Raw genomic sequence first — 51,578 nt, 5'->3', positions numbered from 1 at the left:
AAACCGCACTCAACGCTCTCGGTATAAACTCAAACATAACCCAGAGCGTCGCCCAGAAAACGGTTTCAGGAGCCAATTGATGATCGATATCCGTCCGACCGCGCGTCGCGCCCTGTCCACAGCAGCGGCGTTGGCCATCACTGTCTCCTTCGGCCTTGGCGCCACCCGCGCACAAGCGGCAGTCGACGAAACAGCGCCAGTAGCCGCGCTGGACCAGGCGCTGGACAAGATTCAGCAAAAAAACTCAGGCGCATTCGACGCACGTATGCAGACGTTGGCGCCGGTGATCGATCAGACTTACGACCTCGAAGCCGTGCTGCGTTCGTCCATCGGCGCGGCGCGCTACATGCAGCTCTCCGATCAGGAGAAGCAAACATTGCTCGCGACGTTCCGCCAATACACCGTCGCCCGTTATCTATCGAACTTCAAACGCGGCTCAGGCGCACGGTTCACACTCGCCCCCGGCTCCCGCCCTTCTCCGATCGGCGGCGAAAAAATCGTCACGACGCATATCGGCTCGGAAGACAACATGCCTGGAACGGAGGTCGACTATGTCGTCAGACCCGAAGCTGGCTCGTGGAAGATCGTTGACGTTCTGCTGGAGGGGCATATTAGTCAGGCGGCGGCGCAACGCGCGGATTTCGGCTCCACCCTCGCCTCTGGCGGCGTCAACGGGCTGGTCGATGTGTTGAACCGCAAGGTCAAAAGTTTCTCCGAGGACTGAACCCCATTATGCGCCGGCCGCATCACTCACCGGACCAGCACACACTGCAAAACGCGCCGCGGGATGCCGCGCCCGCATGACCGGCGCGTTTTCGGTCCTTCAGGCCGCCGCAATCGGAAGCGCAGCGCTCGGGTTGGCCGGGTGCGTGCAGGCCGCGCTGGGAACCACGCTCGTCGCGCGTTTCTGCGCGCGCGAGCGGCGGCGGCAACAGCCTTCCGGTTTCCCGCCGGTTACGATTCTCAAGCCGCTGCATGGCGACGAGCCACTGCTGGATGAAGCGCTGGAAAGCTTCTGCACGCAGGATTATCCCGCGATGCAAATCGTATTCGGCGTCCAGCGCGCCAACGATCCGGCCATTGAACTGGTCCGACGTCTGCAGGCTCGCCATCCCAGCGTCGACATGAGCCTCGTCGTCAACGGCGCGCTTCATGGAGAAAACCGAAAAGTCAGCAATCTGATCAACATGCTTCCTCACGCGAAGCATGAAATTTTGGTCATCTCGGACTCCGACATCCATGTCGGACCAGATTATCTCCGACAGGTCGTCCTTGCGTTCCAGACGCCTAATGTCGGCCTGGTGACGACTCTTTATGCCGGGCTACCCGCCAGCAATGCACTACCGCGACTGTTGTCGGCCTGTCAGATCAACCACAATTTCCTGCCGGGCGTGTTGCTATCCCGGTATCTGGGACGCCAGGATTGCCTTGGCGCAACGATGGCTCTCACTCGGTCCATGCTCGACCGGGTCGGCGGCCTGGATGCGCTGGTCGCGCATGTGGCGGACGACGCGGTGCTGGGACGTCTCGTTCGGGCGCAGGGTCAGGATATCGCCATCGCAGGCTGCATGACCTGGACGACTATCGCGGAAGACAGCCTGCCAGCGCTGTACAGCCATGAGCTTCGGTGGGGACGCACGGTGCGGGCGTTGGCGCCGGTTGGCTATCTCGCATCGTCGATTCAGTTGCCCCTTCTGTGGCTCACGCTGGCCGTCGTGCTGCAGCCGCACGCATCCTGGCCCTTCATCCTGTTTCTCTGGTGCTACGGCTTCCGCGCCGTCGCTGCGTTCGTCATGGATCGCTGCGTCGGTCAACGCTCACTCGTTCCCTTGTTGCTGCTCGCGCCGCGCGACTGGCTCTCGGCGATTATCATGGCGAGCAGCATGACCGGCACGCGGGTCGATTGGCGCGGACACACCATGCATGTTTCCGGGCACGTCGCGGGACCGGCCCACGCTTCTCCCGTCAACGCAATTCCCCCTCCTATATCCACGGGGGACTAGAAGCAGCGTCTCCCGCATCGGGTCGTTTTTCCCTGCGGCATGACAGCGATACCCGAAACCGCTATGCAAGCGCCTCCGGTATTGAGTCAGTGTCGTCGCGACCCCATTTTCCGGCGACTACCCTATCTCCGCCACTCGCTTTGGCTCCAATTCGGCAAGGACCGCCCGCCATGATGAAGACCCTGTTTCTGCAACCCCCGTCATTCGACGGCTTCGACGGCGGCGCCGGCTCCCGGTATCAGGCCAAGCGAGAGATCAAGTCTTTCTGGTATCCGACATGGCTGGCCCAGCCTGCAGCATTGGTCGAGGGCAGCCGCCTGATCGACGCGCCCCCCGCGCGCATGGGCATGGAGCCGATTCTCGCCGACGTGAAGAATCGCGATCTGGTCGTCCTGCACACCTCCACTCCGTCCTTCGCGAAGGACGTGCAGGTGGCGCAAATGTTAAAAGACGCCAATCCTAACCTGAAGATTGGCATGGTCGGCGCGAAGGTCGCGGTTCAGGCGGAAGAAAGCCTGCTGAAGGCCTCGCCTGTCGATTTCGTCGCACGCAATGAATTCGATTTCACCATCAAAGACGTCGCCGAAGGCCGGGATTTCAAGGATATTGACGGCATTTCCTGGCGCAACAGCGAAGGCGTGATCGTCAACAACCGCGACCGCGCCATGATCGAGAACATGGACAGCCTTCCGTTCGTAACGGAGGTCTACAAGCGCGACCTTCGGATCGAAGATTATTTCATCGGCTATCTGATGCATCCGTACATCTCGATCTACACGGGTCGCGGATGCAAATCGCGCTGCACGTTCTGCCTGTGGCCGCAGACGGTCGGCGGCCATAACTACCGCACCCGCAGCCCGCAGCACGTCGCCGCCGAAATCCGTCTTGCGAAGCAGTATTTCCCGCAGGTGAAGGAATTCTTCTTCGACGACGACACCTTCACCGACGACCTGCCGCGCGCCGAGGCGATCGCGAAGGAACTCGGCAAGATGGGCGTCACGTGGTCGTGCAACGCCAAGGCGAACGTTCCCCGCAAGACGCTTGAAGTCTTGAAGGACAACGGCCTGCGTCTGCTGCTGGTCGGCTATGAGAGCGGCAACCAGCAAATCCTTCACAACATCAAGAAGGGCATGCGCGTCGAGGTCGCCCGCGAGTTCACCAAGAATTGCCACGAACTCGGCATCAAGATTCACGGCACCTTCATCGTCGGCCTGCCCGGCGAGACGAAAGAGACGATCCAAGAAACGATCAAGTTCGCGACCGAGATCAACCCGCACACGCTGCAGGTCTCCCTCGCCGCGCCGTATCCTGGCACCGCCCTGCATAAGCAGGCGACCGAGAACGGCTGGCTTGATGAGTCCCACGCCGAACTGATCGACGAGAACGGCGTGCAGATGGCGCCCCTGCACTATCCGCATCTGTCGCACACCGAAATCTTCAACAGCGTCGATGAATTCTACCGGAAGTTCTATTTCCGCGCGCCGAAGATCGCGTCGATCGTCAACGAGATGGTGCGCAGCCCGCAGATGATGAAGCGCCGCCTGCGCGAGGGCGTGGAGTTCTTCCACTTCCTGCGCGACCGCCGCGCGGCCTGATGCGGGGGACGCCGACCACCGGCCGCTTTCCGGCACGAAAGAGCCGGCGGCGGGCGGGCCGACGCCCTCACCTCACGCGCCGCTAAATTATGAAGCGCGCCATCATTTCCGCTGACGATTTCGGCCTTTCGGCCGAGGTCAACGAAGCAATCGAAATCGCTCATCGCGACGGTCTGCTGTCCACAGCCAGCCTGATGGTCGCAGGCCCGGCGTTCGACGACGCGGTCGAACGCGCACGCCGACTGCCAGATCTTCGCGTCGGCCTCCATCTGGTGGCGATCGAAGGACCGGCGACGCTGCCGCCCGCCGACATCCCTCTGCTGGTAGCTCAGGACGGGCAATTCCCGTCCGACCAGCTTCGTCTGGGGGTGGAGTATTTCTTCCGTCCATCTGTCAGGCGCGAACTCGCCGCCGAGATCGCTGCGCAATTTGAGGCGTTTCGAAGCACTGGCCTACGCCTGGACCACGCCAACGCCCACAAACATATGCATCTCCATCCCACCGTCGGGGCATTGCTGATCGAGATCGGCAAGAAATTCGGCCTGCAAGCGGTGCGCGTGCCATTGGAGCCGTTAGAGCCGCTCTACGCGGCCGGGATTTATACCGACACTCTGGGCGACGCGGCGCTACGCCGCTGGACTGCACTGCTTCGACATCAAGCCCGCGAAGCAGGCATGATCACCAACGACTGGTGCTTCGGCCTCGCATGGAGCGGACATATGACCCCAAGCCGCGTGGCGGCCCTGGCCGCGCATTTGCCGGAAGGCGTGTCGGAAATCTATTTTCATCCCGCCACGAGCAAAAATGCGCTGATAAGCCGGCTGATGCCCGACTATGAACATGAAGCGGAACTGGCCGCCCTGTGCAGCCCCGGTTTCCGCGCCGGGCTGGCCCACTCCTGCACGCGCCTAATCGGCTGGAACGATCTTTATTGAGGCGTTGCCGGATCAGCATATCGGACAACTTAAACGGAATTATGCGCGGCAGGTTCTGAATAACGCAGCGTGGTGGACGCCTTTGCGTGCTGAACGACCGGATTCAACGAGACGAGCGAAAGCCGGGTACGGAGCGCCGACGTCTTTGCGCAAGCAAGCGCAACCGATAGAGCCACCCCAACCACGACGTGTTTCAAATCGATACATGTTACGGCGATTTCCGGGACACGAGCCTTCTTTCTGCGTTCACTATCCGTCGCGACGTCGCCGTGAAACGAGACGCGCGTAAGCCGCGTTGAAAATCTCCGCACAATCATCCGGCGTGTTCCAGGGCAGCGAGACACGTACCGCACATCCGGCGAGATCGCCCAGCCCCATCGCCTCCAGAACATGCGACGTCGCCACTTTTCCTGAGGAACACGCGGATCCTGCCGACACGCAGACCCCGTCCAGATCAAGCGCGATCAACTGCGACTCGCTCCTGATCCCGGACAATGCCAAAGAGGTCGTATTGCCCAGACGAGGAGTTCCGTCGCCACAGACGGTTGCACCGACCGCTCGCGCAGCAATCTCGATGGCGTCGCGGAGGGGCGCAAGGTCTCTGGGACGCGTCGACGCAGCATCAAGCGCCGCTGCCATACCCATGATAGCGGGAAGAGCTGGCGTGCCACCGCGACGGCCACGTTCCTGCCCCCCACCAGCCTGTACCGGCGCTAAAGACACCGCCCCTTCGCCCGCAAGCAGCAGCGCCCCGGCGCCTTTTGGGCCGCCGAACTTATGTCCCGAAATCGCAAGGCTGTCCGCCCCCAAAGACCCGAGGTCAAACGTCAGTCTGCCCGCCGCCTGTACGGCATCCACATGAAGACGTGCGCCGTATCGTCGACAAAGCGACGTTATCTCGGACATCGGGTGCAATACGCCGGTCTCGTTATTGGCCAGCATGGCGCAAACGAGCGCGCCATGTTGACCAACTTCGCTTAAGCGCGCCTCCAATACTTCGAGGTCCAGGGTTCCGTCCCGGAGGACGGGAATCGTGCACAAAGTGGAGTCGTCTAACGCGCGGCGGATGGCGTCGTGCTCGGTGGCGCCAACCAGAAGCGTCCGGCCCGCTCCAAGACCACGCACCGCCAACAGGTTCGCCTCAGTCCCCCCGGAAGTGAACACACAGTTCTCGGCGGACGCTCCAAAACGCTCCGCCACCAGACGGCGACTGTGGTCCAGCGCCGCACGCGCAGCGCGCCCCGCCCGGTGCAGAGAGCTGGGATTTCCTGTGATTTCCGCGCCTTCGACCATTGCCTCCAAGGCTTCCGGGCGTACAGGCTCAGACGCATTAGCGTCGAGGTAAAGACCCGATGACGGCGCTTTCGGCGTGAAGCTCACGACCGCCGCACGGACGAGATAGGCACCTGTCCGCCCGCCCCTCTCTCACGCTTTTGTACGTTTTCTGTAGCCATTACCGTGAACTCGCAGATATATGTTGCTTCGAAGCCACGATTTGGCGCAAACAAAAGGCGCTCTTGAAGAACCTTAACAAGTGGCGAGACGCCGGGTGCGGCGCCAAGGAGGAGTACCTTTCATGGACGTTCGTGCGTTCGAGTCAACCTCCTTCTTACCATCCATGAAGCTTACGACGCGCCACGCAAGCAAGGCTCGCCCGCGCCGCTCGTTGCCAGGCGATCCGGCCGGGTGACCTCCCTGCGTGATGGAAACAGCGAGAGGCGGCGCATCGCGCGCAGATCTCCCCTGTTGAATAAGCATCTCGCGCAACGTAAGCCCGGCCCCAAATAGGGAATGGCGAGTGTCTTTGAGCGGTCATGCAGTGCGGAGCTACGCTTTCGCCGCGCCGCCGCAAAGAGATCAAGTTTCGTGACTTTACATTCGAACCCGACGGATCGGCGAGGCATCGTCACCCGTTCGGCGACCACCTTTAACACGGCGACCGTCATGCCCAGGGACGGCCACCAGAAATCGTGGAACCATAATGCCTGAGGTTATGTTCGCCGGCCCCGACGGCCGCCTAGAGGGACGTTACCACCACTCCAGCGAGCCCAATGCGCCACTGGCGCTGGTTCTGCACCCCCACCCGCTGCATGGCGGGACGATGAACAACCGCATCACTTACGCGATGTACCGCTCGTTCGAGAAAATGGGTTTCTCCGTCATGCGCTACAATTCGCGTGGCGTAGGGCGTTCGCAGGGACGCTATGACGGCGGCATCGGCGAAATTTCGGACGCAGCTGCGGCCCTTGACTGGATGCAGGCAGTCAACCCGAACTCCAGCGCGCTGTGGATCGCAGGGTATTCGTTCGGCGCGTTCGTCGGCATGCAGCTTCTGATGCGTCGCCCGGAAGTCACCGGCTGGATCAGCGTCGCGCCCCCGGCCGCTCATTATGATTTCGGCTTCCTTGCCCCCTGTCCCTGCGGCGGTCTGATGATTGCTGGCGGCAAGGACGACATGGCGCCGGAACCAGCCATCCACAAGCTGGTCGACAAGCTGAACACTCAGAAGAACGTCACTGTCGATTATCGAATTTTCCCTGAGGCCGACCACATCTTCGCCAATCAGGCGGAGCAGGTCACCGATGCGCTTGAAGACCATGTAGGCACAGTCATGGCGCGTCGCGCGATGCCGCTGGCCGCCGACTGACACTCCTTCGGGCAGCGGCGGTTTCTCCTGATCGTCTGGCGTGGTAGACCTCCCCGCGCCAGACGATCAGGACCAGACTGAGATGACCCAGCCCGAAGCATTATCCACCGCCACGCTCCGCAGCCCATTTCTGCAGGAAGCCACCGCGCGCGGGTTCCTCTATCAGTGCACTGACGTCGACGCGCTCGACACCGCCATGTTGGCTGGCCCGGTCACAGGCTATATCGGCTTCGATCCCACCGCTGACAGCCTGCACGTTGGCTCGGCGACGCAAATCATGTTGCTGCGCCTGTTGCAGAAACACGGCCACCGTCCAGTCGCACTCCTTGGCGGCGGAACGGCGAAAATCGGCGATCCATCCTTCCGCGAAGAAGCCCGCTCACTGATGAGCGAAGAGACTATCGCAACGAACATAGCCGGAATTGAGAAAAACCTGCGGCAGTTCATGACTTTCGGCGAGGACTCTTCTGACGCCGCTCTCGCCAACAACGCCGATTGGCTCGACCGCCTTCCCTATATCGAATTGCTTCGTGAAGTCGGCGTGCATTTCTCGGTCAATCGTATGCTGTCTTTCGATTCCGTGAGATCGCGTCTCGAGCGCGAGCAAGGCCTGACGTTCCTCGAGTTCAACTATTCCATTTTGCAGTCTTTTGATTTCCGAGAACTGAACCGACGCTTCGGCGTCAGCCTGCAGATGGGCGGGTCCGATCAGTGGGGCAACATCGTCTCCGGCATCGATCTTGTCCGCCGCACGGACGGCAAGCAGGTCTTCGGCTTGACCGCGCCGCTGCTGACCACGTCGTCCGGCGCCAAGATGGGCAAATCCGCCAAGGGCGCCGTGTGGCTGTCGGCGGAGCGGCTGCCCGTGTTCGAATACTGGCAGTTCTGGCGCAACACGGAAGATGCAGATGTCGGCCGCTTCCTCAAGCTCTTCACTGATCTGCCGGTGGAGGAGTGCGATCGTCTCGCCGCAGCAAACGGCGCCGGGATCAACGAGGCCAAGAAAATCCTCGCCACGGAAGCAACCGCCCTGTGTCACGGGCGCGCTGCGGCCGAGGAAGCCGCCGAGACCGCACGCCGCGTGTTTGAGGCCGGGCAACATGTGGACACCCTGCCGACGTGCACGCTTCCTCACGCCGACCTTGCCGAAGGCATTCCCGCCTTTCGTATTTTTGCGGAGGCCGGTCTGGTCGCAAGCAACGGCGAGGCGCGGCGCCTGATTCGTGGCGGCGGCGCGCGCGTCAATGACGTGACGGTTACGGACGAGGGACAAACCGTCTCCTTGGCCGATGCGGTCGACGGCGCGATCAAGCTGTCTTCTGGTAAGAAGCACCATGTGCTGGTGCGAAGCGACGCCTGATTGTTGCAAGCGTAACGCAAATCCTCTCTCGACGTTTCCATCGTCATTTCAACGAAGTTTCATGAATCGGCCCTGCCGGTCGTGAAACTCCGCTTTTCTTCATCGTCGTCTTATTCTTAAGATAAAATTGACGATGGAGAGGAAGCCTTGGTCCCTGAGGAATTTCGCAAGCGACTGTTTGACTGGCCGGACGCACCCGTTCCCGTGGCGTTCGACGGTGCGTTGTTTGACGACCTTCCCTCGCTGCTGAAAAATGCGGGCTTCAAACCTCGATCCCTGTTCCTTGAGCAGACCGATCGGGAGATCCAACGCACCAGCCCACAATACATCATGGCGCCGCGCGACCGGCTGGAATTGCTGCTATCCTTACCTGACATTACGACGGGCGGCGTATTCTGGAACGCGCCCGGCGTCGAGGAGATGGCGTTCTACCGGCACCTACGGAGCCTGACAATGGTGCGGCTGCCTGTTCCCGAAGAAGAGCAGAAGCCAGGCGGGCCGAAGACGGAGATGCACGTGTTCCGTCATTTTGATCCGGCGACTGTCGCGATTACGATGCCTGCAATGAAGGCATCTCAAAGGGCTCGGTTGCTTGGTCCCGCCAAATCTCTTCTACTCGATGCACCAGAGGGCGTATTCGAGGCCAAATGTAGAGACAATTGGCCCTCGCCCACGCTTGGCGCTTTGTGCTTTACCAGCGATCAGCTGGAAGGAATTTCAAATGACCTTCTGGATCGATCGAGAAAAAAAATTGCTGAGTGGCTACGTCTTGATCAGCCGCTTGCAACTGAGTCTATGACCAATATGGAGCTCATAAATTTTGTGAAACAGCGAGAACTTGAAGCACGAAATTTGGGCGCATCAACAGAAGAGGGTTTCGGATACTATTCAAAGTTATGGCTCATCTCCAACGGAGAGATTACCCATCAACAGGAAACTCAAAAATTCCTGTGCGGACCTTACGCGGATGCTAGATTGCGCGTTTTGATGAATCAGGACGAATCATTACAAGGCAAGCCGCCACGGATTTCCGCTAATGGGTAAACGCGCTAGCGTCTCGGATTCCGATCCAACTTATACGCCTTCGACGCGCAAAAGAGCCGCACCAAGTTCAGGCGAGGCCGGAGCCACATCAACAGACTGCGCAGCTTCAACAAATAAACGTCATGAAAATATAGGTACTGAGCCGGGGAAATCTCAAAAGAGCGCCCGCGAGCGGTGTGTAGGAGCCACTCCTGGGAAATACTCACGAACTGGGCTCGATCTATTAGAGCGCAGCGCACATGAGGGTAAAATAAGAGTAAAAAGCGGCACGGAATACAAAAAAGCGTCCAAAGATGAAATTTTAGCATTACGTGCGACAGAAGGAGCGTTGAAGAATAAAAAATCGTCGAACACAACAAAATTTTTAAGAGAAAATGTTCAAGTCCACGTTCAGACAACCCAAAATGGCGAATATAACTGGTTGCCTTTAAATAAAAAAATTCATATGGGGCACAGAAAAGTAGGGAACGAAGATTTTGCCGCAGTAAAACAATGGAATAATAAATACTACCAATATGGAGAAAAATCTCCTGAGGTTCGCCGTTTCATGCTAAACCCTTACCATTATCACTTCGAGTACGGTCCACTGAACTCCAGCGATGGCGCTTCATTTGGCTCTGACGACACTTACAAAAAAGTATCCACATCGCCACCCAGCTTTGGAACAGGAAAACGCAAAAAATGATCCAACCAGAAATAACAGGAGAACTTCCTGACGATCTCTACGAAAGAATAAAGTCCCTGTGCAAAAAGGGAGATGATTTAGCTAAAGCCGCCCTTTTTGACGAGGCCCTCGACCAATACGACGCTGCCTGGCGGCTTGTTCCTGACCCCAAAAATACTTGGGAGGCCTCAACCTGGATTCTGGCGGCCATAGCTGACTCCTGCTTCTTGGCTGGGTACAACACGTCAGCTACTGAGGCCCTAGCCTACGCTATGACTTGCCCGGGGGGGTTGGGTAACCCATTTCTTCATCTTCGTTATGGACAGTCTCTCTTCGATCTTGATCAAAAAGACCATGCCGCCGATGAATTAATGCGAGCCTATATGGGCGGCGGAATTGAAATTTTTCATGGCGAAGACAAGAAGTATCTTACTTTCCTACGAAGCGTCGCCAGAAACATCGTTTAAAGACAAATACCAATCCAGGTTGTTCTAAGTTTTCGAGAGTCTTCTCACAGCTTCCTCACCCTTGATACGAAGAAATCTCCACCAGATTCCGATCCGGATCGCGGCAGTAAACCGACGTGATCGGCCCTAGCGCTCCAAGGCGCGCCACGGGGCCTTCCACCACCTCGACGCCGCATTTGCGCAAATGCTCGATGATTTCTTCGCTGCGAACGGCGGCCACGAAACACAAATCGTTGGCGCCGCAGGTGGAGTATTCGGCGGTCTCCCACCCCTCCATCCCCTCGGGACGCAGATTGATCTTCTGCCCGCCGAATTTCAGGGCGGTGCGGTTGTGGCGCCCGTATTCCTCGCGCTCCATCCCCAGAACGCGCTGGTACCATGACGCCGAGATTTCGACGTCGCGAACCGTCAGCACAATATGATCGAGACGATCGACGGTAAAACGCATTCCACGAGCACCTTCCACAAGAGGGACCACAACCTTGCTGGAGCGAAGCCCGGCGCGCGTTGCGACCGCACGGCCCCAAAGGATGGAGGGACCGCGCCACTGTCTTTATGGGGGCATAAACCGGGAGGAATGCAAGCCCCTCGGGACATTGCCCCGAGGGATCCGGATCATGCCTGCGTCAGGTCAGGCCAGCGTAGAAGTCGTTGCCCTTGTCGTCGATGACGATGAAAGCCGGGAAATCCTCGACCTCGATCTTCCAGACGGCCTCCATGCCAAGCTCGGGGTATTCCAGAACCTCGACCTTGCGGATGCAATCCTGCGCCAGACGCGCAGCCGGGCCGCCGACGGAACCCAGATAGAAGCCGCCATAGCTCTGGCAGGCGTCCTTGACGGCCTTGGAGCGATTGCCCTTCGCCAGCATGACGAACGAGCCCCCGGCCTTCTGCAGGTCGTTGACGTAGGAATCCATGCGCCCTGCCGTGGTCGGGCCGAAGGAGCCGGTCGGCATGCCTACGGGCGTCTTCGCAGGGCCCGCATAATAGACCGGGTGGTCCTTCAGGTACTGAGGCAGGCCCTCGCCCCGATCCAGACGTTCCTTGAACTTGGCGTGGGCGATGTCGCGCGCCACGACAACCGTTCCCGTCAAAGCGAGACGCGTCTTGACCGGATGCTTCGACAGTTCCGCACGGATTTCGTCCATCGGGCGGTTCAGGTCGATCTTTACGACGTCGCCGCCGAGGTGCTCATCCGTCGTTTCCGGCAGGAAGCGGGCCGGATCACGCTCAAGCTGTTCGAGGAACACGCCCTCGGCGCTGATATACGCCTTGGCCTGACGATCTGCCGAGCAAGACACGCCGATGCCAACTGGAAAGGACGCGCCGTGGCGCGGCAGGCGGATGACGCGGACGTCATGGCAGAAATATTTACCGCCGAACTGCGCGCCGATGCCCAGTTTCTGGGTCATCTTCAACACTTCGGCTTCCATCGCCTCGTCACGGAAGGCTTGAGCGTTCTCGTTGCCTTCGCGCGGAAGCGAATCGTAATAATGGGTCGAGGCCATCTTGACCGTCTTGAGCGTCTGCTCGGCCGACAGACCGCCCAGAACAATGGCGAGGTGATAGGGCGGACAGGCGGACGTGCCGAGCGTCTTCAGCTTCGTCTCAAGCCATTTGAGCAGGTTTTCCTTGCTTGAGATCAACGCTCGCGTTTCCTGGAACAGGAACGTCTTGTTGGCTGACCCGCCGCCCTTGGCGACGAACAGGAAATCATACTGCTCGGGATGATAGGTGCCGGGATTGGCCGCGATGTCCACCTGCACGGGCAGATTGGTGCCGGTGTTTTTTTCTTCGAAAATCGTCAGCGGCGCCATCTGGGAATAGCGCAAAGCGGTGCCGGTGTAGGTGTTGTAGACGCCGCGCGAAAGCGCTTCCTCGTCATTGCCTTCCACCCACACCCGCTGGCCTTTTTTGCCGACGACAATCGCCGTTCCGGTGTCCTGGCACATAGGCAGCGCGCCGCCAGCGGAAATGCAGGCGTTCTTGAGAAGATCGAGCGCCACGAACTTGTCGTTGTCCGACGCTTCCGGATCTTTCAAGATTCGGGTCAGCGATTCCAGATGTCCCGGTCGCAGCAGGTGCGCGATGTCGTTAAATGCCTCAGTCGCAAGCGCCTCGAGGGCGGCAGGGTCGACGCGCAGGACGGTTCGACCATCGACCGTCAGCGTGCTCACGCCTTTCACGTCAAGCTTACGGTAGGGCGTTTCGTCGTTACCGAGCTGGAACACAGGGGCGTAGGCGAAATCCCGTGTCGCTGAAGCCTTGGCGACGGAGGAATCCGGCGCTTTTGCGACGGGGGTCTGAACAGTCATTGTCTCGGTCTCCCGACGTGCGCTCCGACCGACGACCACGCCAGCCAGAATACGTCAGCCTTGATTCGGGCCCTTCTTGCGGAATGCGTCGAGGCTTACGACCGCAGGAGAAGCGTCGGGTTCTGGCTCTGACCGCTCCTCCTGAACGGAGGGGGTTTCTTCCAGCACGGGCACCGCCGCCTCCGGCTCGTCCGGCGTCGTGAAACGCAGGGAGAGCTGGATATGCGGGTCCGCAAATCCCGTAATCGCCGCTACCGGGATCACAAGCGTCGAACCGACGCCGCCAAAAGACAGTCCAACCGAGACGCAACTTTTGATCCTGTCGACCGTAAGGTCCCAGAACTGATGCTGCAGCACGATGGTCATCTCATGCGGGTACTGGGCGCGGAGCCGGGCCGGAATCTCCACACCAGGCCAGTCGGTGCGGAAAGACACATAGAAATGGTGGCCGCCCGCAAGCCCCTCCCGGCTCACATGTTCGAGCGCACGCAACATCACCTCGCGATAAGCGTCTTCCATCCATGCCTCGTAAGGCAGGAGGCTTTCCGGCAGTTCGCCGCCAAACTCGGTGTCGTCGTGATCGCTGGCCATCGCAAAAGCCCCTGTTTTTAACAAGCGTCCCCCTCACGCCGTGCGCTTCGGAGACGGTCTTTCGGGCGCGCGGCGCAACATGCCGACGCCAGCCCGTCTGGAAGAGGGATGCGGCAAACAGGAACTGAACGCAAGCGCCGTTGGGCGACGCGTCGTCACGCAAGGGTGAACGCGCCAGAACCGCCATGGGTCGTGAAGAAAACTGAAGTGGGAGGGCTTCTGTTGCCCGGTGCCCTCCCGAACCGCGCTTATCGCTTATGCAGCGACAGCGAGCACCTCAGAGTTATCGTTGGCACTTGTGATTTAGCCCGATGACGGTGGTACAATGCCGGGCAAAAGGAACGGTTTTACCACGCGTGTCGAGCCTGTTTCGTCCCCATGTTTCCCCGCCCCGAAGGGCTGGAGGAGATGGTGGAGACGCCGGGTACCGCCCCCGGGTCCACAACGCTTATTCTACGTTCCGTTTATCGCCATAGCCAAGGAGCCGAAACTCCTCCTGCATGGCGACATATAGGCGTCCGCCCTACCGCGCGCAAGCGCTCGCCATCCCAAAGCGGAGCCAACGCGATCTGCGCGCAACCTCTTGTGACCAGAGCTTTTCCAACCGCCTCCGCCGCGTCGCGTAATATACGCGGACAGACCACCGCCCTGAGGCCCACAATGAAGCATCTTCCACTCCTCCGCCGCTCCGTCCTGCTTGCGGCGATCTGTCTGGCGCCGGCTGGCGAATGCGCCGTCGCCCAGCCGAGCCAGCAACCGCATACGGCCAGACCGGACGCGGCCGCACTGGCGGCGCAGCAGCTTCGCGATCAGGTCGGCCTCGTCGCCTTCACTGCACCCGACTTTCGTCCCGGAACGGTGAAGCACATGGTCATGTTCGAACTGCGTCCGGGCGCCACGGACGCCCAACGCAAGATGGTCGTTCAGGAGTTTCTGGACCTCGCCCGCCTGTCCCGCCGCCCAAACGGCTCGACCGTCGTCCAGTCGATCGAGACAGGCCTGCAGGATAGCGGCGAAGGCGTTGATCGAGGCCTCCAATTGGGGTTCCTCGTCACGTTCAAGTCGCAGGGCGACAGGAATTTTTATGTAGGACGACCGATCGTGAACGATCCCGCGTTCTTCGACGCCGCGCACGAGCGCTACAAACAAAAAGTCGGCGCCCTGCTGCAACAGGTCGTGGTGTTCGACTTCCCGGTGTCCGCCACAACGACGCTCGCGGCGTTCAGCGGAGGCCACCCCAGCCGGTAACGGCCGCCGCTTGCGCGGCGCCACTCCCGCACGTTCCTATCCAGAGTCCCGCGTGCTAGAGGTCTTCACCCGACACGAAGGTCGCCACGCCGCCTCGCAGCGCATGCGAACGATCCTCGCCATCCCTTTTTCGAAGGCGCCAGACCACCAGCCATGCCCCTGACCGACGCCCAACGCGCCGAGATCGAAGCCCACTCCCAGGCCTCGGCTCCCACACGCCGCCCAACCGTTCCCGCACTCGAGGAAAAGCTGTTCACGGCGATCCCCGTGCTCGACCACGGCTTCATCCGCGTTATCGATTACATGGGCGACGATTCGGCGGTCGTTCAGGCGGCGCGCGTGTCCTACGGACGCGGCACCAAGAAGGTCTCTGAAGATTCCGGCCTGATCCGCTATCTCATGCGGCACAGACATTCGACGCCGTTCGAGATGTGCGAGATCAAGTTCCACATCAAACTGCCGATCTTCATCGCCCGGCAGTGGATCCGGCACCGCACGGCCAACGTCAACGAATACTCGGCGCGTTATTCGATCCTTGATAACGAGTTCTACCTGCCCGCCCCCGAACATATGGCGGCACAGAGCGCCAGCAACCGTCAGGGACGTGGCGATACACTCGACGCCGAGACCGCGCAGCAGGTGATGGAACTTCTGCGCGACGACGCCGCCCGGTGCTACCGGACCTACGAACACCTGCTGGACACCGACGAAGGCCCCGGGCTCGCCCGCGAACTGGCGCGCATGAACCTGACGCTGAACGCCTACACGCAGTGGTACTGGAAGGTCGATCTGCACAACCTGATGCACTTCCTGTCGCTGCGGATCGACCCGCACGCGCAGTACGAAATCCGCGCTTACGCAGAAGCGATGCTCGACATCCTTCGCGCCTGGGTTCCCGTCACTGCGGAAGCGTTTCAGGACTACCGCGTCGGCGCCTTCACATTCTCGGCTTCCATGCTCGCGGTCCTGCGTCGCATGCTGACGGGCGAAGCGGTGACGCAGCCTGAGTCCGGCCTGAGCAAACGCGAGTGGGAAGAATTTCAGGCTGCGATTCGTGCCTGACGGCGGGACCTGGGGAACGGCTAAGGGCGGTGGTCCGCAAGACGGTCGCCCGACACGCCCTCCCCGGCCGCCGAGCTTCACGCCATTTGTGATCGCCGCCGCAGTCCTCGTGGTCATATGGGCCGCGATGGAATTTTTTCTGCCGCCAACACACCCCGCTCACTGGAAAGATCTCTTTCACAGCGAGCAAACCTCTCACTGACGCCGCATGCGCACTGCGCAGCGCTTGACCTGCCGGATCGGCGCGCCATAACGATTCGCCATGATTGCGAAATATTTCATGGCGCCCCCGCCGCCTTCCTCCCGCCCCTCGCCTCACAGATTGCGCAGTTCCGCAGCCTTGGTCGCGCTGCTGACAGCAAGCGCGCTCTGCACGGCGGCGACCGCCCGAGCCGACGCGCCACCCGCCAATCCTTTCGCGGCAGCCAGCACGCTCTCTTTTCAGGCGCCGCGCTTCGACCTCATCCATGACAGCGATTATCAGCCCGCGTTCGAGCAGGGCATGGCCGAGCAGCGCGCCGAGGTAGACCGCATCGCCAGCGACCCGGCGGCGCCGGACTTCGAAAACACCATCGCCGCACTCGAACGCTCCGGCCGGATGCTCGATCGCGTCAACAACGTATTCAGCTGCGTATACGGCGCGGACACGAACCCGGCGCTGGACAAGGTGGAGGAGATCGAGGCCCCGAAACTGAGCGCGCATCAGGACGCGATTTTCCTCAACCAAAAACTGTTCGCGCGCGTGAAAGCGCTTTACGACCAGCGCGACGCCCTGAAACTCGATCCCGAACAGCGGCAGGTTCTCGAACTCTACTACCAGCAGTTCACACACGCGGGCGTCCAGCTTTCCGCCGCCGACCGGACGACCCTCAGCGCGCTCAACACCCGGATATCGTCGCTTGAAACCAGCTTTCAACAAAAGCTGATGGAGGGCACGAAAGCCGCGGCCCTGATCGTGGACGACAAGACGGTTCTGGCAGGCATCGGCGCCGAAGGCATGATCGGCGCGTCGAAGGCAGCCTCCTCCCGGGGCCTTGACGGAAAATGGGCGATCACGTTGCAGAACACGACGCAACAGCCCGTCCTTTCATCTCTGGAAAACCGCACGACGCGCGAGGCGCTGTTCCAGAAAAGCTGGACACGCACCGAGAAGGGCGACGCCAACGACACCCGCGACATAATCTCGCAAATCGCTCAACTGCGCGCGCAGAAGGCGGCGCTGCTGGGCTACCCCGACTACGCGTCCTACGAACTTTACGACCAGATGGCGAAAACGCCGCAGGCGGCGCAGGCGTTCATGAACCGCCTTGTCCCCGCGACCCGCGCCGAGCAGGAGCGTGAAACCTCCGATCTGCAACACGAGATCACAGCGGACGGGAAATCGTTCAAGCTGAAGCCCTGGGACTGGAACCTCTACACCGACAAGCTCCGCCAGAAGCGCTTCGACCTCAACCAGAACGAAGTCCGTCCCTATTTCGAACTCAACACCGTGCTGCGCGACGGCGTGTTCTACGCCGCAAACCAGCTTTACGGCGTGACCTTCAAGGAGCGAAAGGATCTTCCGGTCTGGAATCCTGACGTCATGGTCTTCGAAGTTTTCGACAAGGACGGATCGCCGCTCGGCCTCGCCTATTTCGATTACTTCAAGCGCGACAACAAGAATGGCGGCGCGTGGATGTCGAATCTGGTCGGGCAGTCGAAACTGCTCGGCACGAAACCGGTCATTTACAACATCGCCAACCTGCCCAAGCCGGAAAAAGGCCAGCCCGCGCTGATCAGCTTCGAAGACGTGGTGACGATGTTCCACGAATTCGGCCACGGGTTGCACGGGCTTTTCGCCAACCAGACCTACCCCATAGTCTCCGGCACTGCCGTCGCGCGCGACTTCGTAGAATTCCCGTCCCAGTTCAACGAACATTGGGCGCTCGACCCGAAAGTGCTCGCGCACTACGCCCGTAATATCGACACAGGCGCGCCGATCCCCGCCAACCTTATCGACAAGATCCGGCGCGCGGCCCGCTTCAATCAGGGCTACGCGCTGGGCGAGATCATCGCCGCGTCAAAACTCGACATGGACTGGCACAGCCTGTCCGCCAGCGCGCCAAAACAGAACGTCGATACGTTCGAGGCCGCGTCCCTGAAGAAAAGCGGACTTGACGTCACCGACGTGCCGCCCCGCTACCGCTCCAGCTACTTCCTGCACATCTGGGCCAACGGTTACGCAGCCGGATATTACGCCTATCTCTGGACCGAAATGCTCGACGACGACGTCTACGCATGGTTCCGCGATCACGGCGGCCTGACCCGCGAAAACGGGCAGCGTTTCCGCGACATGATCCTCTCGCAGGGGCATACGCAGGACTACGCCGCGATGTTCCGCGCCTTCTACGGCAAAGACCCGGATATCGGACCGATGCTGCAACATCGCGGACTGGCCCCCGGCGAGAATTGAAAGTTTTCTGAACATTCGTTTCGATATGGGCGCCGTCCTGCGCGGCGCCCGCTTTAAAATCGGGCAGAAAAAGCCACCAGAAACAATGGAGCCCCCCTCGTCGCGCGGCCGCCTGCCCCCAAACCGCACAACGCTCCACCCCTGTTCGCCCGCGCGTGGATGCTTCATGAAAGCATGCAGCAGACCACAGCCCCGAAGGCGCTACGCCAGTCGGGGCTCCTCACAAGCGAGCGAACCTATGAAGCGCCCTCTTTCGAAGACCCTCGGCACATCCCGCCTGAAACGGCTGGGACTCAGCGGCGCAATCGCGCTGCTGCTCGCCGCCTGCGCGCATGACGCGACGCAGTCGGCGCAAGGCCCGCAGCCCACACCGGTCATCCTCGTCTCCATCGACGGGTTCCGCCCCGATTACCTCAAGCGCGACGTCACGCCGAACCTGAACGCTCTCGCCGCGTCCGGCGTGCTGGCCGACGGGATGCGCCCGTCCTACCCTTCCATCACTTTCCCCAACCACTACACCCTTGTGACCGGCCGCCGCCCTGATGAGACCGGCATCGTCGGCAACACAATGGACGATCCGGCCATCGCCAACGAACATTTCAGCCTGGGCAACCGCACCGCGCTGATCGACCGGCGCTGGTGGGACGAGGCCGAACCCATCTGGGTCACCGCCGAAAAGCAGGGCGTGCGTAGCTCCACCCTCTTCTGGCCCGGCTCTGAGGCCGACATCCACGGCGTGCGCCCGTCCGACTGGCTGCCGTTCAATTCGAAGATGTCGTCCAACGACCGCGTCGATCACCTGCTCGGCTGGTTCGACCGCACGCCCGACAAGCGCCCCCGCTTCGCCACGCTGTATTTCGACATCGTCGATCACTCCGGCCACGAAAACGGACCGAACGCGCCCGAGACCACGCAGGCCGTCGCAACCGTCGACACCGCCATCGGGCGGCTGGTCGAAGGCCTGAAATCACGCGGGATCAAAGCCGACATCATCGTCGTGTCCGATCACGGCATGGCCGCGATCAGCGACAAGCGCGTCATCCATGTGGAAAACCTGAGCCCCGCGAAGACCTTTCACCTGGTCGTCGGCGGCGCTTACGCCGGGATAGACCCGACGCCGGGCAACGAGGCCGTGCTCGCCGCCAACCTGACCAAAAAACACGCCCATGTCGTCTGTTGGGCGAAGGCCGACATCCCCGAGCGCCTGCATTACGGCCACAACGCCCGCGTGCCCGCCTTCGTCTGCATGCCCGACGACGGATGGGTGATCGAGGCCGGCAAGTGGAAGCCGCATAACCCGAACGGCGGCGACCACGGCTACGACAATCAGGAGCCGGACATGATGGCGACCTTCCTCGCCAGCGGCCCGGCGTTCCAGCCGGGAACGCATATCGCAACGTTCGACAACGTCGACGTCTACCCGCTGGTCATGACCTTGCTGGGTCTGAAGCCGCTGCCGTCGGACGGAACCATCGCGCCGTTTGCGCCCGCGCTGGCGCAGGACGTCTCGACCGCCACACCCGCTGCGAGCCATTGACCTTTATGCCAAGGGCGCCTGGTTCCGGCTCATAAGGGGAAAGGCAAGGGCTCTGCCCTTGACCCGCCAAAGGCCGGGGGCCTTTGGAAACCGGTTTGTCTATCAACAGGACGGGGTGAAGGGGACAAGTCCCCTTCCGGGTTCGGGCGGAGCCCGACCTTCCATTCAGACGGTCTCTATGCGGGACCGGCGTCTTTCAGCTCCTGAAATCGATGACGATGCGGCCTTCCACGCGGCCGTGCTCCAGATCGTCGAAAATCTGGTTGATGTTCTCCAACCTGTCCGCCTTCACGACGGACCGCACCTTGCCATCCGCGAAGAATGACAGCGCCTCGATCATGTCGAGCCGCGTCCCCACGATGGACCCTCGCACCGTCGTCCCGGCCATCACCATATCGAAGATCGAAATCGGGAATTCCCCCGGCGGCAGGCCGGTCAGCACAATGGTCCCGCCGCGCCGCGCATAGCCCATCGCCTGCGCGAAGGCCGACCGGGACACGGCCGTCACCAGCACGCCATGCGCGCCGCCGATCTGCTTCTGAATCTCCGCCGCCGGGTCTAAGGTCTTGGCGTTGATGGTCAGCGCCGCGCCCAGAACCTTGGCTTCCGTCAGCTTGGCGTCGTCAATATCGACGGCGACGACGTTCAGACCCATCGCCACGCCATACTGCACGGCCATCTGCCCCAGCCCACCGACGCCGGAAACCACGGCCCAGTCGCCCGGCTTCGTGTCGGTCATCTTCAGGCCCTTGTAGACCGTAAGCCCCGCGCACAGCACCGGCGCCACATGCAGCGGATCGACGCCCGCAGGGATGTGCGCGACATAATTCGGATCGGCCACAACATATTCGGCGAAACAGCCGTTTACCGAATATCCGGTATCCTCCTGCTTTTCGCAAAGGGTTTCCCACCCGCCGTAGCAGTGCTCGCAATGGCCGCAGGCCGAATGCAGCCACGGCACGCCGACGAAATCGCCTTCCTTCACCCATTTCACGTTGCTTCCAACCCGCGCCACGCGGCCCACGCCTTCATGGCCCGGAATGAAAGGCAGGGTCGGCTTGGCGGGCCAGTCGCCGCGCGCGGCGTGCAGGTCGGTGTGGCACACGCCGCAGGCGTCGAGCTTCACGAGAATCTGGTTCTCGTCGATCGTCGGGATTGCGAGTTGTTCGATGGTCAGCGGTTTACCGAATTCGCGGCAGACGGCGGCTTTCATGGTGGTCATTGTGGTATCCTCCCAAGTGTAAGTTCTATGCAGCGGAATCGAACAAGGTGTTGCGGGCAGAATAGCTGAATATTTGAAGACGATCTTTGATCTAACCCCGTGTGGACTGAAGCGACACCGCAAGTGTAGGTAAGGGGCAAGCTGAGAGTTCGTTGAAAGGTCGATAAAATACCTCTAAGTGACGATGACGGAGTCCATTTATGTTGCGCGCTTTCTTCGCTCCCTATCTCTTCGCTCTTAGTCGAGCCTCTTGGGCAGTACAGCAAAATTTAATTAGTTTAGGCATACAGCTACACACCATTGTGCCACCTAACGCTTCCCCTCCTCTGATCACAGTATTCGACGCAGACCAAGGACGTGCGATTATCCTAGGAAGCCTCGTACTCGCCGCTGCAGTGGAGGCGTGTCTTATCGCTCTCGCTGCACTGACACTCAGGCGTCCTATTTTTGCATCGGCCATCTTTCTGCTCATAGCCCTTCCCGGCCTCCTGTCATTGTGCGGTGCGCCGGTCATCAACCCGGATCCGAAAGAAATCATATTCGGCAGTCCCGGACGTATTGGGGACGTTCCCGGCTACGCTACCCTCGCCATAATGGCGCTAGTCGGTGGATGGAGCTTGTCCATCCTTCTTGCAGATCTCTTTCGACTTCCCAAAGAACGGTGGGATTTATTCGAACATCTCTGGATTATTGTCGGCTTGTCTACCGGCTTATTCTTTGTCGTTGACGCAGCCAAAATTCAAGACGCCGCTGACTACACCCAAAAAGAGCAAAGCATGCACGGCAACAGCGCGTGGCTCATGCATCAGGCGGATCGTTACGCTGATTGGTGTCACAGAACTGGAAACGATCAGCTTACTTCTTGCATTTGGACGGAGAACCTCCATGCAGTGCTTCTTGAACAGAGCACTGAAACCTTATCGTCTTTCGAAGAACTTTCCCCCGATTCCCTTGCTATGTGGTACGGAAATTTCAGGAAGGCAGCGTCCTTGGAAACTGAAGCTGCCATTAGGCGAGAAATAGATGCCTACAACGCAGCGACTTGCCCGGCCACTCAATCACATGGCGGATACTCGATTACGAAACCTTCAGAAAAATGCGAAGTACCGCCACCAGTATTTTGCCAGTACGCTTATAAATATGGTGGCACGGACGATCCGGATCGTATCTTCCGGCCTGTCGCCTTAGCGACGGAATGCGTCTTACCCACCTTGCTGACACTTCGGGAAGAGGCAAAACCTCTTGTCGCTTCTCGCGATGAAAATGGCCGTGAAAAAACCATAAAATGGGGACCATTCTATCTCACGGTTGCCTTCCTAGCCGGTATCAAACTCGCTGGCAGCACACTCAAAGGACTTAAAATAGAGAAAAACAGAGACCCAGATCGTGATTGGGTAAAGGAAAAAATTATTAAATTACTCCTTCTATTTAAGAAAAATCCTCACCAATCAAAAAAAATGAAACAGAAAATTTTCTTATGGGGAGTAGTTATAATTTTCGCGTTAGCCTTCGCATTGAGAAAAAGAATTGTATCGATGTTTTCATGAAACACGCCACATGACAAATGCACGTCCATCACACTTGTTGACGATGCCAAAAAAGAATTTTTTAAAATAAGTTAAGCGCAAACGAAATTCGCGTACCAAATCATCGAAAATGAAAACAGAAAATCACCAAATCAGCATTACGAGGAAATAGCCCGACCCTACTTCCCGATCCTCGGCTCCGTCCCGTTCAACAGCCGCGCAATATTCGCGTGATGCCGCACAAAGATCAGCACCGCGATCAACACCCCCGCCAGCGGCTTGGGCGACGCTGAAAACGAAAACCCCGCCAGCGCCATCAGGACCAGCGGCATCACGGCGAAGGCCAGCAACGCGCCTGCCGAGGAAATGCGCGTCAACTTCGCGCCCAGCAGCCAGACGGCGCAGCCCGCGAGCCCTGCGGGCCATGACAGCGCCATGACCGCGCCCAGCCCGGTTGCGACGCCCTTGCCGCCCTTGAAGCCCAGCCAGAGCGGGAAGCAGTGGCCCAGCACGGCGAACACCGCCGCCACGCACATCGCCTGCGCGCCCATGTCCGGCGGCGTCATGACCCATGCGATGGCGACCGCGACGGCACCCTTGACGGCGTCCAGCGCCAGTGTCGCCGCTGCAAGGTCCTTGCGCCCGGTGCGCAGCACGTTGGTGGCGCCAATATTGCCCGAGCCCACCTTGCGGATATCGCCTTCGCCGGACAGCGCGGTCAGCACCAGCCCAAACGGCACGCTGCCGAGCAGGTAGGACAGAAACGCGATCGCGCCCATCAGAAGCGCGGAAGAGTTCTCCAGCATCACGCCTCTCCCCCGAACACCCGCAATCCTTCTTTCCAGGTGCCGAGCACGCGGCCTTCCAGCGCGCGCCCGTCGAACGGCGTGTTCTGCGCGTGACCGGGCAGCGACCCCGCCACGACGCGCCATGCACGATCCGGGTCGAACAGGCACAGATCGGCGGCATGTCCGGCGGTCAACGCCCCGGCCGGGCGCCATCCGCCCCGCGCGCGGGACGGCGTGACGGCCGTCGTTTCCCTGTCGAGCCCCAGCAACGCGGCCGGACGGCTGGTCAGCAGCGCCACCGCGTCGAGCAGCGACAGCGTGCCGTCGTGATACCGGGTGAGCGTGACGCCCAGCAACGTCGCAAGCCCCGTGCCGCCCGCCGCCGCCTGCGCGAACGGCAGGCGCTTGTCGTCGGCGTCGCGCGGGGTGTGGTCGGACGCGACGGCGTCGATGGTGCCGTCCGCAAGGGCGGCGCAGATCGCAAGCCGGTCGGCCTCCGCGCGCAGCGGCGGGGAGAACTTGGCGTAGGTTCGGAAATCGCCAATAGCGTTCTCGTTAAGATCGAAATACTGCGGCGCCGTGTCGCATGTGACGGCAAGGCCCCGCTGCTTCGCGCGGCGGATCAGCTCGACGCCCTCCCCCGTGGAGACATGGCCGAAATGCAGCCGCCCGCCGGTCAGCTCCGCAAGGCGGATGTCGCGCGCGATCATGATCGCCTCTGCGGCGGTCGGGATGCCCGGCAGGCCGAGGCGTATCGCAAGCTCCCCGTCCGTGGCGCAGCCGGAGCCCGCCAGAGACGGCTCCTCCGGGTGCTGCACGACCATGCCGCCGAAACCGCGTGCGTAGGTCAGGGCGAGCTTCATCAGCCGGGCGGATGCGATGGCCTGCGCGCCGTCGGTGAACGCCACGGCGCCCGCTTCGCGCAGCAGCCCGATTTCGGCCAGTTCGCCGCCCTTGCAGCCTTTCGTGACCGCGCCATACGGAAGCAGGGTGAGCGATCCGGGATCGTCACCGCGCGAGCGGAGCAGCCGCACCATGGCCGGGTCGTCGATGGGCGGCGTTCCCGTCGGCAGCACGGCGACAGTGGTGACGCCGCCCGCGAAGGCCGCGCGCGTGGCGGACTTCACCGTCTCCCGATACTCGTGGCCGGGTTCGCCAATTTCGACGCGGATATCCACCAGACCGGGGCACAGCACCGCGCCCCCGCCCTGTACGATTTCGGCGCCCTCCGGCGCGCCTTCGGCGCCGGGCAGATCATGATCTGCGATCCTGCCGCTGCGGACCAGCAGGCGACCGGGGCGGTCCAGCCCGCTTGCCGGGTCCAGCAAGCGCACGTTCTCGAACAGAATGTCTGTGCTCTTCGCGCTCATGACACGCCTCCGCGCACCAGACGATCGAGGACGGCCATGCGTACGGCGACCCCCATTTCGACCTGTTCCTGAATGACGCTCTGATCGGAATCGGCGATCTGGCTGTCGATCTCGACGCCGCGATTCATCGGCCCCGGATGCATCACCAGCGCGCCGGGCTTCGCGAGGTCGAGGCGGCGGCGATTCAGGCCGTAGAAGCGGAAATATTCGCGTGCGCTGGGCACCTGTCCGCCGGACATGCGCTCACGCTGGAGACGCAGCATCATCACCACGTCGGCGTCGCGCAGCCCTTCCTCCATCGTGTGGTGGACCTCGACGCCCAATGCCGAGAACGCGCCCGGCACCAGCGTCGGCGGGCCGACGACGCGGACCTTGTTGGCCATAGCGGTCAGCAGATGGATGTTGGAGCGCGCGACGCGCGAATGCGCGACGTCGCCACAGATCGCGACGGTCAGGCCGGAGATGCGGCCGAGGTGACGGCGGATCGTGACCGCGTCGAGCAGCGCCTGCGTCGGGTGTTCATGCGTGCCGTCGCCCGCGTTCACTACGGCGGCCTCGACTTTTTTCGCCAGCAGCGCGGGCGCGCCGGACTGGGCGTGGCGCACGACGAGGATATCGGTCCGCATGGCGTTCAGCGTCGCGGCCGTGTCGAGCAGCGTCTCGCCCTTGTTCACGGAAGATTGCGCGACCGACATGTTGATGACGTCGGCGCCCAGCCGCTTTCCGGCCAGTTCGAACGACGTGCGGGTGCGCGTGCTGTCCTCGAAGAACAGGTTAATGACCGTGCGGCCGCGCAGCAGGTCGCGCGGCGTCTTTCTGGAGCGGTTCATCAGCGCATAGGTTTCGGCCAGATCGAGGATCGGCTCGATCTGGGTAGGATGCATCCCCTGCAATCCCAGCAGGTGACGCCCCGCCGGCGAGAAGAAACGCGCGCCGTCGGACCGTCCCTCAGCCATGCAGGACGGCTCCGATACGGGCCAGAACCTCGTCCTTGCCCAGAGCCGCCACCGTCGCGTCGATGCCGGGCGATGTGGTGGTTCCGGTCAGGGCCGCGCGCAGCGGCTGGGCGACCTGTCCCAGCTTGTGGCCGCTGTTTTCCGCGAAGCGTCGCAGCGCCGCGTCGATTGCCGGTGCCGTGAACGGATCGACCACGGCGAGGTCCCGCGCCAGCGCGCCGAGCATGGCCCGCGCCTCCGGCGTCAGCAGTTTCTCGGCCTTGGCGTCGTAGCTCAGCGGCAGGCTGCGCCCCAGGAAGGCGGCGCTGTCGGTCAGGTCGACCAGCGTGCGCGCCCGTTCCTTGAGGCCGGGCATCAGGGTCAGAACACGCGCCCGCGTATCCTCTCCCGTGTCCACGCCTTCGCGCCCGGCGAGGCGCTGCATCACTTCATCGGTCAGCCGCGCGTCGTCGGCTTCGCGCATCCACACGCCGTTGATGTGCGACAGCTTGGTGTAGTCCATGCGAGAGGCCGAGCGGCCGACGCCGTCGAGGTCAAACAGGCGAATCTGCTCTTCACGCGACAGGATCTCGGCGTCGCCATGGCCCCAGCCGAGGCGCAGGAGATAGTTGCAGAGCGCTTCCGGCAGGATGCCTTCGTCGCGGAATTCGACGACCGACTGCGCGCCGTGCCGCTTCGACAGCTTGGCGCCGTCCGGCCCGTGGATCAGCGGCAGATGCGCGAAGTTCGGCGGTGTCCAGCCCATGGCGCGATAGATCATCAGCTGCCGGAAAGTGTTGGTCAGGTGATCGTCGCCACGGATAACGTGGGTGATCTCCATGTCGTGGTCGTCCACGACCACCGCGTGCTGATAGGTCGGCGTCCCGTCGGAGCGAAGGATGATCATGTCGTCCAGTTCGGCGTTGGCGACGCGCACTTCGCCCTGCACCAGATCCTGAATAACCGTCTCGCCCTCGCGCTCGGCCTTGATTCGCACGGCGTAAGGAGAGCCGGGAGGGGCTTCGGACGGATCGCGGTCGCGCCACATGCCGTTGTAACGGGGGGGCTTGCCCTCCGCCATCGCCCGCTCGCGCATCTCCTTCAGATCTTCCGGCGTACAGAAGCACTTATAGGCGCGGCCTGCCTCAAGCAGTTGCAGCGCGACCTCGGTGTGACGCGCCTGCCGGGTGGACTGAAACACCGGCTCCTCATCGGCGGTGATTCCCATCCAGCTCAGACCGGCGAAGATGACGTCGACGGCCTGTTGCGTCGAACGCTCCTTGTCCGTGTCCTCGATGCGGAGGAGGAACTGTCCGCCATGGTGGCGGGCGTAGAGGAAGTTGAACAGGGCGGCGCGGGCGTTGCCGATATGCAGCAGGCCGGTCGGGGACGGAGCGAAGCGTGTGCGGATGGTCATGAGTGGCGTCCTTACCATGACATCGTCAACGGAGCCACGGGCAGAACTGCGCAGCAGACCCGGCAGGGAGCGCGTGCATGACACCAATTACCGATTGTAGCATCCGGTCGGCGGTGTATCGTCACGGCAATATGAAAGCCGTTCTAAAAGGTTCGTCCTTCCTTTTTCCCTGTGTGACGTGCGTCTGGCATGAGCCGCGCCGGAAGAGGCAAGCCAATTAAAATACTTTGCAATTTTACGCTCAGGCTTTCGCAGGCAGCCCTTCCACACCCACTTGGCACGGAGATCCATCTTGTCTGACCTGACCACCTGGCTTGGAAGGAAACGGCGCATCGCCGGGCGCGTCCTTAACCAGAAAAAATTGCCTGAATACACCTACCGCTGGGACGCGCGCTCGCCTCAGGACATTGCACGCGACGGCTTCGCACCCTGGAACGGTGGTGGTGATGTCACCCTTATCGACCATGTGAACGGCAGCTACTCGTCAGGCCCTTCGCGCGGTAGGGCGACTAAATATGACAGCCAGTTCGTCTCCACCGGGTCTTACGGCATGATCCAGACCCCTGACCCTTTGCTTGCGCAGGGCATGCTCGCCAAGACACTTTACAAGATCAGAACCGGCGCCGCTGGCGCGACCGGCCCTTTTCGCGACGTAAACGACGAATTCGACCGCGCTGGCATAGACCGCCCGTTCTCGACCCAGCGGGAATGGCTGAAGGAGGGCCCGATTCCTTCAACCGCTGTCGTCGGTTACATGACAGGACGGTATTTTTTCGACACTTACATGAGCGTCGACCGGATACCGACGCAAGAGAGCCAGCTTATCGGATGGCTTCCAATGCCCCCGCCAGCACAGGCATGAGCGGCGAATCCATCCACCGGATGGCCTGTCATGTGCGGGTGATGTGTCAAAACGTCGCGCCATAATCAAAGCTGCGGCTACGTTACCATGACGCCCTGAACGCTCTCCGTCTCTCCACAATATTTGAACGGGCAGGGCTTCAGAGAACCGGGGCGGGTCAGATCTTCCGGCCCGCGTCGACACAGCACACAACCCTGTGGATTGACGTTCGCACCGGAAGCGACCGCAAAGCCCCGGAGACTAATGGCTCCTGCACACCGTATTACCCCTGCACGGAAAAACTTCAGGTTTCTCCCGACCGGCCACGGGAATTCCCGCCTACAGCTTCCGTGGTATATAGTCACAAAAGACAAGTCGTATCCGTGCAATCTTAAGTCGAGGATAGAGTGATTCAGTTTTTTGTACGCTCCAGATCACAAGTTCCAAACAGAAATCTGGGATTGGCCGCCCTTATATGCAGTGTTTTGACGTCCGGACACACACTCGCCCAGACTCCGCACCAGCCGCCGCAGATCACGAACTGGAAAAGTCTTTCGGACGTGCAGTTCGATGATCATATTTCCATTAATGGCGACCAGGTGACCTTCCCTCACCTCGGCGCGTTCAAGCTGGAATATTACGGCTCCTTCCCGGGGCAGGAAAACCAGATATCCCCTGACGTCTATGTCATCCGGCCCGTGAGCGGCGTCTCGCACAAGCAGGACCCGTTCTGCGCGTCGAAAGACAAGCCCGCGCAAGGATATGTGACGCTGCTCGCTGACAAGGACGTCCTTGACCGTCCCGTCCTGATCTACACTGCTCTGGAGCCCGCCTTCGTCCCCGGGCGTCAGGATTCCGGCAAGGCGGCGCCGCTGCAGAGCTGCGAGCAAGTCACGTTCGCCAGTCCTCAGGCGGCCGCGCAATGACGCTTGCGTGGCGCGGCGGGTCGATCTCCGATGCGACCCTGACAAAAATCCGCAGCTTTATCGGCAACGGTGAAGGACGGGTGGCCCATTTCTACCTGGACAGCCGCAGTCTCGTTACGGTCGCAGTCGGATATTATTGCCCGACTGCAGAGGATGCGACGACGCTGAGCTACCTCAACAAGACTACACGAGCGCCAGCCACGGCGGCAGAAAAGAAGAAGGAGTGGGAAACGATACAAGCGTTGTCGCCTGCGCACACGCCGAACTCCCATAATGCCAAGTTCTATGAATCCAGCACGACGCTCGTCATGCCGGATGCTGAGATCACGCGGCTGTTCGATGTGAAGCTGCAGGAATTTTATGCCGATCTGGTCGATGTTTTTTCGGGCTTCGATTCCTACCCCGAGAAAGCGAAGATCGCCCTGTTCGACATGATCTACAATCTCGGCGAAGGACGGAACGCTGACCCCGCCCGTCACCGGAAGGCCACCGGCCTCAGGCAGTTCCACACCCTGATCGCCGCCTGCCAAAACCATGACTGGGTCAAGGCTGCAGGAGCGTGCCGACGGCACGGTCCATCGGACCAGCGCAATAACGACACGAAGGCTCTTTTCCTTGCCTGCGCTGCGGAAGACCGTACAGCGCTACAGTCGGCCGCCCCGAAAAAGGCGGATCAACAGCCCCAATCTGCCGTCACGACGGCGTCGGTCATTCCCGGGCGAGACAGGGCTCCGTATCAGCACAGAGCGCCGCTTCATCACCGCTCCATCTCCACGCGTCTGCTGCAAATCGGAAGCCGGGGACAGGACGTGCGCGCCGTACAACGTGCGCTCAACCGCGTCCTTGCGGGCGTCAGCCAGATTGAAACGGACGGAGTTTTCGGCGCGGGAACGGCCGCCGCCGTCCGCATGGCGCAATCACGCGCCAAGATACCGGCGGATGGCGTTGTCGGAGGCAATACGATGCGAATTCTGGATCTGGTCGTGTCTCAACAGTCCGGGGCGTAAAACCCACGTCTACTGCATCGCAGACCGCAACGTTCCGCGATCCTGCAACACGGAAACGGCGGCTCAAAACGAAGAAAGCCCTCCGCCCTGTTTCAGGGCGGAGGGCTTTATTTATTGGGAAGCAGAGCCGTTCTTACTTCGTAACGGCGGCATTCCCGCTCCGGCCTGCGGCCAACTGACCCGCCAGAGTGACGACGCCGACCACCAGCAGATTGACGATCAACGCGATCAGACCGGTCGATATCAATGTCGGCGCATCGCCGCCCAGCGGCACCGCGTGAACCGGTTTCAGGCCGTCCATCCAGCACAGGCCCAGACCGACGAGCGTGCCGATCACCCAACCCGCCAGCATGCCGACCGACGAATACCGGATCTTGAACAGCCCCATGATAAGAGGCGGGAACGTCTGCAGGATGATCACGCCGCCCAAAAGCTGAAGGTCAATGGCGAACTGTGCGTTCAGGAACAACACGCAGAACAGGGCGCCCAGCTTCACAACCAGACCCGCGACCCGCGCACCATTCACCGTGTCGTAGCGTGAGGGCAGGATGTTGTGGGTCAGGAGATTCGCCGCTCCGATCGCCATCACCGCCGCCGGAACGAGCGCACCGACCGCAATTGCCGCGAAAGCAAAACCGACGAACCAGCTCGGGAAGATTTTCTGGAACAGTAGCGGCACGACAAGCGAGGACGAGTGCGTATCGACGCCAGCGACATGAGCCATGAAGCCCAGCATCGCGATCAGCCCGAGCACGATGGTATAGATCGGCAGATAGACAGCGTTCTGACGAATCGTATCCGCCGACTTCGCCGCCAGAATACCAGTCAGCGTGTGCGGGTACAAAAACGCGGCCAACGCAGAGGACAACGCGAGCGTGGCGTATGGCGCCATCTGCGCTGGCTTCAGCACATGCTCACCGTCAGGCGGCGGCAGGGTCGTGTTCATCGCCGCGAACATATGGCCGTATCCGCCGAGATGCAGCGGGATCACCGTCACCGCGGCGATCACGGCGATGTAAATCATGATGTCTTTGATGAACGCGGTCAGCGCCGGGGCATGCAGGCCGCCGAACCACGTGTAAGCGGCAAGCGAAACGAACGCGACCACCAGCGGCACGTCGCCCGGAAGACCAAGCGCCTCGATGACCGTTCGGATGCCGATCAACTGCAACGCGATATACGGCATCACGGCGACAAGGCCCGAGGTCGCGATCGCCAGTTCCAGCGGCCGGCTGCCGAAGCGAGCCCGGACGATATCAGCCGCAGTGCCAAGCCCGGCCTTGTGCGCGATATCCCATAGACGCGGCATGACGACGAAGATGAAGGGGTAGACGATAATCGTGTACGGCAGGGCGAAGAAGCCGTACGCGCCAACCGCGTAAACCAGCGCCGGAACGGCGATCACCGTGTATGCGGTGTAAAAATCTCCACCGACGAGAAACCACGTGACCCATGCGCCGAACTGCCGGCCACCCAACCCCCAGTCCTCAGCGCCGTGGCCGCCGCTCTGAACTGCTTTCTCAGGAGCCTTGTTCGACGACAGACGTCCACGCCATCTGGACACTGTGCTTCCAGCGACAATCGTCACGCCGAAAAAGATGATGAAAACGATAAGGGCCACCATATCGGTGGACACGCCGCCGCTCATGTCCGGCTTCCCTTCTTCCATGCGAGCCAGATGAGGACCGATGTCACGGGCACCCAGGCGAATTGATACCAGTAGAAAAACGGGAAACCGAACAGAACCGGCGTTTGCAGGTTATAGAAAGGCAGCCACAACAGCCCCACGAATGGCGCCAAGAGCAAAACATCGAATATTTTCATTAAGGGACCGCGTTATTTTTAATGTGATATCGTCCGTTTCTCACTTTAAAAACGCCCCCCCCAAAGTCAATAGCCATCGACCGTACCGCGCGAACCTGTGACCGCGCGCTCTATCCGACGCGCACGCCGGCGCCGGATAGAGGTTCGTGAAGAGTTCGAATGTCAGAAGCTGGCGGTAAGACTCAGATTGAAGGAGCGTCCCAGACCTTGTAACGGACCAAGAACGCCAGTCGCGTCATAGTCGCCGAGCGACAAACCGCCAAGCGGCAGGTAGTAGCTCTGGTTAAGAAGGTTGTCGATGCTGGCGTCGAGAAGAAAATTTCTCCATCGATACGATCCGCCCACCCCAAGCAGAGCGTAACCGGGCGTCCGGGGTTCGTTACGCAGCCAGTCGACCGAGCTTTTCTTCTTCATGAGCGTGACTTCGACTCTCCCTGTCAAATTCTGATATTTTTCATAGATGCCGACAAGTCCGTTGGCCGGAGCCTGATGATACAAACCGGAGTGCGTGACCAGGTCCTGCCCCCGCACCCAGTTGATGTTCGCCCGGATTTCACCCGTTCCCCACGCATCGTCGCTCCACAAACGACGGGAGGCCTGAGCATTGACGCCATAGCTCTGTGCGTTGTGGTTAACAAAGCGTAGTTGTGACAGGCCGCTGGCAAATTCCGCGATACGCACGACGTTGATATAATTATGCGTGTAGGTGAAATACGGTTGAATCTTTATTTGCCAAGCATGATCCCGAACGTCGCTCCACGTGATCGTCATGCTCGCCGTATTGGCCACCTCCGGCTTCAGGTTCAGATTCCCCACATAACCGTTGCCGTCGCCAAACCAGCCGATCATCTGGCTAGACATCGCGCCCGCACCCCATGCGTAACGTTCGTAGAGATTGGGCGAACGCGTCTTCCGTGCGTAACCAGCCTCGATTAGCAGCGAGTCCACGGGTCGCCAGCGCGCCAGAGCCGTCACGTCAAAATTGACGTCTGTACGCCCGCGCGAGGCCGCATTAAAACGCTGCGCAGCGGCGGCGTCCGCCATCGACATCATTCCGGTCCAGGAATATGGCGACACCGCTCCAGTGTTCATCGTCACCAGATCGTTGCGAAGACCAAGTTCGGTGGAGAACCGTCGGGACCATTGCGCTTCCCACTCGATATAATGTCCGAGCCGATCCCGATGACCGCCATTCACGTTATGAAACGTGTTCGGCCCCATCATCATGCTTCCCTGTAACGGCGGCCACCAATCATTCAATCCGTTATGATCGAACGAGCTGCCGAACCGCAACGTATGTCGCAGCCCCAAGGGTATCGTCGCTTTCACGGAATAACCGGCCGTACGTTCATCCGTGTTCATCGGCATGCCTGTGCTCGACGTATGCCCGCCCTTGTCGGAGAGCATATCCATCGCGTGCGTCACGCGTTGCCAGAACCCCCTCGCCTCCAGCGTTCCCCAACCGAACGAACCAACATATTTGCCGTTGACGAAGGTCGATCGGTTGTTGGTCATGTCCATGTATTGATTCGGAAATCCCTCATACGGGATGTCCTGCTGTCCCGCCGTCAGAGTCAGCGCGTGATTCTCATGACGCACGCCGAGCGTGACTGCGTGATTGAAGCTGAGGTAACTGGTGGAGCGCACCTGCGCACCTGCTCCGCCAGCATGATAATTGCTCGCGTGTGAATAAGAGCCCGAGTAGCGCAGGCTCACCGTGTCGTTCGCGACCGTAAGCGACCCGGACGCACCAGAGCCTCCGCCGTTGCTGCGATAATCTCCACGCATATGCCCTGTCACCAAAAGGGCGCCGTCCGTCGCGAACTGCGGATCGCGCCGCTCGACCTCGATCGTTCCGCCTGTGCTGTCGCCACCGACGCTGACCGGCGTTACTCCCGCGATCGCCACCGCCTTCTCCACGCTGTCCGGATCGACGTAAGACAGGGCGGGGTTCATATGATTGGGGCACGCGGCGGCGATCCGCATACCGTCCACAAACGTCGCCACGCGATCATCCGCCATACCGTTCAGCACAGGCAACGCCGAAACTCCCCCCGCCCCATAGCTGCTGAACCCAAGTGCGTTCCGAAACAGCGACGTCGCATCGGGACTATGCGTTGCGGCGCGCCTGATCCCCGTGACCGTCAGATACTCGGTTGCTTCTGCACTCAGTTTGCTGAACGGGCGTGTTTGCCCAGAATTTCCTGCCGGGCTCTCCCCCGCCGCAGCGGCTTTCGCTCGTAAGGCCGGATCGCTCGACGTTTCAGTTGCAGGCTCTCTGGAAGATGCAGCCTGAGCCGAACAGGCAAGAGCACACCCGGCGACCAATATGGCCGCCAGCGCTGGGCGTTTCCAATACTGTGAGAACATTTCGTTCTTCCTGATCTGAATTTGCGGATCAGCCAGGAGAGTGCGCGGCGGGAACCATAGGTTCGCCGGAGCAATGGCTGCCCCGGGCGCGCCGATGGTCACGCATCGTTGTGACGTCGTATGTTTTCCAAAACTGCTATTTTGGAAAACTGCTTCGCCGCTGGTCGCTAATGCAGCTTAAGACCGGCTGGAAACAAGCGCCTATCCGCACCCTCAAAGACTGAGAGACGAAGTGAGGCGAAGAGCGGCGGTCCACGTGATGGAGGCAAAGGCCGGATGATCGCGGGCGGTGCGCGCGGTGCGGCGCAGAGCAGGCGAACGGCGAGCCACGCCGACGATATGCCGGGTGCAAACGGAGAAGACGCAAGAAGGAAACTGCTGATATGCAGTAACGGGCAGAGTGGGCAGGATTCGTCCTGCTGTCCTCCAGCATGACCATCTTGGGAATGTGCATGACCGCCGGCACAATCGTCCCGCACTACAGCGTGGGCGCACCCGACGGTATCCATGCCGCTCATGCCAGCCATAGCCGAGGCCGAATTCGTGGCCGCGATGTCGACGCCGAGCAGTCGGGTTATTGCCGCTCGCGGCGTCTCCATCGGACCGGCGAACGACTGGAGAGCAACCTGCCCCAGAAACCCCAGCAGCGTCAGGGCCAGAAGCGCCAGACGCCAGCTCCGGTCGAAAGAAAAACCCCGGTAAGTCATCGCGAGACGCCGAAAGACCTCCGTCAGATGTCACGCCTTCGTGCGTTCGATATCGTCTAGCTCGCACGGCAGGACACGTCCACCCGACAGGAGCGCGTGACAGCTTTCGTAACGCTGCGTGGGCGTTCCTCGCATTCTTTGATATTAGACTCTACGTCTCGGGGCAGAACAGCACACGCAGAGAGCGCACGCCCTGCGCGCCGTGGATCAGCACGCCCTCGATGTCCGCGGTTGCGGACGGGCCTGTCTGAAAAACAGCGTATGCGTGCTGCCGCCACTCGGGTCGCAGGTAAGCGTGATGAAGGTTGGCGACAATCTGCGCCGGGTCGAGCAACACAATCAGATGTTGCGCCAAAAAGCCAGCGGTGTTCACAACCAGTCTGCTGTCCGGCAGACACACCGAACCGGTCTCCGCGACACCGAACGCAGCCCGGACCACGCTGACCTCCACATCCGCCAGGGACGTTGGCGTCATGTCCGGCGTAATGGCGCGAACGCCCTGCGCGGCGTCGTCAGGCAGTTCCTTCACCGCGCTGGCGACGACGCCACGGCCGGCCACCGCAGCCCTCAACGCGGCGATCGGGTCGCCCTCGCCGGGCTCCAGAATTTTGCCGCCCATCGTCTCGACCATCTTCGTAAACGCCGCGACCAGATCGGCCGGAGTGTTCGCGTCGAACAGCGGCACAGCGGGAAGCGGGGCGTCGACTTTCGGACGATTGGCGCGGATGGCGGCAAAAATCGCCTCGCGGCTGCTGGCGCTCACGACGCATCTCCCTCCACCTTGGGCGAGGGACCGCTCCCCTTGCCTTTTTTGCCGTCCTTGCCGCGCTCGCGCTTGTACCACTGATGAAAGGTTTCTCGCGGCGTGTGCGGCATCTCGCGACCGCGTGTCCAGGTATTCATCCGGTTATAGATGATGAACCGGGGCAGATGTCGCAGCGCGCTGTCGGCCAACGGCAGGCTGGCCCGGTACAGGCGCGGCGATGATAGAATCGCGCCTGCCGCCTTCATCATGTTTTTCTTGAACGCCGGAATCTCGTGATTTTCAGAAAGCACCTTACGCCAGCCCGCGATCTGTTCGTGAATGTTGATCTTCACCGGACAGACGTTCGTGCAACTTCCATTCATTGTGGAAGCAAAAGGCAATGTCGAATATTTGTGACGATTGAACGTCGGGTCGATAATCAATCCGATTGGACCTGTGTAGGTCGCGCCGTAGCTCAGTCCGCCAGACCTGCGAAACACCGGACACGTATTCATGCACGCGCCGCAACGAATGCATTTCAGGGACGTCCAGAACTGCTCCATGCCGAGACGATCGGTGCGGCCGTTGTCGACTAGCACGATATGCATCTCCCCGCCCTTGCGCGGCCCACGGAAATGCGACGTGTACTGCGTGATCGGCGAGCCCAGAGCGCTGCGCGACAGCAGACGCACGAAGACGGCGAGATTTTCCAGCTTGGGTATAAGCTTTTCGATTCCCATTGAAACGATATGCAGGCCGGTCGTATTGGCCGACAGATCCGCGTTGCCTTCGTTGGTGCAGACCACCACCGAGCCGGTTTCCGCAACGGCGAAATTGCAGCCGGTCATACCGGCGTCGGCGCTCAGGATAAGCGGGCGTGTCGTCTCGCGCTGCTGCTCGGCGAGGTAACCGGCGTCGGCGTTATCTGGATCGGTGCCAAGCGTGCGCGCGAAGACGGCGGCGACGTCCGTTCGTAGCTTGTGCACGGACGGCACCACGACATGGCTCGGCGCTTCGTCGTCAAGCTGCTGAATCCGCTCGCCCAGATCGGTCTCGATGACCTCGACACCATGCTCCGCCGCGTACTCGCGAAAGCCGCATTCTTCCGTGAGCATAGACTTGCTCTTGATAAGACGTTTGGCGCCCCGCGCGCGCATGATATCGACGACGATGGCGTTGTGCTCGCCCGCGTCCCTCGCCCAATGCACCTTCACGCCATTGGCCAGCGCGTTGCGTTCGAACTCAGCCAGATAATGATCAAGATGCGTCAACGTATGCATCTTGATGTCGGAGGCGAGTTGCCGAAGCTCCTCCCATTCCTCGATCCCGTGCATCTGCCGGTCGCGCTTCTGACGAAGATCCCAAAGACGCTGATCGTGCATGGCCAGATGCTGCGGCGCCGCCATGAACCGCTTCGCGGCCTCGGACTGATCGACCGGGCGGCCAGGACGGATCACCGGACCACGGGGCTGCTCCTCAGGCCCACGCGGCGGCATGGTCACGCTGGCTCCAGCCGCATGCGTCAGATGTTCCGGTGCGCCCTCTGGCGATTTACCGGCCGGAGTCTGCGGCGTAGCGGCGCTCATGCCCGCGATCCGTTCAGAATCTGGGAAATATGAATGTATTTCTGACCCAACTGCAATCGCAGCGCGCACCCTTCCTGATGCATCAGGCAGGAACTGTCGGACGAGGTGACATACTCGGCGCCTGACCGCGCCTGATCGCGGGCCTTGTCCTGCCCCATGCGGGAGGAAATCCCTTCCTCGAACACCGAAAAGGTGCCGCCAAAGCCGCAGCATTCATCGGGGCGAGCGATATCGACGAACTCCAGCCCCCGTACCTTGCCAAGCAGATCCTTCGGCTTGGAATAACGCTCGTTCCGAAGCTCCGACATGCTGGCGATGTTGAGGCCACGAAGGGCGTTGCAATTGTTATGCAACGCCACCTTGTGCGGAAACTCGGCCCACGGAAAAGCATCGACTTTCAGAACGTCATGCAGGAATTCGACCAGTTCGAATGTCTTGGCGCGAACTGCCGTCACTTCCTCCGTCTGTTCGAGCGCCGTGAAATTACGTCGCACCTGATTCACGCAGCTGCCGGAAGGCGCCACGATATAATCGTATTCAGAGAAATTTTTTACGAAGAGTTCTTCGGTGGCCCGCGATTCCTCGTGGCAACCGGTGTTGGTCATCGGCTGACCACAACAGGTCTGGTCGAACGGATAATCGACGTCGAGACCGAATCGCTCAAGCAACTCCAGCGTCGCCTGACCAACCTCCGGATGAAACGCGTCGACGTAACACGGCACGAACAGCCCAACTCGCATCAACCCACCCTCTTTGCGACCACACATCAGCGCGTCTTTGAAGATGCGCGCCTCTTTGACCACTTCTGGCCACACAGCATCACACTAGCGCAATATGGTCGCCTCGGAAGGTCGTCCATCCATGCGCAATGATCATGCTTGTGAGGCAAATATAGGGGAGATGAATAACAGCCGCGATAGGACTGGATAAGCGCAATCGAAAATATGGCTCAGAATTGGCGAGCCTCATGATCACCGTAACGTGCTCCGGGGCGCTGAAACGCCCCGGAGCCAAACCTGACTTACGCCTTGGCGGGCGGACGGCTGTTCGCGGCGGCGACCTTCTTGCCCCAGCGAACCAGCATGTCGGTGCAATCTGTCTGACCGATATGACACTCGATCAGGGTCGGGCCACGCGTGTTGGCTTTGGCCTTCTCGATCGCCTCGGCCAGTTCCGCGCCATTATGTGCGTGCAGACCCAGACCATGCCCCTCGCCCGCATTGAATGCGTCGATCAGACCCGCGTAGTCCCAGTTCTTGATGTAGTTGTACGGGCCGTCATGAATCTTGATTTCGATGACATAGCCACGGTTGTTCACCAGGAAGATGATGACCGGAACTTCGTAGCGGACCATCTGCGCCACTTCCTGCGCCGTCAGCTGGAACGAGCCGTCTCCGACCATCAGCACATGACGACGATCCGGTGCCGCGTATGCGCCGCCTAGCGCAGCCGGGACGGACCAGCCGATGCTGCCCCACTGCATCTCGCTCTCGACCTTGGCGCCGCCCGGCAGATTCATGCGTACCGCGTTGAACCAGCTGTCGCCGGTCTCGGCCGTCAGGGTGGTGTTGCCGTCGACCAGAGCATTGATCTGGCGCGCCATCTCATCATTCGTCAGCGCCGCATCAGGCTTCGACGCAGGAATGACATCCGGCGCGGGCTTCGCAGTCTGTCCGGTCGCCGGACGACGCGGCGCGCTCTCAGCCAGCGCAGACACGAAGGCGCCCAGATGGAAGCCGGCGTAGCTGCGTCCGTCGACAGTGACCTCGTTCAGGTCGGCGAGCAGCGTGTCCTCCGGCTTCGGACGGGACTGCCACCCCACAGTCGCATAGTCGTTGAAGATTGGCGCAAGGCAGATCACGCCGTCCGCGCTCTCCACCAGTTCCTGCGCGCCCATCGTGCTGATCTCGCCCCAGTAAACGCCGCGGAACAGCGGATGATCCTCAGGGAAGAAGCTCTTTGCGGCGCCCATGACAGTGACGGCGCAGCCAACGCGCTCGGCCAGCGCCACGATCGGCTCCAGCGAACCCAGCGTGCGAACGCGGCTGCCGACAAGGATGACGACCTTTTCGCGTGCGGACAGGAATTCGCCTGCGGCTTTCACCGCAGCGTCAAGGCTCACACGGTCCGGCGTCGCCTCGGCCAGAAGGCTGGAAACCGGTCCAGGACGCATGCAAGGCGCGCTCGCAAGGTTGCAGGGGATTTCGATGTAAGCGGGCTTGCGTAGACGCAGGGCCGTGCGGATCGCATGGTCGATCTGCGCCGGGGCGTTCTCCGCCGACTGGATCACTTCCGCCGCGCAGGTGACGTGGCTGACCATCTCCATCTGGTAACCGTAATTGGTCGTGCCGATCGTGTGGTGCAGGATATGGCCGCTGCCCTGATCGTTGGTGTTCGGGCCGCCCGAGATGAATATGACCGGCAGGCTTTCCGCGTAAGCGCTACCGATGGCGTTCACGGCGGACAAGGCGCCGACATTGAACGTTACGATCATCGCCGCCGCGCCATTCGCTCGCGCATAACCTTCAGCCGTGTAACCGCAGTTCAGTTCATTGCAGCTGTAGATCTGGCGGGTCGAACCCTCTTCCAGAAGCTGATCCAGAAGGACAAGATTGAAATCGCCTGCGACGGCGAGATGATCCTTAAGGCCGATCTGCCCGAGACGCGCGGACAAGTAATGCCCGACGGTAAATTTCTCTGTGGTCATGAAAGACGCTCCCTGTCCTTTCGTTGATCCCCAACGGGATCGACATCTGGGTGGAGTGTGGCGTCGTCGATCTCATCTTACTACTATATGGAAATCGCACGATCCATATCCAATGCATATGGATCGCTGCCCGCCTTCGGCTGGCCTGACGCTCAAAAGCCGGCGGCTCACCGTCGTCGCGCAGGCTTGAACGGGTTGCAGCGTAACCACGGGCTCAGATTGATGACGCCGAAGCGGCGCGGAAAGTTCCGCCTGTTACTACGCCCTCAATCAGATACCTCGCCGCTTCTCAGGCCCGAACGATGCGAGCGGCGTAGCAGCCCCGCTTCGCATAATGTGCGTGGAGATAGGACACGTCCGGATTGGCGAAGAAACGCTCGATCAGTGGCTGCAGATCGGTCCCCTCGGCGAGATCGGCGTCGATGATCTCCCCCGCCACATTGAACGCCCGCAGCGAAATCATACGAATTCTTATGGCTTCGGGAATCTTGTCGATTATGTTGGCCGCGCGCTCTGCGCCTTCTTTAATGAAAATGGCGTGCCGCGACCGGTACGGCGTAACGGCGGGCTGATGCTCGTAATTGAGCAGAATAGCGTTTTCCCCGATTTCAAGATCACGAATTTCGATGCGATCGGGAAATCCCGGCTGGGCGTCAACCACGCACCGCCTTGCGCCGATCACTGACAGTTCCTCATCCGAAAGTCTGGAAAGCCACGTGAACTCGCTCGCGTCGAGCCGCTGAATGCAGAACATATATACGCCTCCTTTTCTGGCGCTATGTTCCTGGCGGCTCGCGAGTGCATCTACACTCCGAATCTTGCGATCAAATTACATTAACCACGCCCGGTTTCAGTACGCGGTAGGCCAGCTCTGGACTTTCACGGCTCACACAACGGAACCAGAGAGCTGACGTTTACAGAAAATAATGAAGAAACCCGGCCCGACGACGGACGATCTTCCTGCGATCCGCTCTTCAGAGCACGATAGGCTTCAGGGGAGAAAACCGCGCGTCGGCGACACGACGAAGCACTCCCGCCAGACCGGAACGCCGGTTGGCGGGAGCGGAAGACCCAAACGGGCGGTTCAGATTTTTTCGACGGACGCCGTGTAGATCTTGTCGATCGCGGTCTTCAGGGCCGCATCGAACTCCGCATCGCTCATCGAGACCTTCAGGTCGCCGACCAGCGCACGGGAGAAACTGGCGATCAGACCGTGATTCGCGGCCAGACGCTTGCACGCCTCATCCAGCGGATAGCCACCGGACAGCGTCACGACCCGCTCGACGCGCGGATGCTTGACGAGGTCCAGATAAAGGTCCGGCACGTCGGGAATCGTCAGCTTCAGCATGACCTTGTAATCACCCGGCAGCGCGTCGAGACCCTTGAGAAGCTCTTCGCGGAGGATCGCCTCGGCGCCTTTCTTGTCCGGGCTCTTGATCAGCACTTCGGGCTCAAGGATCGGCGTCAGCCCGTGCGCTGCGATCTGCTCGCCGAGCTTGAGCTGCTGCGCCGCGATCGCGGCGATGCCCTCGCGATCCGGCAGGTTGATGACCGAACGCTCCTTGGTGCCATACACGCCAAGCTTCGCGGCGCGGGCAAGAAGCTCGTCCAGGCCGGGGATCGGCTTCATCAGGCGAACGCCGTTCTTCTCGTCCTCAAGCCCTTTATCGACCTTCAGGAAAGGGACAACGCCGCGATCGTTCCACAGATAGCTCGGGACAGACTTGCCCTCGACTTCCCCGTCCATGGTGCGTTCGAAGAGAATGGCGCCGATCACCTTCTCACCCGTGAACGCCGGGGAGGTGATGATGCGACAACGCATCTCATGCATCAGACGAAACATCTCTTCGTCGCCGGAATAGCTGCCCTCGGAGATTCCATAGAGCGCCAGCGCCCCCGGGGTCGACCCGCCGCTCTGGTCGAGCGCGGCGATGAAGCCGCCCTTGCTCGACATCTGCTCTTTCATCCGTTCAATGGACATCTTACGTTTCTCTCTGCTGAACTCAGGATGCGTGCCGGGACATGTCGTCCCGCAGATACCGGCGTCGACGGCGCGTGCCGAACGCTGAACGTCCGGGCGGGTCACCCTTCATCGCCCGCGAGCCGATGGCGCACGGAGGAGAGGCGCAGGTCCAGGCGACCCGCGTTCCGCCCCTCCGGCAAGTGCCGCAAGAATTGCACGACGCGCGCATCTTCGCCAGCGTCATGCGCCGTAAATGACGTGTTAATCCTGCTCGTGCTCGAGGATACGGCGCGTCAGTTCGATCGACGGGACAGTCTCCGGCATCATCATTGGCGGCTTGTTGCGGACCAGCAGCCAGCCAACGAACAGCATGACGGCGATCAACGGCGACGCCGCAATGGTGAAGACGCCTGCCGGATAATCAAACGCCATGAGAATTACGACGCCTGCGAGAAAGGCGATGGTCAGCCACGACATCGCCTGACCACCGGGCATGGGGAACGCGCTTGCCGGGCGCTCACCACGCTTCACCAGACGTCGGTAGGCGATCTGGCTGCCAAGGATGAACATCCAGGTGGCGACAATGCCCAGGGCCGAGAAATTCAGGACGATCTCGAACACCTGCGCGGGCACGATGTAGTTAAGGCCGACGCCGATCAGATAGATCGAAACCGTCAGAAAGATGCCTCCCGACGGGACGGAACTGCGATTCAGGTGGGCGAGGAACCGAGGCGCGGAGCCTCCGACCGCAAGCGCCCGAAGAACGCGGCTGGTGGAATACAAACCCGAATTCAGGCTGGAGAGCGCCGCCGTCAGGACGACGATATTCATGATCGTATCGACGCCCGGCACACCCAGCGCCGAGAAGAACGTGACGAACGGGCTGACGCCCGCGTGATACGCCGTCCACGGCAACAGGCAGACCAGCAGCACGACGGAGCCGACATAGAACAACGCGATACGCCAGATCACGCTGTTGATGGCCTTCGGCAGAATGGTCCGGGCGTCCGAACACTCGCCCGCCGCCGTGCCGATGAGTTCAATGCCCGAATACGCGAAGACCACGCCCTGCGTCAGGATCAGCGCCGCCGCCACGCCATGCGGAAAGAAGCCGCCGTTATCGGTGATGAGATGCAACCCCGTCATATGCCCGTCCACCGGCATGCGCGAACCAAGCACCACCGTTCCGACGATCAGGAACAGCACCAGCGCCACGACCTTGATCAGCGAGAACCAAAACTCCATCTCGCCGAAATACTTCACGCCTATCAGATTCATTCCGGTCACGATGCACAACGCGCCAAGGGCAAAGACCCATTGCGGCACGCCGCCGAAAACCGGCCAGAAATGCATGTAGAGCGCGACTGCAGTGATATCGACGATGCCGGTCATGGCCCAGTTCAGGAACGACATCCACCCGGCGACATAGGACGCCTTGTCGCCGAGAAATTCCTGCGCATAGGAGACGAAGCTGCCGCTGGTCGGGCGGTACATGACCAGTTCGCCCAGCGCACGGAGAATGAAGAACGAAAAAGCGCCGCACACGAGGTAGACGATCGCAAGCGATGGGCCAGCGGCCTGTAGCCTTGAACCGGCGCCGAGGAACAGGCCCGTGCCGATGGCCCCGCCAATGGCGATCATCTGAACCTGCCGGTTGCCAAGCCCCTTGTGGTAGCCTTCTTCCGTCACGCCAGCGCCCTGCGTGGCGCCAGCGGAAGGTCCCTCGCCTGCCGGGCTTCTGCTCACCGCGTCTATGCTCATTCAGCTCTTCACCTTCAATTTCGGGTCCGCATAGCCAGGGACCGCCAGACTTCGGATCGGCGCAATACCGCGGATGCACGTCGCACGCCGCGCCGACGACCAACCGTCACAGTCTGAGCCGAGGCTTTGGTCGCCACGCGTATCCGTTCGTTCATTGCGGGCAGTGCATATCCGATCCTGATCTCATCGCAAGACCCGCCAGTCGCAGGGCGCGGCAAGCCCGTTCATCTACGGGCTACACTCCAACTGGCGCAAAGCGCAGACGCCGCACGGGGATCAACAGGCGCCACACCGGATCGGGAGCTTCGTTTTTTCATCAAAACAAGCTGTCAGAGCGCCGCCGGGGTGACAAGTGAATTTCCTTGCAGTCGTGCACCAGATCAGCGCCCGGAGGACGCCTTGCGTAAGTTGACGACGAAGACGCGGCCCTCGCGATAGGAAATCCATACGCGGCGCTGCGCGAACCAGTCCGATCCCAACAGCATGTCCACCGGCTCGGAGACCCGCGCCACGGTGAGGACCGGATTCAACTCGGTCTCGCCGCCGATGGTCAGGCTGTGAAAGCGATGCCACCGATAGATCGACGCCCTCCCGTCTACGCCCGCAGTCGTTCCGCCGGGATCTCGCTCCAGCGCGTCTTTCGAGACGCCCAGTGCCGCAGCAGCCTCTTGGGAAACGATTCGGGACCGGGCGCCGCTGTCCAGCAACGCGGTCAGGTCATGGCCATCCAGCCTGATTTTCAGGACAATCCGCCGTCCTCGCCGTGTCGCAGGAAGAGACGCCCACCCGCCTTCGACGCGTGGCGGCTGATCGCATGCTTCAGCCGCCCCCGCCGTCCAGAACGCCATCCTCCCGCTTGGCGCATCGAGTTCGAGCGCGTCAACGCGCCCTCCGCCAGCAGGCGCTACTACAGGTGGATGCCAGAGCACGGCACCGTCTCCCGACAGCAGATCGCCACCCAGCAGCCCCTCCACCGGCGGGTGAATGTTCGGTCGCGCGGGCAAAAAACCCATAGGAAGCGAAACCGGCCCAAGCTCCAGTCCCCCGATCCGCAGACTCCGCGCGATTACGTTCGGCGCCACGCCGCCGTCCCCCCCCGGCCCGGCGAGGCGCGTGCTCCGGAGCGGGTCCGTGGGCAATTCCATTTCGCGTGCATAATCCGGAGAAATCAGACTGCCCTCGGACCCGGTGTCGACCACCAGGCTGACCGTGCGCCCGTTCACCGACACTGGCGTTGACAGGAATCCCATATCGTCGCGGAGGGGAGTTTCGGCCAAAAGGCGGGGCGCGCAGGACTGTTCCGCAGCTCTGGAGCCGACCGGCGCAAGCCCTAACGCCAGCACGACGAGCGCCCCGTGCGCCGGCAGCAGTCGGCGGAACGCTCTGCAAGATCGCAGCCATTTATCGGCCTTCGCGATTTTCGTCATGGGTCGAATCGTCACGAAAATACGCCCCTGCCGCCTGTCAGGAGAGTTTGTCCGCGAAACGGTCTACTGCGTCGAGCAGGGCGGACAGGATGCCGGGCTCAGACACCGCATGCCCGGCGTCATCGATCATTACGAACTCCGCTTCGGGCCATGCACGATGCAGATCCCACGCGGTACGAACCGGAGTGGCCGTGTCATATCGCCCCTGCACGATCACCGCCGGAATGTGCCGGATCGCCTCCACGTCGCGAATCAACTGCCCTTCGTCCATCCAGCCTGCATGGACAAAGTAATGGTTCTCGATCCGTGCGAACGCGAGCGCATAGCTCGGGTCCCGGTGCTGGGTGGCGAATCCTTCGTTGGGCAGAAGCGTGATCGTCTCGCCCTCCCAGACAGACCACGCCACGGCCGCCCTACCCCGGATTTCTTCATCCTCACTGGTCAGAAGTTTCCGGTATGCCGACATCAGGTCGTGACGCTGATCTTCCACCACGGGTTCGAGAAAACGTTCCCACTTGTCGGGAAACAGCCAGGAAGCGCCTTCCTGATAATACCAGTGCAGTTCCGCTTTCCGCAGAGTGAATATCCCGCGCAGGACCAACGCGCTAACGCTTTGCGGATGCGTTTCGGCGTAGGCCAAGGCCAGCGTCGATCCCCAGGAGCCGCCAAACACCTGCCATTTTTCGAAACCGCACATTTTACGCAGCCGCTCGATGTCGTCGACCAGTCGCCATGTGGTGTTGTTCTCAAGCGAGGCATGCGGCGTCGACCGGCCGCAGCCGCGCTGATCGAACAGAAGCACGTCGTATCGTTCCGGATCGAAGAGCTGACGCTGGGTCGGCGTGCATCCGCCGCCCGGCCCGCCATGCAGCACCACCGCAGGCACGCCGCCGGGCTTTCCGCATCTTTCCCAATAGACGAGGTGCCCTTCGCCCGTGTCCATCATACCGTGCGCGTAGGGTTCTATCGGCGGATAGGGCGTGCGGGGCGCGGCGGTCGTGTTCGTCACTCTGGTTCTCCTTTTTCACCTGCACGAAGCCCTTCCGCGCCATCCGCCGCGCCCAAGGCCGCGCGCGGGTGGGCGCGCTCCCAGACGTCCAGCAGCCGCGCCTCGTCCGCCAGCGTGTAGCGCTGCGTCGTCGAAAGACTCGCGTGCCCCAGCAACTCCTGAATCGAACGCAAATCGGCGCCGCCTTCCAGAAGATGCGTCGCGAAGGAGTGGCGCAACGCATGGGGAGTGGCGTGGTCGGGCAATCCTTCGCCGATGCGCCATTCCCGCATCGCCCGTTGCGCGACCGCGGCATTCAGACGCCCGCCACGAACGCCGGGAAATAATGGCTCATCCCGGGCGGGAGACGGATGCGCCCTCCTCCACTGCGTCAGCGCGTCGAGGACGCGAGGCACAAGCGGAGCAAGGCGCTCCTTCCCTCCTTTGCCGACAATGCGGAGAAAGCCGCCCGCGCGCGCCGCATCGAAATCTCCGACGTTCAACGCCAGCGCCTCAGAAATACGCAACCCTGCGCCGTAGAGCAGCAGGAACAGCGCCTCGTCGCGCGCCTGCGCCATGGGCGTACGCTCGGTGGCCGCAACGCCCGGCGCGACCTCCGCCGCGTCGCTGCGCGTGAGTGGGCGCGGCAGCGGCGTCTTGGCGCGAGGCGTCACCAGAAGCTGCGCCGCCGGGTTCTCGACGTTCAGGCGCCTGTCGAGAAACCTGAAGAAAGATCGGAGCGTCGACACCCTCCGCGCACGCGACCGGGCCGCGCGGTCACGCGTCGTCGCCGGGCGTCCACCATGCGGGGTCAGCGCCCGGGTCTGTTCGTGCGCCAGCCACGCCCGTAGATCAGAGAGGCTCAGTGCGCCGAGCGCCTTCAGGTCCAGCGGCGCGCCGCGATGCTCCGTCATGAAGGAAAAAAACAGCGCAAGATCGCCGCGATAGGCGTCGATCGTACGAGGCGAAGCGCCGCGCTCGGCCGCGAGCCAGGACAGAAAAGCGACGACAGCGTCTTCACCCGTCACGCGGGCCGCCTGCCGCATCGCGTGACGAGGGGCAGAAGACAGACGGCACGAGAGAGGTTACACAAGGGCATGGCGCAAACCAGCCTACTGGAACCCCAGCCTCCGCGAAAGCGCGTGGCCGTGCTTCTGCCGCTACCATTTCCCTGCCCGCTCGATTACGCCGCGCCGCCGACGCTTGCGGACTCATTGCGCCCCGGCGTTATTGTCTCCGTCCCTCTGGGCGGACGGCGTGAGACCGGCGTCGTGTGGGATCAGACGCCTCTGCCCCTGGACTTGGCGCCGCCCCCGCCGCCAGAGATCTCCGATTCCCGATTGCGCGCCGTCTCCACGCTTGTCGACGCGCCGCCCATGCCGGAAATGCTGCGGCGGTTTATCGACTGGGTCGCCGCCTACACGCTCGCGCCGCCGGGCATGGTGCTGGCGATGGCCCTCCGTCCCCATCTGCTTGGAACGCAGGCGGGGCCGCGCTCTGGATGGGGCACCGCACCGACGCTTCCCGATGGATTACGCATGACGCCCGCGCGCCGGTCTGTCCTTGCTGCATTAGAAGAAGAAGCGCCCCTGAGCGGCGTGGAGCTCGCCCGGCGTGCGGGCGTCGGCGCCGCCGTGATTCGCGGATTGGCGGACGCAGGCGCGTTGCTCGCCGCCCCGTTAGGGCCGATCGCGCCGTTCGCCGCACCCGACCCCGATCACAACCCGCCTGTTCTGAGCGGCGCGCAAGATGTCGCCGCCACCGCGCTGCGCGCCCTCACACGCGAGCATCGCTTCAGCGCCACCTTACTGGAGGGCGTGACCGGCTCGGGCAAAACCGAGATTTATCTGGAAGCCGTGGCGGAGTGCATCGCCGCCGGTCGACAGGCTCTGGTGCTCCTACCGGAAATTGCGCTGTCGGCGCAGTGGATGGAAAGATTCGCGCGACGGTTCGGCGTGACGCCCGCGACGTGGCATTCGGAAATCGGCCAGCGAGCGCGACGTCTGACATGGAATGCGGTCGGCGACGGTTCGGCCAGGGTGGTCGTCGGCGCACGTTCCGCGCTGTTCCTGCCGTTTCACGATCTGGGTCTGATCATCGTCGACGAAGAGCACGAAGCGACCTTCAAGCAGGAAGAAGGCGTCACCTACAACGCTCGGGACATGGCCGTCGTCCGCGCCCGCCTGGCGAACGCGCCGGTAGTCCTTGCCTCCGCGACGCCAAGTCTGGAGACGCTGAACAACGTGGAGACCGGTCGTTACGGGCATCTCGTCCTCCCGTCGCGTCACGGCGGCGCGGCGATGCCCACGACACGGCTGATCGACATGCGAATGGCCCCGCCGCCGCGCGGACGTTTCCTCTCTCCTGCACTGATCGACGAGATCGGCGCGACACTCTCGCGCGGCGAGCAGGCAATGCTGTTCCTGAACCGGCGTGGTTATGCGCCGCTGACGCTCTGCCGGACGTGCGGGCAGCGTATGGAATGCCCGCACTGCACGTCCTGGCTGGTCGAGCATCGCAAGCGCAAGATTCTGTGCTGCCATCACTGCGATTATCGACAGCCGATACCGGAGACCTGCCCGCAGTGCGGCGCGGAGCACAGCCTGACCGCTATTGGCCCTGGCATCGAGCGCATTACCGAGGAAGCCGAAGAAACGTTCCCTAATGCGCGTGTTCTGGTCATGGCCAGCGACACGGTCGGCGGTCCCGCCGCCATCTCCGATGCGGTGGAACGCATCGCGCAAAGAGAAATAGATTTGATCGTCGGCACGCAAATCGTCGCCAAGGGCTGGCATTTTCCGCATCTGACGACTGTCGGCGTCGTCGATGCGGACCTCGGCCTTGGCGGAGCCGACCTGCGCGCTGGCGAGCGCACAATCCAGCTTTTGCATCAGGTGGCCGGGCGCGCAGGACGCGCTGAGGCGCCGGGGCGCGTGCTGTTGCAATCCTACGCGCCGGAGCATCCGGTCATGGAGGCGCTGGTGTCAGGGGATTTTAGGGCATTTATGGAGGAGGAAGCCCGGCAGCGGCAGCCAGGCTTCTGGCCACCCTTTGGGCGCCTGGCCGCTCTAATCGTCAGTTCGGAAAATCCGGAGGCGGCTCAGGACACGGCGCGAAGGCTGGGTCGCGCCGCCCCTGAAGCACCGGGCGTCGAGGTCCTTGGCCCCGCCCCCGCACCACTCGGACTGCTGCGTGGTCGGCACCGGCACCGTCTTTTATTGCGCACTCGCCGCGCTATAGCCGTGCAGCCTATCCTGCGGCAGTGGTTGGCGGAGGTGAAAGTTGGCGCCGGAGTAAGGGTCGATGTGGACGTGGACCCGGTGTCGTTTTTGTAGATATGACCGTTGTGCCCACATAAGGCAGCGTCCAGCGTCAGGTAAAATTGGCTAAGGGGACGACACGCCAACTATCTAACTATTTTACATCTGGAGCGTCACGCAGAAGGTGACGCTCCAGACAGCAATCGCAGCTGATTCATGCAGTCCCGTAGAGGTGGAACGATATCGTCGTACATTACAGTGATCCAGATATCTGCATGCTGTGAAGCCAAGTTTAGTGGATCAGATAGAACTCCGCATCCCTGCCACGAAGGCCCATTTGACCTTCCGTGACATCCTGCCGGACTCAGGCCGCTTCTTGCAGGCGCAGTTCTCTCTCTGCACGAGCCTCGAGCATCCGCGTATGTTTGTGCGCCTCAGGTGAGATGCGCAAGTAAAGCGTCATCGCGCCTGCCGCGAGGTAGAGGCCGGAGAAGGTCCAGATCACGCCTTCCAGTCCAAGGCCAAACCAGGACTCACAGACGCCCACAACTGCAGGACCGACCCACGTGCTGGCCCCTGCGCCAAGACCTAAAATCGAAAGCGCTGCGGCCTTTTCTTTGGGAACGATCAACGGCATCAGACCTGACATCGGAACGAACGCAGCGACGGTGCCGCCATAGATAAAGCCAGCAAGGGCCGCGAGCATGAAATTACCCGGATACCAAATCGGCGTGTAGTAGAAGAGAGGAATCGTGAGGCACGATCCGACGCAACCGAAAACGGCGACTACGAAACGATGTCCCAACTTGTCGGCGACCATACCCGCCACAAGGTTAAACAGGATATTTCCAAGAAAGATGATCGACAGCAAATCCAGCCATTGCGCCTGCGTGTAATGAAGAACATCCACGAAAAAAGCTGGCATGATCGCAAGAAAAGCATATTCCGAAGACGTATCGACAGTCCTGATGACACCCGCGACCAAGGTCTTCGGCTCGCGCCACATGATGCTGATCGAACCAAAAAAAACGTCCTTTTTGTCGACAGGTTTCTTGATCAAAGGATGTGAACCCGTCTGTTCGCGCACCAGCAGCAACGCAATCAGACCGCCCGCAATCACCAGTCCAAGCGAGCACCAGAACGTAGCCAGTTCTCCGATATAAGGAATGGTGTACCGGGCGAATTGCGAGCCAAGCGTTGGAAGACCGGCAGAAAACGAAAACCAGAACCAACCTGCTGCGGAACCAAGCATGCGGGCGGGCGTAGCAGCAGCGATCCAGACCAGGAACCCGTAAGCGAACAGCGGGTATGCGAAGCCACGCAGAGTATAGAACGTGAGAGTCATTGCGAAATTATCTGGACCAAGCCCCAGCGCGAGGAATCCCACTTCAAGCGCAGCCCACATAATCAAACCGGCCCACATCGTGCGGCGCGGGCCATACAGGTTTGATAGTGGGCCTGACAACCACGCCGATATCATGACGGTAACCCCGTAGGTCGTGAAAAGAAGATTCACGTCCGCCTGAGTGTGGCCATGATGCAGCATGAATGTATCGAGATAGCCCGCCTCCACGCCGTCGCCAACCATGAAGAGGAGGAGGCCGACAAATCCGAAGAAAAGAGATGACGGGATACCCAGAACACCGGAAATACCCCGGCGTTGACTTGTGATTGCGCCTGACAAAAATCTGTCTTTCTTGACTAAGCGACTGCAAAATCGGACATGCATATCCCGGCCCGCCGACACGTGGTCAAAGCAGGTTGCAGCGCACGGCTTCGCGTAAAGGCGAAAGCCTCGTTTCGGAAAGTCACGTCAACGGACAACATTGACGTGGCATCGCCATGAATAGCGATGCAGAAACTGTGATATGCGCTGTTAATAAGCTGTCGCACACGCAGATGTCAACGAATTTCCACAAAAAGGCCGCATTTGGTAAAAGAAAATAAAAATATTGCTTTTTATCTGAAAGAAAAAAACCGAATATCTTCGATTTTTGATTGTTTATTTTACTCTTAACTAGATAATTTTTATCTATTAAAAATAAAATATCTTTACCACGGTTTCGAAATATTCGCCGCACACCCAACACTGCATGAAAATACGAGCGTCGTTAGCTCAGAATCGGGGGCTATTTTACGCATGAGGCACTGAGCGGCTGGAAATCAATCGCGGCGTTTGACACTGATTTCCAAACATCGACACTGAAGCATACTGCGATATGGACAGCGTGTAAAAATGGCCTAGGTTCAGGACCTATTAATGTATTGAATTGAGCGAGAGGTTGTGA

General features: G+C 61.0%; 43 protein-coding genes and 1 other RNA gene. 19 read left to right on the top strand and 25 right to left on the bottom strand.

The features are described from left to right. Positions 1-79: 79 nt before the first annotated feature. From HK28_RS06750 to hpnK, 4 genes are all read left to right on the top strand, one after another. Positions 80-724, top strand: coding sequence for an ABC transporter substrate-binding protein (locus HK28_RS06750; protein ID WP_086643842.1), 645 nt, complete (start codon positions 80-82; stop codon positions 722-724). 76 nt (positions 725-800) lie between these two features. Beyond that, positions 801-2,003: a bacteriohopanetetrol glucosamine biosynthesis glycosyltransferase HpnI gene (gene hpnI, locus HK28_RS06745; protein WP_086643841.1), complete on the top strand. Its 1,203-nt coding sequence runs from the start codon at positions 801-803 to the stop codon at positions 2,001-2,003. A 170-nt stretch (positions 2,004-2,173) separates the two neighbouring features. Then, the gene (gene hpnJ / locus HK28_RS06740) at positions 2,174-3,598 is read left to right on the top strand and encodes a hopanoid biosynthesis associated radical SAM protein HpnJ (RefSeq protein WP_086643840.1); all 1,425 of its coding nucleotides are present in this window, start codon (positions 2,174-2,176) and stop codon (positions 3,596-3,598) included. An 89-nt stretch (positions 3,599-3,687) separates the two neighbouring features. Next, positions 3,688-4,533: a hopanoid biosynthesis-associated protein HpnK gene (hpnK, locus tag HK28_RS06735; protein WP_086643839.1), complete on the top strand. Its 846-nt coding sequence runs from the start codon at positions 3,688-3,690 to the stop codon at positions 4,531-4,533. Between the two features lie 249 nt (positions 4,534-4,782). Here hpnK and HK28_RS06730 read toward each other — a convergent pair whose 3' ends face one another. Next, positions 4,783-5,913, bottom strand: coding sequence for a cysteine desulfurase family protein (locus HK28_RS06730; RefSeq protein ID WP_086643838.1), 1,131 nt, complete (start codon positions 5,911-5,913; stop codon positions 4,783-4,785). Between the two features lie 601 nt (positions 5,914-6,514). Here HK28_RS06730 and HK28_RS06725 point away from each other — a divergent pair. The 5 genes from HK28_RS06725 to HK28_RS06710 all read left to right on the top strand — a co-directional run bounded on the left by HK28_RS06725 (position 6,515) and on the right by HK28_RS06710 (position 10,715). Beyond that, entirely contained in the window at positions 6,515-7,180 is a 666-nt protein-coding gene (locus HK28_RS06725; protein ID WP_026398848.1) for an alpha/beta hydrolase, read from the top strand. Positions 7,181-7,262: 82 nt separating this feature from the next. Beyond that, positions 7,263-8,540 (top strand): tyrosine--tRNA ligase, encoded by a 1,278-nt coding sequence (gene tyrS / locus HK28_RS06720; RefSeq protein WP_086643837.1) that lies wholly within the window; start codon positions 7,263-7,265, stop codon positions 8,538-8,540. A gap of 147 nt (positions 8,541-8,687) precedes the next feature. Then, on the top strand, positions 8,688-9,584 hold the full coding sequence (locus HK28_RS06715) for a DUF4123 domain-containing protein (RefSeq protein ID WP_086643836.1): 897 nt from the start codon (positions 8,688-8,690) through the stop codon (positions 9,582-9,584). After that, a complete protein-coding gene (locus HK28_RS13735; RefSeq protein WP_143217343.1) occupies positions 9,577-10,269 on the top strand; it encodes a hypothetical protein in 693 nt (230 codons plus the stop codon). The genes HK28_RS06715 and HK28_RS13735 overlap by 8 nt, the downstream gene beginning before the upstream one ends. Then, the gene (locus tag HK28_RS06710) at positions 10,266-10,715 is read left to right on the top strand and encodes a hypothetical protein (protein ID WP_086643835.1); all 450 of its coding nucleotides are present in this window, start codon (positions 10,266-10,268) and stop codon (positions 10,713-10,715) included. Before HK28_RS13735 ends, HK28_RS06710 begins: the two co-directional genes overlap by 4 nt. A gap of 55 nt (positions 10,716-10,770) precedes the next feature. Here HK28_RS06710 and HK28_RS06705 read toward each other — a convergent pair whose 3' ends face one another. From HK28_RS06705 to ssrA, 4 genes are all read right to left on the bottom strand, one after another. After that, positions 10,771-11,163, bottom strand: a complete 393-nt coding sequence (locus HK28_RS06705) for a VOC family protein (RefSeq protein ID WP_026398851.1) — start codon at positions 11,161-11,163, stop codon at positions 10,771-10,773. A 178-nt stretch (positions 11,164-11,341) separates the two neighbouring features. Beyond that, on the bottom strand, positions 11,342-13,030 hold the full coding sequence (locus HK28_RS06700; protein WP_086643834.1) for a fumarate hydratase: 1,689 nt from the start codon (positions 13,028-13,030) through the stop codon (positions 11,342-11,344). Positions 13,031-13,084: 54 nt separating this feature from the next. Further along, the gene (locus tag HK28_RS06695; protein ID WP_086643833.1) at positions 13,085-13,621 is read right to left on the bottom strand and encodes an SspB family protein; all 537 of its coding nucleotides are present in this window, start codon (positions 13,619-13,621) and stop codon (positions 13,085-13,087) included. A 206-nt stretch (positions 13,622-13,827) separates the two neighbouring features. Beyond that, positions 13,828-14,161: a transfer-messenger RNA gene (ssrA, locus tag HK28_RS06690) on the bottom strand. A gap of 120 nt (positions 14,162-14,281) precedes the next feature. Between ssrA and HK28_RS06685 the strand changes: the two genes are divergently transcribed. The 4 genes from HK28_RS06685 (at position 14,282) to HK28_RS06670 (ending at position 19,920) form a co-directional block, all read left to right on the top strand. Then, entirely contained in the window at positions 14,282-14,869 is a 588-nt protein-coding gene (locus tag HK28_RS06685) for a Dabb family protein (RefSeq protein ID WP_086643832.1), read from the top strand. 153 nt (positions 14,870-15,022) lie between these two features. Then, a complete protein-coding gene (gene thyX, locus HK28_RS06680; protein ID WP_086643831.1) occupies positions 15,023-15,931 on the top strand; it encodes an FAD-dependent thymidylate synthase in 909 nt (302 codons plus the stop codon). Between the two features lie 262 nt (positions 15,932-16,193). After that, positions 16,194-18,383, top strand: a complete 2,190-nt coding sequence (locus HK28_RS06675) for a M3 family metallopeptidase (RefSeq protein ID WP_233140402.1) — start codon at positions 16,194-16,196, stop codon at positions 18,381-18,383. 238 nt (positions 18,384-18,621) lie between these two features. Further along, on the top strand, positions 18,622-19,920 hold the full coding sequence (locus HK28_RS06670) for an ectonucleotide pyrophosphatase/phosphodiesterase (RefSeq protein WP_086643829.1): 1,299 nt from the start codon (positions 18,622-18,624) through the stop codon (positions 19,918-19,920). Between the two features lie 196 nt (positions 19,921-20,116). Here HK28_RS06670 and adhP read toward each other — a convergent pair whose 3' ends face one another. Beyond that, complete coding sequence (gene adhP / locus HK28_RS06665) at positions 20,117-21,142, bottom strand: alcohol dehydrogenase AdhP (protein WP_086643828.1); 1,026 nt, start codon at positions 21,140-21,142, stop codon at positions 20,117-20,119. 200 nt (positions 21,143-21,342) lie between these two features. Between adhP and HK28_RS06660 the strand changes: the two genes are divergently transcribed. After that, positions 21,343-22,689, top strand: a complete 1,347-nt coding sequence (locus HK28_RS06660) for a hypothetical protein (protein ID WP_086643827.1) — start codon at positions 21,343-21,345, stop codon at positions 22,687-22,689. Between the two features lie 158 nt (positions 22,690-22,847). Here the strand turns inward: HK28_RS06660 and plsY are convergent, their stop codons facing one another. The 4 genes from plsY to gltX are packed head-to-tail and all read right to left on the bottom strand — an operon-like array spanning position 22,848 to position 27,178. Next, positions 22,848-23,474, bottom strand: coding sequence for a glycerol-3-phosphate 1-O-acyltransferase PlsY (gene plsY, locus HK28_RS06655; protein ID WP_086643826.1), 627 nt, complete (start codon positions 23,472-23,474; stop codon positions 22,848-22,850). After that, positions 23,474-24,826, bottom strand: a complete 1,353-nt coding sequence (locus HK28_RS06650; RefSeq protein WP_086643825.1) for a dihydroorotase family protein — start codon at positions 24,824-24,826, stop codon at positions 23,474-23,476. Before HK28_RS06650 ends, plsY begins: the two co-directional genes overlap by 1 nt. Further along, positions 24,823-25,782, bottom strand: a complete 960-nt coding sequence (locus HK28_RS06645; protein ID WP_086643824.1) for an aspartate carbamoyltransferase catalytic subunit — start codon at positions 25,780-25,782, stop codon at positions 24,823-24,825. Before HK28_RS06645 ends, HK28_RS06650 begins: the two co-directional genes overlap by 4 nt. Beyond that, positions 25,775-27,178 (bottom strand): glutamate--tRNA ligase, encoded by a 1,404-nt coding sequence (gene gltX / locus HK28_RS06640; RefSeq protein WP_086643823.1) that lies wholly within the window; start codon positions 27,176-27,178, stop codon positions 25,775-25,777. The genes HK28_RS06645 and gltX overlap by 8 nt, the downstream gene beginning before the upstream one ends. 292 nt (positions 27,179-27,470) lie before the next feature. Here gltX and HK28_RS06635 point away from each other — a divergent pair, with 292 nt between their 5' ends. The 3 genes from HK28_RS06635 to HK28_RS06625 all read left to right on the top strand — a co-directional run bounded on the left by HK28_RS06635 (position 27,471) and on the right by HK28_RS06625 (position 29,952). Continuing rightward, positions 27,471-28,040 (top strand): hypothetical protein, encoded by a 570-nt coding sequence (locus HK28_RS06635; protein WP_086643822.1) that lies wholly within the window; start codon positions 27,471-27,473, stop codon positions 28,038-28,040. Between the two features lie 440 nt (positions 28,041-28,480). After that, the gene (locus HK28_RS06630) at positions 28,481-28,945 is read left to right on the top strand and encodes a hypothetical protein (RefSeq protein WP_086643821.1); all 465 of its coding nucleotides are present in this window, start codon (positions 28,481-28,483) and stop codon (positions 28,943-28,945) included. After that, on the top strand, positions 28,942-29,952 hold the full coding sequence (locus HK28_RS06625; protein ID WP_086643820.1) for a peptidoglycan-binding protein: 1,011 nt from the start codon (positions 28,942-28,944) through the stop codon (positions 29,950-29,952). The genes HK28_RS06630 and HK28_RS06625 overlap by 4 nt, the downstream gene beginning before the upstream one ends. A gap of 133 nt (positions 29,953-30,085) precedes the next feature. Here HK28_RS06625 and HK28_RS06620 read toward each other — a convergent pair whose 3' ends face one another. The 10 genes from HK28_RS06620 to HK28_RS06575 form a co-directional block, all read right to left on the bottom strand. Then, a complete protein-coding gene (locus HK28_RS06620; RefSeq protein WP_086643819.1) occupies positions 30,086-31,600 on the bottom strand; it encodes a sodium:solute symporter in 1,515 nt (504 codons plus the stop codon). After that, positions 31,597-31,776 carry a DUF3311 domain-containing protein gene (locus HK28_RS06615; protein WP_026398866.1) on the bottom strand — a complete coding sequence of 60 codons (180 nt, stop codon included), beginning with the start codon at positions 31,774-31,776 and terminating at the stop codon, positions 31,597-31,599. Before HK28_RS06615 ends, HK28_RS06620 begins: the two co-directional genes overlap by 4 nt. A gap of 162 nt (positions 31,777-31,938) precedes the next feature. Beyond that, positions 31,939-34,146, bottom strand: coding sequence for a TonB-dependent receptor (locus HK28_RS06610; RefSeq protein ID WP_086643846.1), 2,208 nt, complete (start codon positions 34,144-34,146; stop codon positions 31,939-31,941). Positions 34,147-34,313: 167 nt separating this feature from the next. Beyond that, positions 34,314-34,853: a hypothetical protein gene (locus HK28_RS06605; protein ID WP_198945823.1), complete on the bottom strand. Its 540-nt coding sequence runs from the start codon at positions 34,851-34,853 to the stop codon at positions 34,314-34,316. A gap of 151 nt (positions 34,854-35,004) precedes the next feature. Further along, a complete protein-coding gene (locus HK28_RS06600) occupies positions 35,005-35,616 on the bottom strand; it encodes an LUD domain-containing protein (protein WP_198945822.1) in 612 nt (203 codons plus the stop codon). Further along, the gene (locus HK28_RS06595) at positions 35,613-37,184 is read right to left on the bottom strand and encodes a lactate utilization protein B (RefSeq protein ID WP_086643817.1); all 1,572 of its coding nucleotides are present in this window, start codon (positions 37,182-37,184) and stop codon (positions 35,613-35,615) included. The genes HK28_RS06600 and HK28_RS06595 overlap by 4 nt, the downstream gene beginning before the upstream one ends. After that, positions 37,181-37,924 carry a (Fe-S)-binding protein gene (locus HK28_RS06590; protein WP_086643845.1) on the bottom strand — a complete coding sequence of 248 codons (744 nt, stop codon included), beginning with the start codon at positions 37,922-37,924 and terminating at the stop codon, positions 37,181-37,183. The genes HK28_RS06595 and HK28_RS06590 overlap by 4 nt, the downstream gene beginning before the upstream one ends. Before the next feature lie 281 nt (positions 37,925-38,205). Beyond that, positions 38,206-39,891, bottom strand: coding sequence for an alpha-keto acid decarboxylase family protein (locus HK28_RS06585; protein ID WP_086643816.1), 1,686 nt, complete (start codon positions 39,889-39,891; stop codon positions 38,206-38,208). Positions 39,892-40,180: 289 nt separating this feature from the next. After that, entirely contained in the window at positions 40,181-40,645 is a 465-nt protein-coding gene (locus HK28_RS06580; RefSeq protein WP_086643815.1) for a DUF1203 domain-containing protein, read from the bottom strand. Between the two features lie 330 nt (positions 40,646-40,975). After that, complete coding sequence (locus HK28_RS06575; protein WP_086643814.1) at positions 40,976-41,872, bottom strand: fructose bisphosphate aldolase; 897 nt, start codon at positions 41,870-41,872, stop codon at positions 40,976-40,978. 41 nt (positions 41,873-41,913) lie between these two features. Between HK28_RS06575 and HK28_RS13730 the strand changes: the two genes are divergently transcribed. Further along, entirely contained in the window at positions 41,914-42,111 is a 198-nt protein-coding gene (locus tag HK28_RS13730; protein ID WP_143217341.1) for a hypothetical protein, read from the top strand. A gap of 4 nt (positions 42,112-42,115) precedes the next feature. Here HK28_RS13730 and HK28_RS06570 read toward each other — a convergent pair whose 3' ends face one another. The 4 genes from HK28_RS06570 to HK28_RS06555 form a co-directional block, all read right to left on the bottom strand. Continuing rightward, positions 42,116-43,600, bottom strand: a complete 1,485-nt coding sequence (locus HK28_RS06570; protein WP_369823611.1) for an amino acid permease — start codon at positions 43,598-43,600, stop codon at positions 42,116-42,118. A 395-nt stretch (positions 43,601-43,995) separates the two neighbouring features. Continuing rightward, on the bottom strand, positions 43,996-45,042 hold the full coding sequence (locus HK28_RS06565) for a retroviral-like aspartic protease family protein (RefSeq protein WP_086643812.1): 1,047 nt from the start codon (positions 45,040-45,042) through the stop codon (positions 43,996-43,998). Between the two features lie 37 nt (positions 45,043-45,079). Further along, positions 45,080-46,051: a prolyl aminopeptidase gene (gene pip / locus HK28_RS06560; RefSeq protein WP_369823610.1), complete on the bottom strand. Its 972-nt coding sequence runs from the start codon at positions 46,049-46,051 to the stop codon at positions 45,080-45,082. Then, positions 46,048-47,058, bottom strand: a complete 1,011-nt coding sequence (locus tag HK28_RS06555) for a tyrosine recombinase XerC (protein ID WP_086643844.1) — start codon at positions 47,056-47,058, stop codon at positions 46,048-46,050. Before HK28_RS06555 ends, pip begins: the two co-directional genes overlap by 4 nt. A 69-nt stretch (positions 47,059-47,127) precedes the next feature. Between HK28_RS06555 and HK28_RS06550 the strand changes: the two genes are divergently transcribed. Continuing rightward, on the top strand, positions 47,128-49,365 hold the full coding sequence (locus tag HK28_RS06550) for a primosomal protein N' (RefSeq protein ID WP_086643811.1): 2,238 nt from the start codon (positions 47,128-47,130) through the stop codon (positions 49,363-49,365). Positions 49,366-49,654: 289 nt separating this feature from the next. Here the strand turns inward: HK28_RS06550 and HK28_RS06545 are convergent, their stop codons facing one another. Further along, positions 49,655-50,974: an MFS transporter gene (locus HK28_RS06545; RefSeq protein WP_086643810.1), complete on the bottom strand. Its 1,320-nt coding sequence runs from the start codon at positions 50,972-50,974 to the stop codon at positions 49,655-49,657. Positions 50,975-51,578: the final 604 nt, after the last annotated feature.

Source organism: Acetobacter sp. DsW_063 (assembly GCF_002153745.1).
Taxonomy (GTDB): domain Bacteria; phylum Pseudomonadota; class Alphaproteobacteria; order Acetobacterales; family Acetobacteraceae; genus Acetobacter.
This window is presented reverse-complemented; position numbering and strand designations above follow the sequence as displayed.

Excerpts from the sequence above, each read along its gene's own strand:
- HK28_RS06750 (WP_086643842.1), top strand. The coding sequence starts at position 80 with ATGATCGATATCCGTCCGACCGCGCGTCGCGCCCTGTCCACAGCAGCG.
- hpnI (WP_086643841.1), top strand. The coding sequence starts at position 801 with ATGACCGGCGCGTTTTCGGTCCTTCAGGCCGCCGCAATCGGAAGCGCA.
- hpnJ (WP_086643840.1), top strand. The coding sequence starts at position 2,174 with ATGATGAAGACCCTGTTTCTGCAACCCCCGTCATTCGACGGCTTCGAC.
- hpnK (WP_086643839.1), top strand. The coding sequence starts at position 3,688 with ATGAAGCGCGCCATCATTTCCGCTGACGATTTCGGCCTTTCGGCCGAG.
- HK28_RS06725 (WP_026398848.1), top strand. The coding sequence starts at position 6,515 with ATGCCTGAGGTTATGTTCGCCGGCCCCGACGGCCGCCTAGAGGGACGT.
- tyrS (WP_086643837.1), top strand. The coding sequence starts at position 7,263 with ATGACCCAGCCCGAAGCATTATCCACCGCCACGCTCCGCAGCCCATTT.
- HK28_RS13735 (WP_143217343.1), top strand. The coding sequence starts at position 9,577 with ATGGGTAAACGCGCTAGCGTCTCGGATTCCGATCCAACTTATACGCCT.
- HK28_RS06710 (WP_086643835.1), top strand. The coding sequence starts at position 10,266 with ATGATCCAACCAGAAATAACAGGAGAACTTCCTGACGATCTCTACGAA.
- HK28_RS06705 (WP_026398851.1), bottom strand. The coding sequence starts at position 11,163 with ATGCGTTTTACCGTCGATCGTCTCGATCATATTGTGCTGACGGTTCGC.
- HK28_RS06700 (WP_086643834.1), bottom strand. The coding sequence starts at position 13,030 with ATGACTGTTCAGACCCCCGTCGCAAAAGCGCCGGATTCCTCCGTCGCC.
- HK28_RS06695 (WP_086643833.1), bottom strand. The coding sequence starts at position 13,621 with ATGGCCAGCGATCACGACGACACCGAGTTTGGCGGCGAACTGCCGGAA.
- HK28_RS06685 (WP_086643832.1), top strand. The coding sequence starts at position 14,282 with ATGAAGCATCTTCCACTCCTCCGCCGCTCCGTCCTGCTTGCGGCGATC.
- thyX (WP_086643831.1), top strand. The coding sequence starts at position 15,023 with ATGCCCCTGACCGACGCCCAACGCGCCGAGATCGAAGCCCACTCCCAG.
- HK28_RS06675 (WP_233140402.1), top strand. The coding sequence starts at position 16,194 with ATGATTGCGAAATATTTCATGGCGCCCCCGCCGCCTTCCTCCCGCCCC.
- HK28_RS06670 (WP_086643829.1), top strand. The coding sequence starts at position 18,622 with ATGAAGCGCCCTCTTTCGAAGACCCTCGGCACATCCCGCCTGAAACGG.
- adhP (WP_086643828.1), bottom strand. The coding sequence starts at position 21,142 with ATGACCACCATGAAAGCCGCCGTCTGCCGCGAATTCGGTAAACCGCTG.
- HK28_RS06660 (WP_086643827.1), top strand. The coding sequence starts at position 21,343 with ATGTTGCGCGCTTTCTTCGCTCCCTATCTCTTCGCTCTTAGTCGAGCC.
- plsY (WP_086643826.1), bottom strand. The coding sequence starts at position 23,474 with ATGCTGGAGAACTCTTCCGCGCTTCTGATGGGCGCGATCGCGTTTCTG.
- HK28_RS06650 (WP_086643825.1), bottom strand. The coding sequence starts at position 24,826 with ATGAGCGCGAAGAGCACAGACATTCTGTTCGAGAACGTGCGCTTGCTG.
- HK28_RS06645 (WP_086643824.1), bottom strand. The coding sequence starts at position 25,782 with ATGGCTGAGGGACGGTCCGACGGCGCGCGTTTCTTCTCGCCGGCGGGG.
- gltX (WP_086643823.1), bottom strand. The coding sequence starts at position 27,178 with ATGACCATCCGCACACGCTTCGCTCCGTCCCCGACCGGCCTGCTGCAT.
- HK28_RS06625 (WP_086643820.1), top strand. The coding sequence starts at position 28,942 with ATGACGCTTGCGTGGCGCGGCGGGTCGATCTCCGATGCGACCCTGACA.
- HK28_RS06620 (WP_086643819.1), bottom strand. The coding sequence starts at position 31,600 with ATGAGCGGCGGCGTGTCCACCGATATGGTGGCCCTTATCGTTTTCATC.
- HK28_RS06615 (WP_026398866.1), bottom strand. The coding sequence starts at position 31,776 with ATGAAAATATTCGATGTTTTGCTCTTGGCGCCATTCGTGGGGCTGTTG.
- HK28_RS06610 (WP_086643846.1), bottom strand. The coding sequence starts at position 34,146 with ATGTTCTCACAGTATTGGAAACGCCCAGCGCTGGCGGCCATATTGGTC.
- HK28_RS06605 (WP_198945823.1), bottom strand. The coding sequence starts at position 34,853 with ATGACTTACCGGGGTTTTTCTTTCGACCGGAGCTGGCGTCTGGCGCTT.
- HK28_RS06595 (WP_086643817.1), bottom strand. The coding sequence starts at position 37,184 with ATGAGCGCCGCTACGCCGCAGACTCCGGCCGGTAAATCGCCAGAGGGC.
- HK28_RS06590 (WP_086643845.1), bottom strand. The coding sequence starts at position 37,924 with ATGCGAGTTGGGCTGTTCGTGCCGTGTTACGTCGACGCGTTTCATCCG.
- HK28_RS06585 (WP_086643816.1), bottom strand. The coding sequence starts at position 39,891 with ATGACCACAGAGAAATTTACCGTCGGGCATTACTTGTCCGCGCGTCTC.
- HK28_RS06580 (WP_086643815.1), bottom strand. The coding sequence starts at position 40,645 with ATGTTCTGCATTCAGCGGCTCGACGCGAGCGAGTTCACGTGGCTTTCC.
- HK28_RS06575 (WP_086643814.1), bottom strand. The coding sequence starts at position 41,872 with ATGTCCATTGAACGGATGAAAGAGCAGATGTCGAGCAAGGGCGGCTTC.
- HK28_RS13730 (WP_143217341.1), top strand. The coding sequence starts at position 41,914 with ATGTCGTCCCGCAGATACCGGCGTCGACGGCGCGTGCCGAACGCTGAA.
- HK28_RS06565 (WP_086643812.1), bottom strand. The coding sequence starts at position 45,042 with ATGACGAAAATCGCGAAGGCCGATAAATGGCTGCGATCTTGCAGAGCG.
- HK28_RS06550 (WP_086643811.1), top strand. The coding sequence starts at position 47,128 with ATGGCGCAAACCAGCCTACTGGAACCCCAGCCTCCGCGAAAGCGCGTG.